Origin of the sequence: Bradyrhizobium sp. sBnM-33 (assembly GCF_032917945.1) — a bacterium.
In the GTDB taxonomy this organism is placed as follows: domain Bacteria; phylum Pseudomonadota; class Alphaproteobacteria; order Rhizobiales; family Xanthobacteraceae; genus Bradyrhizobium.
Genome location: NZ_CP136624.1, coordinates 1,079,894 through 1,136,558, shown reverse-complemented (window position 1 = coordinate 1,136,558; position 56,665 = coordinate 1,079,894). Strand labels below are relative to the sequence as shown.

Annotated in this window: 53 protein-coding genes, 1 pseudogene and 2 riboswitches (2 of these 56 cut by a window edge); of the genes and pseudogenes, 17 read left to right on the top strand and 37 right to left on the bottom strand. The window is 62.4% G+C overall.

Going from position 1 to position 56,665, the window contains the following annotated elements:
- Positions 1-786, top strand: the 3' portion of a protein-coding gene (locus RX328_RS05340; RefSeq protein WP_213253267.1) for a L,D-transpeptidase family protein. The gene continues 1,362 nt to the left of window position 1, outside the view; the window shows 786 of its 2,148 coding nt (coding positions 1,363-2,148); its start codon lies beyond the left edge, outside the window; the stop codon is at positions 784-786.
- Between the two features lie 267 nt (positions 787-1,053).
- Positions 1,054-2,670 carry a DUF882 domain-containing protein gene (locus RX328_RS05335; RefSeq protein WP_312018057.1) on the top strand — a complete coding sequence of 539 codons (1,617 nt, stop codon included), beginning with the start codon at positions 1,054-1,056 and terminating at the stop codon, positions 2,668-2,670.
- A gap of 135 nt (positions 2,671-2,805) precedes the next feature.
- Here RX328_RS05335 and RX328_RS05330 read toward each other — a convergent pair whose 3' ends face one another.
- The gene (locus tag RX328_RS05330; RefSeq protein WP_213253265.1) at positions 2,806-3,081 is read right to left on the bottom strand and encodes a DUF2312 domain-containing protein; all 276 of its coding nucleotides are present in this window, start codon (positions 3,079-3,081) and stop codon (positions 2,806-2,808) included.
- Between the two features lie 294 nt (positions 3,082-3,375).
- Positions 3,376-3,678 (bottom strand): DUF1244 domain-containing protein, encoded by a 303-nt coding sequence (locus RX328_RS05325; RefSeq protein WP_213253264.1) that lies wholly within the window; start codon positions 3,676-3,678, stop codon positions 3,376-3,378.
- A gap of 199 nt (positions 3,679-3,877) precedes the next feature.
- Between RX328_RS05325 and RX328_RS05320 the strand changes: the two genes are divergently transcribed.
- On the top strand, positions 3,878-4,462 hold the full coding sequence (locus RX328_RS05320) for a DUF1036 domain-containing protein (RefSeq protein WP_213253263.1): 585 nt from the start codon (positions 3,878-3,880) through the stop codon (positions 4,460-4,462).
- On the top strand, positions 4,459-5,892 hold the full coding sequence (gene pyk, locus RX328_RS05315) for a pyruvate kinase (RefSeq protein ID WP_213253262.1): 1,434 nt from the start codon (positions 4,459-4,461) through the stop codon (positions 5,890-5,892). Before RX328_RS05320 ends, pyk begins: the two co-directional genes overlap by 4 nt.
- Before the next feature lie 122 nt (positions 5,893-6,014).
- Here pyk and RX328_RS05310 read toward each other — a convergent pair whose 3' ends face one another.
- Positions 6,015-6,440 carry an OsmC family protein gene (locus RX328_RS05310; protein WP_213253261.1) on the bottom strand — a complete coding sequence of 142 codons (426 nt, stop codon included), beginning with the start codon at positions 6,438-6,440 and terminating at the stop codon, positions 6,015-6,017.
- Positions 6,441-6,528: 88 nt separating this feature from the next.
- A complete protein-coding gene (locus tag RX328_RS05305; protein WP_213253260.1) occupies positions 6,529-7,203 on the bottom strand; it encodes a TetR/AcrR family transcriptional regulator in 675 nt (224 codons plus the stop codon).
- 351 nt (positions 7,204-7,554) lie between these two features.
- Between RX328_RS05305 and RX328_RS05300 the strand changes: the two genes are divergently transcribed.
- A complete protein-coding gene (locus RX328_RS05300) occupies positions 7,555-8,367 on the top strand; it encodes a sialate O-acetylesterase (RefSeq protein ID WP_213253259.1) in 813 nt (270 codons plus the stop codon).
- 56 nt (positions 8,368-8,423) lie between these two features.
- Here the strand turns inward: RX328_RS05300 and RX328_RS05295 are convergent, their stop codons facing one another.
- The 3 genes from RX328_RS05295 to RX328_RS05285 form a co-directional block, all read right to left on the bottom strand.
- The gene (locus tag RX328_RS05295) at positions 8,424-9,647 is read right to left on the bottom strand and encodes a glycosyltransferase family 87 protein (protein WP_213253258.1); all 1,224 of its coding nucleotides are present in this window, start codon (positions 9,645-9,647) and stop codon (positions 8,424-8,426) included.
- Positions 9,648-9,898: 251 nt separating this feature from the next.
- Positions 9,899-11,026, bottom strand: coding sequence for a ribonucleotide-diphosphate reductase subunit beta (locus RX328_RS05290; protein ID WP_213253257.1), 1,128 nt, complete (start codon positions 11,024-11,026; stop codon positions 9,899-9,901).
- 25 nt (positions 11,027-11,051) lie between these two features.
- Complete coding sequence (locus RX328_RS05285; protein WP_213253256.1) at positions 11,052-13,958, bottom strand: ribonucleoside-diphosphate reductase subunit alpha; 2,907 nt, start codon at positions 13,956-13,958, stop codon at positions 11,052-11,054.
- Positions 13,959-14,073: 115 nt separating this feature from the next.
- A riboswitch (cobalamin riboswitch) is annotated at positions 14,074-14,284 on the bottom strand.
- Between the two features lie 132 nt (positions 14,285-14,416).
- A riboswitch (cobalamin riboswitch) is annotated at positions 14,417-14,631 on the top strand.
- Positions 14,632-14,743: 112 nt separating this feature from the next.
- Between RX328_RS05285 and metE the strand changes: the two genes are divergently transcribed.
- The gene (gene metE / locus RX328_RS05280; protein WP_213253255.1) at positions 14,744-17,113 is read left to right on the top strand and encodes a 5-methyltetrahydropteroyltriglutamate--homocysteine S-methyltransferase; all 2,370 of its coding nucleotides are present in this window, start codon (positions 14,744-14,746) and stop codon (positions 17,111-17,113) included.
- Positions 17,114-17,296: 183 nt separating this feature from the next.
- Positions 17,297-17,497, top strand: a complete 201-nt coding sequence (locus RX328_RS05275; RefSeq protein ID WP_213253254.1) for a hypothetical protein — start codon at positions 17,297-17,299, stop codon at positions 17,495-17,497.
- A 477-nt stretch (positions 17,498-17,974) separates the two neighbouring features.
- Here RX328_RS05275 and ftsH read toward each other — a convergent pair whose 3' ends face one another.
- Positions 17,975-19,897 carry an ATP-dependent zinc metalloprotease FtsH gene (ftsH, locus tag RX328_RS05270; RefSeq protein WP_213253253.1) on the bottom strand — a complete coding sequence of 641 codons (1,923 nt, stop codon included), beginning with the start codon at positions 19,895-19,897 and terminating at the stop codon, positions 17,975-17,977.
- Between the two features lie 265 nt (positions 19,898-20,162).
- Positions 20,163-21,194 carry a tRNA lysidine(34) synthetase TilS gene (gene tilS, locus RX328_RS05265; protein ID WP_213253252.1) on the bottom strand — a complete coding sequence of 344 codons (1,032 nt, stop codon included), beginning with the start codon at positions 21,192-21,194 and terminating at the stop codon, positions 20,163-20,165.
- Positions 21,195-21,413: 219 nt separating this feature from the next.
- On the opposite strand from tilS, the gene RX328_RS05260 reads away from it, so the two are divergent.
- Positions 21,414-22,682 (top strand): DUF892 family protein, encoded by a 1,269-nt coding sequence (locus tag RX328_RS05260; protein WP_213253251.1) that lies wholly within the window; start codon positions 21,414-21,416, stop codon positions 22,680-22,682.
- Positions 22,683-22,742: 60 nt separating this feature from the next.
- Here RX328_RS05260 and ybgF read toward each other — a convergent pair whose 3' ends face one another.
- A complete protein-coding gene (gene ybgF / locus RX328_RS05255; RefSeq protein ID WP_213253250.1) occupies positions 22,743-23,891 on the bottom strand; it encodes a tol-pal system protein YbgF in 1,149 nt (382 codons plus the stop codon).
- Positions 23,892-24,073: 182 nt separating this feature from the next.
- Between ybgF and RX328_RS05250 the strand changes: the two genes are divergently transcribed.
- Positions 24,074-24,943, top strand: a complete 870-nt coding sequence (locus RX328_RS05250; RefSeq protein WP_213253249.1) for an alpha/beta fold hydrolase — start codon at positions 24,074-24,076, stop codon at positions 24,941-24,943.
- 111 nt (positions 24,944-25,054) lie between these two features.
- Here the strand turns inward: RX328_RS05250 and pal are convergent, their stop codons facing one another.
- From pal to tolQ, 7 genes are all read right to left on the bottom strand, one after another.
- The gene (pal, locus tag RX328_RS05245) at positions 25,055-25,546 is read right to left on the bottom strand and encodes a peptidoglycan-associated lipoprotein Pal (RefSeq protein WP_057838504.1); all 492 of its coding nucleotides are present in this window, start codon (positions 25,544-25,546) and stop codon (positions 25,055-25,057) included.
- Between the two features lie 315 nt (positions 25,547-25,861).
- Positions 25,862-26,602 (bottom strand): N-acyl amino acid synthase FeeM domain-containing protein, encoded by a 741-nt coding sequence (locus tag RX328_RS05240; RefSeq protein WP_213253248.1) that lies wholly within the window; start codon positions 26,600-26,602, stop codon positions 25,862-25,864.
- A 166-nt stretch (positions 26,603-26,768) separates the two neighbouring features.
- A complete protein-coding gene (locus RX328_RS05235) occupies positions 26,769-29,102 on the bottom strand; it encodes a putative bifunctional diguanylate cyclase/phosphodiesterase (protein ID WP_213253247.1) in 2,334 nt (777 codons plus the stop codon).
- Between the two features lie 181 nt (positions 29,103-29,283).
- Positions 29,284-30,642 carry a Tol-Pal system beta propeller repeat protein TolB gene (tolB, locus tag RX328_RS05230; RefSeq protein WP_213253246.1) on the bottom strand — a complete coding sequence of 453 codons (1,359 nt, stop codon included), beginning with the start codon at positions 30,640-30,642 and terminating at the stop codon, positions 29,284-29,286.
- A gap of 28 nt (positions 30,643-30,670) precedes the next feature.
- Positions 30,671-31,612 carry a protein TolA gene (locus RX328_RS05225; protein WP_213253245.1) on the bottom strand — a complete coding sequence of 314 codons (942 nt, stop codon included), beginning with the start codon at positions 31,610-31,612 and terminating at the stop codon, positions 30,671-30,673.
- A 47-nt stretch (positions 31,613-31,659) separates the two neighbouring features.
- The gene (locus RX328_RS05220; protein ID WP_213253244.1) at positions 31,660-32,136 is read right to left on the bottom strand and encodes a biopolymer transporter ExbD; all 477 of its coding nucleotides are present in this window, start codon (positions 32,134-32,136) and stop codon (positions 31,660-31,662) included.
- A gap of 37 nt (positions 32,137-32,173) precedes the next feature.
- Complete coding sequence (gene tolQ, locus RX328_RS05215; protein ID WP_028351338.1) at positions 32,174-32,887, bottom strand: protein TolQ; 714 nt, start codon at positions 32,885-32,887, stop codon at positions 32,174-32,176.
- Positions 32,888-34,174: 1,287 nt separating this feature from the next.
- On the opposite strand from tolQ, the gene RX328_RS05210 reads away from it, so the two are divergent.
- On the top strand, positions 34,175-35,440 hold the full coding sequence (locus RX328_RS05210) for a serine hydrolase domain-containing protein (RefSeq protein ID WP_213254014.1): 1,266 nt from the start codon (positions 34,175-34,177) through the stop codon (positions 35,438-35,440).
- 509 nt (positions 35,441-35,949) lie between these two features.
- Positions 35,950-36,657 carry a ferritin-like domain-containing protein gene (locus tag RX328_RS05205; protein ID WP_249726912.1) on the top strand — a complete coding sequence of 236 codons (708 nt, stop codon included), beginning with the start codon at positions 35,950-35,952 and terminating at the stop codon, positions 36,655-36,657.
- Positions 36,658-36,898: 241 nt separating this feature from the next.
- On the opposite strand, the gene RX328_RS05200 is transcribed toward RX328_RS05205, so the two are convergent.
- From RX328_RS05200 to RX328_RS05145, 13 genes are all read right to left on the bottom strand, one after another.
- A complete protein-coding gene (locus RX328_RS05200; RefSeq protein ID WP_213254016.1) occupies positions 36,899-38,314 on the bottom strand; it encodes a PQQ-dependent sugar dehydrogenase in 1,416 nt (471 codons plus the stop codon).
- Positions 38,315-38,534: 220 nt separating this feature from the next.
- On the bottom strand, positions 38,535-38,945 hold the full coding sequence (locus RX328_RS43245; RefSeq protein WP_409410877.1) for a twin-arginine translocation signal domain-containing protein: 411 nt from the start codon (positions 38,943-38,945) through the stop codon (positions 38,535-38,537).
- A gap of 275 nt (positions 38,946-39,220) precedes the next feature.
- Positions 39,221-39,973 (bottom strand): serine O-acetyltransferase, encoded by a 753-nt coding sequence (locus tag RX328_RS05195; protein ID WP_213254018.1) that lies wholly within the window; start codon positions 39,971-39,973, stop codon positions 39,221-39,223.
- Positions 39,974-40,570: 597 nt separating this feature from the next.
- Positions 40,571-41,056, bottom strand: coding sequence for a DUF2852 domain-containing protein (locus tag RX328_RS05190; RefSeq protein WP_213254068.1), 486 nt, complete (start codon positions 41,054-41,056; stop codon positions 40,571-40,573).
- Positions 41,057-41,193: 137 nt separating this feature from the next.
- Entirely contained in the window at positions 41,194-41,337 is a 144-nt protein-coding gene (locus RX328_RS05185) for a hypothetical protein (RefSeq protein WP_213254019.1), read from the bottom strand.
- Positions 41,334-41,843 carry a DUF2243 domain-containing protein gene (locus tag RX328_RS05180; protein WP_213254020.1) on the bottom strand — a complete coding sequence of 170 codons (510 nt, stop codon included), beginning with the start codon at positions 41,841-41,843 and terminating at the stop codon, positions 41,334-41,336. The genes RX328_RS05185 and RX328_RS05180 overlap by 4 nt, the downstream gene beginning before the upstream one ends.
- Positions 41,844-41,920: 77 nt before the next feature.
- Positions 41,921-42,646 (bottom strand): TetR/AcrR family transcriptional regulator, encoded by a 726-nt coding sequence (locus RX328_RS05175; RefSeq protein WP_213254021.1) that lies wholly within the window; start codon positions 42,644-42,646, stop codon positions 41,921-41,923.
- 122 nt (positions 42,647-42,768) lie between these two features.
- Complete coding sequence (locus tag RX328_RS05170) at positions 42,769-43,134, bottom strand: hypothetical protein (RefSeq protein ID WP_213254022.1); 366 nt, start codon at positions 43,132-43,134, stop codon at positions 42,769-42,771.
- An 86-nt stretch (positions 43,135-43,220) separates the two neighbouring features.
- Positions 43,221-43,646, bottom strand: coding sequence for a YciI family protein (locus tag RX328_RS05165; RefSeq protein ID WP_213254023.1), 426 nt, complete (start codon positions 43,644-43,646; stop codon positions 43,221-43,223).
- Between the two features lie 111 nt (positions 43,647-43,757).
- Positions 43,758-44,174: a YciI family protein gene (locus RX328_RS05160; RefSeq protein ID WP_213254024.1), complete on the bottom strand. Its 417-nt coding sequence runs from the start codon at positions 44,172-44,174 to the stop codon at positions 43,758-43,760.
- A gap of 247 nt (positions 44,175-44,421) precedes the next feature.
- Positions 44,422-44,790 carry a nuclear transport factor 2 family protein gene (locus tag RX328_RS05155; protein WP_213254025.1) on the bottom strand — a complete coding sequence of 123 codons (369 nt, stop codon included), beginning with the start codon at positions 44,788-44,790 and terminating at the stop codon, positions 44,422-44,424.
- A 14-nt stretch (positions 44,791-44,804) separates the two neighbouring features.
- The gene (locus RX328_RS05150) at positions 44,805-45,458 is read right to left on the bottom strand and encodes a glutathione S-transferase family protein (RefSeq protein WP_213254026.1); all 654 of its coding nucleotides are present in this window, start codon (positions 45,456-45,458) and stop codon (positions 44,805-44,807) included.
- Positions 45,459-45,511: 53 nt separating this feature from the next.
- Positions 45,512-46,057, bottom strand: coding sequence for a dihydrofolate reductase family protein (locus RX328_RS05145; protein ID WP_213254027.1), 546 nt, complete (start codon positions 46,055-46,057; stop codon positions 45,512-45,514).
- Positions 46,058-46,172: 115 nt separating this feature from the next.
- Here RX328_RS05145 and RX328_RS05140 point away from each other — a divergent pair, with 115 nt between their 5' ends.
- From RX328_RS05140 to RX328_RS05120, 5 genes are all read left to right on the top strand, one after another.
- Positions 46,173-46,670, top strand: a complete 498-nt coding sequence (locus tag RX328_RS05140) for a winged helix-turn-helix transcriptional regulator (protein WP_213254028.1) — start codon at positions 46,173-46,175, stop codon at positions 46,668-46,670.
- A gap of 212 nt (positions 46,671-46,882) precedes the next feature.
- The gene (locus RX328_RS05135; protein ID WP_312018087.1) at positions 46,883-48,568 is read left to right on the top strand and encodes a PAS domain-containing methyl-accepting chemotaxis protein; all 1,686 of its coding nucleotides are present in this window, start codon (positions 46,883-46,885) and stop codon (positions 48,566-48,568) included.
- A 164-nt stretch (positions 48,569-48,732) separates the two neighbouring features.
- Positions 48,733-49,521, top strand: a complete 789-nt coding sequence (locus RX328_RS05130) for an SDR family NAD(P)-dependent oxidoreductase (protein ID WP_213254030.1) — start codon at positions 48,733-48,735, stop codon at positions 49,519-49,521.
- Between the two features lie 331 nt (positions 49,522-49,852).
- Entirely contained in the window at positions 49,853-49,990 is a 138-nt protein-coding gene (locus tag RX328_RS05125) for a hypothetical protein (protein WP_213254031.1), read from the top strand.
- A gap of 66 nt (positions 49,991-50,056) precedes the next feature.
- Positions 50,057-50,494, top strand: coding sequence for a hypothetical protein (locus RX328_RS05120; protein ID WP_213254032.1), 438 nt, complete (start codon positions 50,057-50,059; stop codon positions 50,492-50,494).
- A 115-nt stretch (positions 50,495-50,609) separates the two neighbouring features.
- On the opposite strand, the gene RX328_RS05115 is transcribed toward RX328_RS05120, so the two are convergent.
- The 5 genes from RX328_RS05115 to RX328_RS05095 all read right to left on the bottom strand — a co-directional run bounded on the left by RX328_RS05115 (position 50,610) and on the right by RX328_RS05095 (position 54,053).
- On the bottom strand, positions 50,610-51,023 hold the full coding sequence (locus RX328_RS05115; protein WP_213254033.1) for a VOC family protein: 414 nt from the start codon (positions 51,021-51,023) through the stop codon (positions 50,610-50,612).
- Between the two features lie 165 nt (positions 51,024-51,188).
- Complete coding sequence (locus tag RX328_RS05110) at positions 51,189-51,725, bottom strand: SRPBCC family protein (RefSeq protein WP_213254034.1); 537 nt, start codon at positions 51,723-51,725, stop codon at positions 51,189-51,191.
- 31 nt (positions 51,726-51,756) lie between these two features.
- Entirely contained in the window at positions 51,757-52,170 is a 414-nt protein-coding gene (locus RX328_RS05105) for a DoxX family protein (protein ID WP_213254035.1), read from the bottom strand.
- A 246-nt stretch (positions 52,171-52,416) separates the two neighbouring features.
- Positions 52,417-53,688 (bottom strand): RNA polymerase sigma factor, encoded by a 1,272-nt coding sequence (locus RX328_RS05100; RefSeq protein WP_213254036.1) that lies wholly within the window; start codon positions 53,686-53,688, stop codon positions 52,417-52,419.
- Positions 53,685-54,053, bottom strand: a complete 369-nt coding sequence (locus RX328_RS05095) for a YciI family protein (protein WP_213254037.1) — start codon at positions 54,051-54,053, stop codon at positions 53,685-53,687. The genes RX328_RS05100 and RX328_RS05095 overlap by 4 nt, the downstream gene beginning before the upstream one ends.
- 423 nt (positions 54,054-54,476) lie before the next feature.
- Between RX328_RS05095 and RX328_RS05090 the strand changes: the two genes are divergently transcribed.
- Entirely contained in the window at positions 54,477-55,442 is a 966-nt protein-coding gene (locus RX328_RS05090; protein WP_213254038.1) for a 2-hydroxyacid dehydrogenase, read from the top strand.
- Positions 55,443-55,553: 111 nt separating this feature from the next.
- Here the strand turns inward: RX328_RS05090 and RX328_RS43240 are convergent.
- Positions 55,554-55,981 (bottom strand): annotated as a pseudogene (locus RX328_RS43240) (VOC family protein).
- Between the two features lie 108 nt (positions 55,982-56,089).
- A protein-coding gene (locus RX328_RS05075) for a TetR/AcrR family transcriptional regulator (RefSeq protein WP_213254039.1) crosses the window boundary here: on the bottom strand, positions 56,090-56,665 show its 3' portion. It continues 84 nt past the right edge of the window; only the last 576 of its 660 coding nucleotides appear in the window; the start codon falls outside the window, past its right edge — the gene reads right to left on this strand; it ends in the stop codon at positions 56,090-56,092.

The following is a 56,665-nucleotide window of genomic DNA, read 5'->3' as shown; positions in this document are numbered from 1 at the left end:
GTGGTGACCGGAAAGCCGGGCAAGCACGCCACGCCGATGCTGACGGAGACGATGAAGTTCATCACCGTCAACCCGACCTGGAACGTGCCGCCGTCGATCATCTACAACGAATACCTGCCTGCCCTGCAGCAGGACCCAACCGTGCTGGATCGCATGGGTCTGAGGCTCGAGCGCCGCCGCGACGGCAGCATCCACATTTCGCAGCCGCCCGGTGAAGCCAATGCGCTCGGGCGTATCCGCTTCAACTTCCCGAACAAGTTCCTGGTCTATCAGCACGACACCCCGGACAAGCATCTGTTCGCAAAGGAAGAGCGTGCGTTCAGCCATGGCTGCATGCGGGTGCAGAACCCGGACCAATACGCCGCGACTCTGCTCGGCATCGTTATGCCGAACGACCGCTACACGCCGGAAAGAATCCGCAGCATGTACGGCCGCAGCGAGATCGACCTGAAATTCCCGACTCCCATACCGGTACACATCGCCTACCAGACCGCGTTCGTGGATGACGCCGGCAAGTTGCAGTTTCGCAAGGACGTCTATGGCCGCGACGCCACGATGATCGCGCTGCTCAAGAACAACCGCAATCGGGACCTGGAGGTCATGGTCTCCCATGCCCAGCCGAATTATTCGCGCCCCAGGGATGCTTTGCCGGCCGGCGTCAACTTCGCCAGTGACAACACCTTTTCCTCCGGCCCGTCATTCTTCGAGCGCCTGTTCGGCGGTCCGTCACCCATGACGCCGCCGGCTCCGGTCGGCCGGCGACCGCAACCGCGGTTCACCCGGTAATCCGGAGCACTACGGCCCGAGGGCAGAATTTCGGAACAAAATCAACAATCTCTCCTCGCTGGAGAGATTGTTTATGTTAACCAATATCCATCCCGGATTCGGCACCGGGCGCTTTTTCGCCACAGTCCACGCGTTAGGTTAAGGCTTGCTTGGGGGCAGGACGGTAAACCTCGGTTAACCGTCCTGCTTTAAGAAAGCGTTCACCGTCTTTTGCCGGGGGTCTGCAAAAGAACACCGTGAACGCTCGTCGACTGGGTGGGCTCATACGTGCTGGCTGGTTTCGCGCGCCAATTCAATCCGCTTGCTCTGCCAAAAGCCGGATATCGGATCGGCCTGACGTCGCTTTTGCTGCTGGCCGGCGCCGGCACGGTGCATGATGCGACGGCGCTGAACGAAACCCGCACCCTTTCCTTCCACCACACCCATTCCGGCGAAGATCTCACCGTCACCTTCAAGCGCGACGGGCGCTACGACGAAGAGGCGCTGAAGAAACTCAATCACTTGCTTCGCGACTGGCGCAGCCAGGAATCCACCACGATGGATCGGCACCTGTTCGATATCATCTGGGAAGTCTACCGCGACGTCGACGGCAAGAAGCCGATCCAGGTCATCTCCGCCTATCGCTCCCCCGCCACCAACTCCATGCTCCGCCGCCGCTCCTCCGGCGTGGCGCGTTTCAGCCAGCACATGCTCGGCCACGCCATGGACTTCTACATCCCGGACGTGCCGCTGGAGCAGATCCGCGCCGCAGGCCTCCGCTTGCAGCGTGGCGGCGTCGGCTTTTACCCGACCTCCGGATCGCCTTTCGTCCACCTCGATACCGGCAGCGTTCGTCACTGGCCGCGCATGACCCACGATCAATTGGCCAGGATATTCCCGGATGGACGCACGGTGCACCTGCCATCCAATGGCGGTCCGATGAAGGGCTATGAACTGGCCCGCGCCGACATCGAACGCCGCGGCAACGGCAACGACGCCGCGACTATCAAGTTGCCGAACCTGTTCGCGGCCCTGTTCAGGGGCGGCAAGTCGACCGAAGAGGATGACGAGGGCGGCAGCGCGCCCGTCAAGAACGAGAAGCCTGCACCGACCAGCGTGGCTGCTGTGAAATCCGCCGAGCCGGTCCCGACCCCCCGCGCAAAGCCGATCGGTGCGACGATCCAGCTTGCCTCGGCCGACGCCCAGATCGTGTCGGCGCCCAAAGCCAGAGCTGAGCCCAAGCCTGAGACGAAGCAGGTTGCGCAGGCGTCCGCCGACAAGGCCGAGCCGAAGCCGCAAACGCCGGCCGATATCATCAATTCCCGCGGCTTCTGGGACGATGTACCGACGGCGCCGAACCAGGCAACCCCCGCCCAGGTCGCGGCCCTGCGCGCCCGCCAGGCGCTCGCCGCGGCCACCGATCCGCAGCCGACCGCCAGCGTCAGCGACGCCTTCAACAAGGCAATGGCCTATGCGCCGGCCGCTCCTTCGCCGGTCGATCGCTCCAACGTCGTCGCCGCCTCCGCGCCGATCCCGCGTCCTGCCCGTCCGGCGCGCTATGCCGGTGCTGCATCGACCGAAATCAACACCGTAGTCGCCAAAGGCACCCAGGGTCACGACAGCGTGGTCGCGACCTCGACCCGCCTTGCCGCCGCACAGGGCAACAATATCTGGATGCGGGTAGTGATGCTGGCGCCGAGTGCCAGCAGCGCGATGTCGACGACCGTACTCGGCGACACCGAGATGACCCAGATGCGCGCCTATTTCGTCAAGCCGCAGGCCGCGATCTCCATGACCTTCTCGGAAGATCCAATGATGGGCATGGCCTGCGACCGCTTCACGGGATCGGCCACCGCGCAACTGCCGACGCAGTCGTTCGTGCTGCGCACCGCCGCGCTGCGCTAACGTTCACTGTTTCCGCACACTCGACACGACAGTAGCCCGGATGGAGCGCAGCGTAGTCCGGGATTAGTCGGACCGTGTGTGAGATGACCCCGGATTTCGCTTCGCTCCATCCGGGCTACGTACTGCGCTCAACCCTCACAGCATCCCGAGCGCCTGCATGTAGGTTTCCAAAATGGTTTCCTGCTCGGCGCGCTCATTGGCGTCCTGCTTGCGCATCCGCACGATGGTGCGCAGCGCCTTGGTGTCGTAGCCATTGCCCTTGGCCTCGGCATAGACGTCACGGATGTCGTCGGAGATCGTCTTCTTCTCTTCTTCCAGACGCTCGATGCGCTCGATGATGGCCTTGAGCTGGTCTTTGGCGAATCTTGTCGCGGGCTCGTCTTGGACGGCTGCAGCGGCGGAGGTGGCCATCGGATACTCCTGAATGGAACTGACGGTGATGCTGAAAGATCAAGCGCCGCACGCGTTACCGCACGGCGCTTTTGCAAAATGACCCTCAAGATCAGGGGGCGTTGCGTCAAGGCAGCATCGCGCTCATCCACAGCGCGCCCACAGGAGATGAGGGCACTCTGTTGCCACGTCATGGCCGGGCTTGACCCGGCCATCCACGTCTTCCTTGCGAAGCTGCCAAGACGTGGATGCCCGGGACAAGCCCGGGCATGACGGAGAACTTAGGTGCCATCCACGCGAGAGTAAGAACCGGACTCAATGCCCGGGATGAACCTTCTTCATCGCCGCTAGCTGCTCCGCCGTGGCGGTGCCCTGATATTTCGCCTTCCACTCCTCATAGGGCATGCCGTAGACCGCCTCGCGGCTCTCGTCCTTGCTGACGGCGACCCCCTTGGCGTCGGCCTCTTCCTTCATCCAGTTGGACAGGCAGTTGCGGCAGAAGCCCGCCAGATTCATCAGATCGATGTTCTGGACGTCGGTGCGGGCACGCAGGTGGTCGACCAGGCGCCGGAAAACGGCGGCTTCCAGTTCTGTTCTGGTTTTGTCGTCGATCGTCATGGTCTTGGATCCCGCGTCAGATGTGCCGAGCATATTGATATCAGGTGGGAATTGTCACAGATTTTGCCATATCTGCGCGCAAAATTGGCGTCTCACAAGGGAGTCCCGGTTTCCCATAGCGCGGGAAAGGCGTTCCCGGCCGTTGACAGGCCCCGCCGGGTCACGCGAAATCATCAATGATTTGATATAGCTTCGCTGCATGATCAGAAAAGATTCGCGCTGCTTTTCTCCCCTCCCCGTTCGCGTGACCGCCGCCGGCCTTGCGCCGCTGCTTGCACTGGCGGTGGCGTGCCTGTGGAGCAGCTCGGCTGCGGCCGATTTCCGGCTCTGCAACAACACTTCCAGCCGGGTCGGCATTGCGCTGGGCTACAAGGATGCGGAGGGCTGGACCACCGAAGGCTGGTGGAACGTATCATCGCGCAGTTGCGAGACATTGCTGCGCGGAACTCTTGTTGCGCGCTATTATTACATCTACGCGCTTGACTATGACCGCGGCGGCGAATGGTCGGGGCAGGCCTTCATGTGTTCGCGTGATAAGGAATTCACCATCAAGGGCACCGAGAACTGCCTGGCGCGCGGCTATGACCGCACCGGGTTCTTCGAGGTCGATACAGGCGAACAGCGAGCGTGGACCGTGCAATTGACCGAAGCCAACGAGCAGCCCGCGCAGCGCGTGCCGGGAATTCCAGGCACAATGGGACCGGGGGGTCCGGGCGGGGTTCCCGGCCTGTCCAATCCGCCGGGCGGACCGGGTCTGCCGCCAGCCCCGGCGCCCAAGCAATGAGACGGCTTCGTCGTATCAAGATTCTCGCGACCCTCGGGCCGGCATCATCCGACAGCGCGATGATCCGGAAGCTGTTCGAGGCGGGTGCGGACGTGTTCCGCATCAACATGAGCCACACGCCGCACGATAAGATGCGCGAGCTGGTCAATACCATCCGCAATGTCGAGAGCAGCTACGGCCGTCCGATCGGCATCCTCGTCGACCTGCAAGGTCCGAAGCTGCGGCTCGGTGCGTTCACCGAAGGTTCGACCCAGCTCAAGAACGGCCAGAATTTTGTACTCGATTCCGACAAGGCACCGGGAGACAACAACCGCGTGCAGTTGCCGCATCCGGAAATCCTCGCAGCACTTCGGCCGGGCCACGCGCTGCTGCTCGATGACGGCAAGGTGCGCCTGATCGCCGAGGAGACCTCGTCCGAACGCGCGGTAACGCGCGTGGTGATCGGCGGCAAGATGTCGGACCGCAAGGGCGTCAGCCTGCCCGATACCGACCTGCCGGTGTCGGCGATGACGCCGAAGGATCGGGCCGATCTCGAAGCAGCCCTGGTGACCGGTGTCGACTGGATCGCGCTCTCCTTCGTGCAGCGCGCCGAGGACGTCCATGAAGCCAAGCGGATGATCCGCGGCCGCGCCGCTGTCATGGCCAAGATCGAAAAGCCGCAGGCGATCGACCGGCTGGCCGAGATCATCGACGCTTCCGACGCCCTGATGGTCGCGCGCGGCGACCTCGGCGTCGAGCTGCCGCTGGAGCGGGTGCCGAGCCTACAGAAACAGATGACGCGGATGGCGCGTCGCGCCGGCAAGCCGGTGGTGATCGCAACCCAGATGCTGGAATCGATGATCCAGGCGCCGGTGCCGACGCGCGCCGAAGTCTCCGACGTCGCGACCGCGGTTTACGAAGGTGCCGACGCCATCATGCTGTCGGCCGAGTCGGCCGCCGGCAAATTCCCGGTCGAGGCGGTCTCGACCATGAACCGCATCGGCGAGGAAGTGGAGCGCGATCCGACCTATCGCGCGGTACTGTCGGCGCAGCGGCCCGAACCCGAAAATACCGTCGGCGACGCTATTGCTGACGCCGCTAGGCAAATCGCCGAGACACTGGAATTGTCGGCGATCATCTGCTGGACCTCATCAGGCTCCACCGCGATCCGCGTGGCGCGCGAGCGGCCGAAGCTGCCGGTGGTCGCGATCACGCCAAATCTCGCGACGGGCCGCAAATTGTCTGTCGTCTGGGGCGTGCATTGCGTAGTGGCGGAAGATGCCCACGACCAGGACGACATGGTCGATCGCGCCGGCTCGATTGCCTTTCGTGACGGCTTCGCCAAGGCAGGCCAGCGCGTGATCATCGTCGCCGGTGTGCCGCTCCGCATCCCCGGCACCACCAACATGGTGCGGATCGCCAATGTCGAGCCGGAGGGCGGGGCGAAGTGACGGCGTAGCCGTCATTCCGGGGCGGCGCGAAGCGACGAACTCTGGTGCGCAATTGCGCACCTGAGAATCTCGAGATTCGGGTTCGATGCTGCGCATCGCCCCGGAATGGCGGAGCAGCAGTACTACTGCAGCGTCGCGTCCAGCGTGATCTTGGTGTTCAGCAGTTTCGACACCGGGCAGCCGGCCTTCGCTTTGCCTGCCAGCTCCTGAAATTTTGCGTTGTCGGCGCCCGGAATCTTCGCGTTCAGCGTCAGATGAATCGAGGTGATGGCAAAGCCATCGTCCTGTTTTTCCAGCGTGACGTCGGCTTTCGTTTCCATGTGTTCGGCGGTGAGCTTGGCTTCACCCAGAATCAGCGACAGCGCCATCGTGAAGCACGCGGCGTGCGCCGCGCCGATCAGCTCTTCCGGGTTGGAGCCGGCTTTGCCCTCGAAGCGGCTCGAAAAGCCGTAAGGATAATCGTTCAGCGCGCCGCTTTTGGTCGAGATCGCGCCCTTGCCGTCCTTGATGCCGCCCTGCCATTTGGCGGACCCTGATGTCATGGTCATCGCATGCTCCTGATCGCGGGTTGGACCGTCGATAAGCCGCAGCGTGGCAAATGGTTGCGACAAAGGCGCGTCGCAAAGGGGGAAGTTTCTAGGCCCCGACCAGCGCCTTTGCCGGCAGCACCGCCTGCACGACGAGGCCGCGGGCGCGGGCATCCATCACGCCGACCGCGCGCATTGCCAATAATGTGACCGTTTGCACGGCGTCGCGCAGCTTCGCGGGGTCATCCAGATTCTCGGGCGCCAGCGGGCCAACCAGTGATTCATGCAGCGCACCGAGCAGCGCAGTGGCGGCGAGCGCGGTATCCTGCGCCGGCAGATGGCCGGCACGCACCGCGGCGTCAATTCTGGCAGCGATCTCGCCGGAGATGTCGCGGCGGCTGGCAAGCCGCGACGCCGAGACGTCGACATCAACGGGTTCGGCCAGAATGCCCCAGGCGAGCTTGCGCTGCGACAGCACATGTACGGCAACCGTGGTGACGGCGGCGGCGAGCGCCGACGACGGTCCCGGCGCCGCGTCCGCCGCGCGGCGAATCGCGGCCAGCTCATCCCGCGAGACCTCGGCGATCAGTTCGGAAATCAGTTCGGCCTTGGAGGGGAAGTAACGATAGACGGTGCCGGCCGCGACACTGGCGCGGACCGCAACCGGGGCGATCTGCACCGCCGCCATGCCGCCTTCGGCCGCAGCATCCCGCGCCGCCGCTAGAATGGCACTACGCCGCGCCGCCAGCCGCTTTACGACCTGATGGGTTCGCCGATAGACCATGGCGCGTTTTCCGTCCCCGGGCGCGCCCTCGGGCCCCGCGGGCCTGCCAGAACGCGCACACCTTCAATGTCTTGAGCGATAAAAGCGCTATCGCTTTGAAGAAGTGAACAACTATTCACGGCTGATGACAAGAAGGTTTTGCAACGCGGATCTGGAGGGTTTTGCCAGCGGGGCTTGCGAACCATTAACAGGCTCTCAACGCTGGCAGGTTTAGCATGCGCCGAGTTGGGCAGCCTCAGATCGGTCGCGCTCCGCCCGGATTAGTAAAGCCGGCTGATGCAGGCCGTTTGCGATGAGCGGGCGAACTGCGCGCTGGCGCGATCAGCTGAATTACCTTGGAGAGCATTTCCATTGTTGCGCCTTGTCGCGTTCCTGATTGGTGGCCTTGTGATCGGCACGGTTGCTGGCAAGCTACTGACGTCGAGCGCCCACCAGATCGATTTGGCCACGGTTGCGCCGCCGGCGCGTGTCGAACGGTCCTGTGCCCACGCATCCGGCAACACGGCAATCATCGTCGTGCACGGCCAGAGCAATGCGGGCAATTGGGGTAGCGCCCGATATACGGCGCGCGAAGCCGTCGACAATTTCGACCCGCTCACGGGCAAATGCTTCGCTGCCGCCGACCCCCTGCTGGGCGCCGAGGGCATAGGCGGGAGCTTTGCAACACGGCTCGGCGACATTCTGATCCAGGCCGGGCGCTACGATCGCGTGATCGTCGTGCCCCTTGCTATTGGCAGCGCCTCACTTTCGGTCCTGAACAATGAGCGGGCGGATTGGATCACAAACGCCATCTCGAAGCTGAAGGAAGCGGGCCTGACGCCGACGCATTTTCTATTTCAGCAAGGTGAAACGGACGCGCGGTCAACGATATCAGCGGAAGAATATGTCTCGCTGTTGCATCAACTCGTGAATCGATTTCGAGTGGCTGGCTTCGATGCGCCCTTTTTTCTGTCACGCAGCACAAAATGCGGCATGGCCGAGCCGAAAAACACGGCTGCGGTACGTGCCGGCCAACTATCTGCTGTCGATGAAGCGCTCAACATCCGCCAGGGGCCCGACACCGACACGATCGGCAATGACGGCCGCAACCCCTCCGACGGTTGTCACATGAACGAGATCGGTACGCTCGCCAACGCCGCTCTCTGGGCGGCATTCATCAAGTAGCGGTTGATGACCTGACGTCTTTGACGCGCGATGTGGCCAGCGTTACGTCACGCCGTTCACGCGCCTGCCGCAGCCAATGCCGGCGCCGTCTCGCGCCGCCACCAGGGGCCGGCGCGGCGCAGGACCAGACCGCCCACGATCAGCGTGGCGCCAAGACCCGTCGGAATGCCGGTGAACATATAGCAGCCGATGAGGGCAATGACGGCGCCCAGCGCTGGAAGCTCGTAGGCACGAAAGCCGCTCTTCAATCCGATGCGGACCAGGAAGCCTATCGGGATCGCCAGCACCATCATGTCGTACATGAAGAGATAGGGCGTGGTCAGCAGCGTACCTGCGGCAAGCGCTGCCGCCTTCAACGCATAGGGCACGCGGCTTCGCCACATCAGCGCCAGCACCACGGCAACGGAGGCGGTGAGAACCCACTGGAACGCCCAGCCGAGCGGCTCGCTGCCGCCGAAGTAACGCACCAGCGAGAAAATGCTCTGCAGCTTCCACCATGTGGCTTTGCCCTCGGTCAGGAAGGCTTGCGAGAATCTCGGCATCCAGTGGAAGAACGCCAGCCAGCTTTCGATGCCGAAGGCGAGCCATGAGGCAAACGCCACCACGACCGCCGTGACGCCGGCACTGACGAACACCCGCCAATGCCCGGCCGCGATCAGCACGACCGGAAACAGCAGCCCGTATTGCGGCTTGTAGGTCAATAGCCCGAGGCAAATGCCTGCAAGAACCGGCCGGACGGGTATCAGATAGAGCGTGCCGCCGATCAGCGCCGCAGTAAGGAAACCGTTCTGCCCGACAAAGGAATTCACCAGCACCGTCGGAATTGCGAGCGCGAGCAGAAGGCCGAAATTGCGGCCTACGATCGCGCGCATGACGGCGAGGTAGGGAAGCATGCTGACATATACCCAGCCGGCATAGCCTACCGAAAAGGGCAGCATCGCCAGCAGCGAAGCGACGAACAGGAACGGCGGCGGATAGTGCCAGGCAAAATAGCCGACGAAATCCTGACCGAGCTTGGCGACCTCGATCTGCTTCTGGATGTCCCAATCATAGGCCTGCGCCGGAACGCCATCGAGCACCAGACGGCCCGCGGCCCAGACGTTGATGAAGTCAGTCGGAATACCCAGGCCCTTCGAGTCGTAAATCCACCAGCTTGAGAAATACGCCACCGGGCAAAGAACCAGGTTGGCCATTGCCAGCGCAAGGCACACCTTCACGAGCCACTCGGGAATCGGAGCTTGGTCGCGGGCGGTTTTGGGGGTGGAAAGAGAGGCGGTCATGCGCGGTCCTTGCCTGGCGCGCCTGTCCGAAGACGCACGCCTTCAAGCAATAGGCCGGACTGATTTGAGGAAATCTTAAGTTTTCGGGCGCAAGCGGCGGTTTTTCCGGTCGTCCCTCGAACCCAGGGACCCACAACCACCGGAGCTAGTTATTTACAAAGAGCGCCAACCTAAGTGCCTCATTGAGAAATCACGCGGTATGGGTCCCCCGCGTCCGCGGGGACGACGTGTTGGGAGAGTATGGCTTCCCCCTACTCCCAACTCAGCGCACCGCCGTTCTGGTACTCGATCACCCGCGTCTCGAAGAAATTTTTCTCCTTTTTCAGGTCCATCGCTTCCGACATCCAGGGGAACGGATTCTCAATCTCGTCGAACACCCGCTGAAGCCCGAGTTGCGCGCACCGGCGGTTGGCGATGAAGTGCATGTAGCTCTCGCACAGCGCCGCATTCAGCCCGAGGAAACCGCGCGGCATGGTATCCCGCCCGTAGGCCGCTTCCAGTTCAGCCGCCTCGCGCACCATGGCGCGGACTTCGTCCTGAAACGCCCTCGTCCACAGATGCGGGTTTTCGATCTTGATCTGGTTGATGACGTCGATGCCGAAATTCAGGTGAATGGATTCGTCGCGCAGGATGTACTGGTACTGCTCGGCGATGCCGACCATCTTGTTGCGGCGGCCGAGCGAGAGGATCTGCGCAAAGCCCGTATAGAACCACATGCCCTCGAAGATCACGTAGAAGGCAACGAGATCGCGCAGGAACGCCTGGTCGGCTTCCGGCGTCCCGGTCCTGAAATCTGGATCGTCGAGATGCTGGGTATGCCTGAGCGCCCAGGCCGCCTTGTCGGTAATCGACGGCACCTCGCGATACATGTTGAACAGCTCGCCTTCGTCCAGCCCCAGACTCTCGACGATGTATTGGAAGGTGTGGGTGTGCACGGCCTCCTCGAAAGACTGCCGCAGCAGGTATTGCCGGCACTCCGGATTGGTCAGATGGCGGTAGATCGCCAGCACGATGTTATTGGCGACCAGGCTTTCGGAAGCCGCGAAGAAGCCGAGATTGCGCTTGATGGCGCGGCGCTCGTCTTCCGTCAGCCCATCGCGCGATTTCCATAGCGCGATATCGGCCTGCATGGAAACTTCGGTCGGCATCCAATGATTGTTGCAGCCGGCGAGATATTTCTCCCAGGCCCATTTGTATTTCAGCGGCAGCAGCTGATTGACGTCGGCACGGCAGTTGATCATCCGCTTGTCGTCGACAGACACCCGTCCACCGTGGCGATCGATCGTGCCGAGGCCGGTTTGTTCGGCCTGGGTGACGGATTGCGCCACGACGGGCGGCGTCTGATGCGGGGATGCGGATGGTTCGGACCAGTCGAGCATTGTGGTTTCCTTTTGTTCTTGCTGCTTACTGGCAGGCTTCGCATTCGGGATTATCGATCGAGCACGCCACCGCACCGGTTAAATCCGGCGCGGTGGCGGCCAGCGCAACGATGATCGGGGCTGGAGCCATCATCGTCACGGACGCGACGCTGTTGAGCTTGCCGTCGGTCCCCCGGAGCGTGGACTTTTCGACATGCGTCGCGCTGCGCGAGCGCAGGTAATAGGTCGTCTTCAGCCCGCGCGCCCAGGCCAGCCGATAGAGCGCATCGAGCTTCTTGCCGCTAGGGTTGGCGATATAGAGGTTGAGCGACTGCGACTGGTCGATCCATTTCTGCCGCCGCGATGCCGCCTCGATCAGCCAGGCGCTGTCGATCTCGAAGGCGGTCGCATAGAGCGCCTTGAGGTCATCGGGAATGCGATCGATAGCCCCCAAGCTGCCGTCGAAATATTTGAGGTCGTTGACCATCACCTCGTCCCACAGCCCGCGCGACTTGAGGTCGCGGACCAGAAATTCGTTCACCACCGTGAAGTCGCCGGACATGTTGGATTTGACATAGAGGTTCTGGTAGGCGGGCTCGATCGACTGCGCGACGCCGCAGATGTTGGAAATCGTCGCGGTCGGCGCGATCGCCATCACGTTCGAATTGCGCATGCCTGATAATTTGGCACGCTCGCGCAAGGTATTCCAGTCGAGCGTCATGCTGCGGTCCATCGCCAGACCGCCGCGGGCTGCCGCCAACAGTTCGATCGAATCGATCGGCAAAATGCCGCGGCTCCACAGCGAGCCGTCAAACGACGGATAGCGCCCGCGCTCGGCGGCCAGATCGACGGAGGCCGAGATGGCGTAATAGGAAATCATCTCCATGCTGGTATCGGCGAACGTTACCGCCGCGTCGGACGCCATCGCGATCCGCATCGCCTGCAGCGCATCCTGGAATCCCATCAGCCCGAGGCCGACCGGACGGTGTCGCAGGTTCGAGCGCCGCGCTTCGGGAATGGTGTAGAAGTTGATGTCGATAACATTGTCGAGCATCCGCATCGCAATGGTCACGCTGCGCTTCAGCCGCGCCTCGTCCAGCCGGCCTTCCCGCACGTGGTGAAGCAGGTTGATCGAGCCGAGATTGCAGACGGCAGTCTCGTCGTCGGACGTATTGAGCGTGATCTCGGTGCAGAGGTTTGAAGAATGAATCACGCCAGCATGGCTCTGCGGCGAGCGTAGATTGCAGGGATCCTTGAACGTGATCCAGGGATGCCCGGTCTCGAACAGCATGGTCAGCATTCTGCGCCAGAGATCGGTGGCACGGATCTGCTTGAACACGCGGATCTCGCCCCGCGCCGCCTTGGCTTCGTAAGCCGCGTAACGCTCGGCGAAAGCCTCGCCGTAGAGATCGTGCAGGTCGGGCGTCTCGTCCGGCGAGAACAGCGTCCATTCGCCATCGGCCTCGACGCGCTGCATGAACAGGTCGGGCACCCAGTTCGCGGTGTTCATGTCATGGGTGCGGCGGCGATCATCGCCGGTGTTCTTGCGCAGCTCCAAAAATTCCTCGATGTCGATGTGCCAGGTTTCGAGATAGGCGCAGACCGCGCCTTTGCGTTTGCCGCCCTGGTTGACGGCGATCGCGGTGTCGTTGACCACCTTTAGAAAGGGCACCACGCCCTGGCTTTCGCCATTGGTGCCCTTGATATGCGCGCCGAGCCCACGCACGCGGGTCCAGTCGTTACCGAGCCCGCCGGAATATTTTGCGAGCAGCGCATTGTCCTTGACCGACTTGAAGATGCCGTCGAGGTCGTCGGCGATGGTGGTGAGAAAGCAGGACGACAATTGCGGCCGCAGCGTGCCGGAATTGAACAGCGTCGGCGTCGAGGCCATGAAGTCGAAGGACGACAGCAAATCGTAGAACTCGATCGCGCGCGCCTCGCGGTCGATCTCGCGGATCGCCAGCCCCATCGCGACCCGCATGAAGAACGCCTGCGGCAGCTCGATGCGATTGCCGTGCACATGCAGGAAATAGCGGTCGTACAGCGTCTGCAGACCCAGAAACTGGAACGCCAGGTCGCGTTCCGGCTTCAATGCCGCGGCAAGCTTTTTCAGGTCGAAGCGCGCCAGATCGGGATCGAGCAGTTCGGCCTTGATGCCGGCCTTGATGTAGGCTGGAAAGTACTCGCCGTAGCGCTCGGCCATCTCGGCCTGCGACGCGCTGGTCGGCGTGTCATGCACGAAAGACAGCACCTCGGTGCGCAGCTTGTCGAGCAAGAGCCGCGCGCTGACATAGGCGTAGTTCGGCTCCTGCTCCACCAGCGTGCGCGCGGCCATCACCGACGCCAGCGCCAGTTCGTCCTCGCTGATGCCGTCATAGAGATTGCGCTGCGTCTCGGCGAGCACCGCGGTGGCGCCGACGCCCTGAAGGCCAGTGCAGGCTTCTTCGATGATCAGCGTCAGCCGCGCGATATCGAGCGGGACCTGCACGCCACTGGCCAGGGTGACACGTAACGAGGGCTTCCCCGATGGCTGGGCGGCCATGGCCACGTCCTGTCCGGCACGCTGGCGCGTACGTTCCTCGCGATAGAGCACATAGGCGCGCGCGACCTTGTGATGCTCGCTGCGCATCAAGGCGAGCTCGACCTGGTCCTGCACGTCCTCGATATGAAAGGTGCGGCCCTCGCTCATCCGGCGCGACAGCGCGCCGACGACCTCGGCGGTCAGTTGCTCGACGATTTCATGCACCCGGCGGGAGGCCGCCGCGCCATGTCCCTCGACCGCGAGAAACGCCTTGGTCATCGCGACCGAAATTTTGCTGGCGTCAAATTTCGAAACCGTGCCGTTGCGACGAATCACCTGCATCGGCGGCTGCGCTTCCGAGACGGCAAGCGATTCGGGCCGCAACCGGATGAATGGAGCGGCACTGGCTCCGCGATCGAGAGAGAGTGACATCAAGAGACCCCGTGATGGTATTGGGGCTGGATGTCAGAGAGGACGCTGCTTCAAATGCGCGGGCGAGAAACCCCGGCATGAATCTGCAAGCGCCGCCGGGACACCCCGCCCGTGGACGTTTTTTCGGTGTCGCGGCAGGTCTCCTGGCTCGCAGGTCGCCGTTGTCCCCGTGTCTTCCCAATGCGATGCCGCATCAGTGACGTAAGATTCGGAAAACAACTCACTGCTTACAGTTGCGGGGGCAGCGCCGGATTTTCGCGATACACCGGCTTCCCTCTTAGCCACCATGTGTTGGGTCATGGCGGACCGTGACGGCTATATCTCGTGTTATTCGCGTCCGCCTGTCAATGGGGAGAGCAGGTGATGTGCAAGAATTTCGGCGAGGGAACCTGCGGCTGTGAACAACGATTACAACGAACCAGCGAATGTCGCCGAGTTGACGCGCCTGCCGCGTTGCCGATAAGTGGACCCGTCGTGGTTCTTCGGGAGACGTTCTTCCGAAGCTAAGAGGGAAGCCGGTGCGGCCGAAAAGCCAAAGCCGGAGCTGCCCCCGCAACTGTAAGCGGCGAGCCGCTGTCCAATGAAGTCACTGAAGCCTCACGAGGTTTCGGGAAGGCCGGACAGCAGCATTGACCCGCGAGCCAGGAGACCTGCCTCGACAACATACACGTCCTCGGGCGGGGTGTCCCGGTGGTGCGGTTGCGATTTTCCGCGCGCGCTCTGCCGTTCGCGAAAATCCAGACGTGTCACTTCGGCCTTTGCCCCCAACTTTTGGGGTTAAGCCAATGTCTGGTTCTACATCTTCTTCCATCATCTCCACTTCTTCACTTCCCGTTGCCTCCCTCGGCACGCCGCGCATCGGTCCGCGCCGCGAGCTGAAATTCGCGCTGGAGAGTTTCTGGTCCGGCGCAACCGACGAGAAGGCGCTGATCGAGACCGGCATCGGGCTTCGCGCCGCCAACTGGGCGCGTCAGAAAAAGCTTGGCGTCAACGTGATCCCGTCGAACGATTTCTCGTTCTACGACCAGGTGCTCGACACATCCGTCATGGTCGGTGCGATTCCGGAAATCTATCGCTGGAACGGCGGGCCGGTCTCCCTTGCGACTTACTTTGCGATGGCACGCGGCGCACAAGGCAAGGCACATGAAGCGAGCTGCGGCCATATCAATCACGGGCACGACGCCGCGCACGGCGTGCCGGCGCTCGAGATGACAAAATGGTTCGACACCAACTACCACTACATGGTGCCCGAACTGGCCAAGGATCAGAAATTTGTCCTCGCCTCGCGCAAGCCGATCGAGGAATACGAAGAAGCCAAGGCGCTGGGTTATCAGACCCGCCCTGTGCTAGTCGGGCCGGTCACGTTTCTCAAACTCGCCAAGAGCAAGGATGCCGGTTTCAATCCGCTGTCCCTGCTTGATCGCTTGGTGCCGGTTTACATCGAGGTCCTGCGCGAACTCGCCGATCGGGGCGCGGAATGGGTGCAGATCGACGAGCCGTGTCTGGTGCTCGACCTCGATATCGTCGCGCATCAGGCGCTGCATTATGCCTATGCGAAGATCACGAGCGCGGTGCCGCAGCTCAAGATCATGCTGGCGACCTATTTTGGCGGGCTGGGCGCCAACCGCGATACTGCGCTATCCCTTCCCATCGCCGGCCTGCATCTCGACCTGGTGCGCGCGCCGGAGCAGATCGACGAGCTCGCCGGTTTTCCTGACGACCTCGTGCTGTCGCTCGGAATCATCGACGGCCGTAACATCTGGCGCGCTAATTTGAGCCGGCTTCTCGACCGGCTTGAGCCGGTGATCGCCAAACTCGGCAAGCACCGTGTGCAGGTCGCCCCCTCCTGTTCGCTGCTGCATGTCCCGATCGATCTCTCACTTGAGACCGGGCTCGATCCCGAAATAAAAAGCTGGCTGGCATTTTCGGTGCAGAAGCTCGAGGAGCTGGCCACGCTCGGAACCGCGCTGGCCGATGGCCGCAGAGCAGTCGCGGACAGCCTGAAAGCTTCGGACCAGGCGGCAGCCTCCCGCAAGGCGTCGCCGCGCATTCACGACCCGAAGGTGGCGGCACGTGTTGCCGGCATCAATGAGCCGATGCGCTTCCGCTCCAGCGTCTTCGCTGAACGCGCCACCGTTCAGCGCGAGCGCTTCAACCTGCCGGCGTTCCCGACCACGACCATCGGCTCGTTCCCGCAAACCGCCGATGTCAGGAACGCCCGCTCCGCTCACGCCAGGGGAGCTCTGACGGACGAAGCCTATAAGCTCTACCTGCAGAACCAGACGGCCCGCACAGTGCGCTGGCAGGAAAATATCGGGCTGGACGTGCTCGTCCATGGCGAGTTCGAGCGCAATGACATGGTGCAGTATTTTGGCGAACAGCTCGCAGGCTTCGCCTTCACCACACACGGCTGGGTGCAATCCTACGGATCGCGCTACGTGCGTCCGCCGGTCTTGTTCGGCGACGTGTCGCGGCCGAAGCCGATGACGGTCGAGTGGTGGCAATATGCCCAGTCGCTAACGAAAAAGCCGATGAAGGCGATGCTCACCGGCCCCATCACCATTCTGAACTGGTCGTTCGTCCGCGACGACATTCCGCGCAGCGAAGCCTGCCGGCAGATCGCGCTCGCGATCCGCGACGAGGTGGCCGATCTCGAAGCCGCCGGCGCCGGCATGATCCAGATCGACGAGGCGGCGCTGCGGGAGGGCCTGCCGCTGCGCAAGTCCGAATGGCAGGCCTATCTGGATTGGGCCGTCGACGCCTTCCGGCTCTGTTCGTCCGGCGTGCGCGACGAGACGCAGATCCACACCCACATGTGCTACTCGGAGTTCAACGACATTATCGGCGCGATCGGCGCGATGGACGCCGACGTGATCTCGATCGAGACCTCGCGTTCGAAGATGGAGCTGCTCGATGCGTTCAGGGACTACCGCTACCCGAACGAAATCGGCCCCGGCGTTTACGACATCCATTCGCCGCGCGTGCCTGATATCGAGGAGATGACGGCTCTGCTGAAACTCGCCCGGACGCGGCTATCCGATACCCAGATCTGGATCAATCCGGATTGCGGACTGAAGACCCGCAAATGGGAGGAGGTACGGCCGGCGCTCGTCAATATGGTCGCGGCGGCCCACGAAATGAGGGCATCCGTGTAACGCGAGAAGCCTCTAATCTTGCTGCGGCTGCGTAGGGTGGGCAAAGGCGCACTTGCGCCGTGCCCATCATCTATCCGAGATCGTTGGTGTGAATGGTGGGCACGCGGAGCCTGTCATCGGGCCCGCATTCGCGCGACCCGGTGGCTTTGCCCATCCTACGGCCTCATCATCAAGGAGAACGTCATGCGCTTCTGGATCGAATGCACGCGATTTGAGACGGGGCAATCCATCCACATCAACATTGCCCTGGTCGGCAGCATGTGGCGCGAAGGCGAGCGCACCGTGCTCGCCTTCGTCGGCGGCGAGGGGCAAAAGGTCGAAGTAGCCGAGACCCCGGAACACATTCTGGCCGTACACCTCGGGGCGGCGGCCGCGGCGCTATGACGGTTCGAAAATCAATCCCGTTGTGCAATCGCCAAAGTGCTCCCCGCTCTTGTCGTTGAAACACATGAACCAGCAAGGCAGCGGCGCAAAACGCGATGTTCCGACCGCGCCCCTTAGATGCTCTAGAGAAATTGGGTTTGATTGCGACCACGAAGAAGCTGCGCTCCCTCTCCCGCTTGCGGGGGAGGCATAGGCAGCCTATGGCCGCCGTTCTTTGGAAGAACGCCGATGCGAAGCATCGGCTATGGGTGGGGGGTCTCCGCGGGCGACACTGCCCGAGTGGAGAGAGCTCCCACCCGGCGCTTCGCGCCGACCTCCCCTGCAAGCGGGAGAGGTGAAGCGCGTCTGCGGCCAAATCGATTAACCAAAAATCATCATGCTCTAGGCCAGTGTCTGTTCGCGACAAGAGGACCCGATCACAAGCATAAAAAAACGCGGCGTCGCCGCCGCGTTTTTATTCAGAAGGCAATCCCGCTCTTACGCCTGGGGCTGCGGCTCCAGACCCGGGTCCGGATCGGGACGCGGGCGCGGCTTGCCGGCGGGGGGTACGGCGGAAGCGCGCGGCGTGCTCGGCTCCAAGACCGATTCGCGGTTGGGCTTCTTGCCCTTCAACAGATCGATGATCTCGTCGCCGCTCAGCGTCTCGAATTCGAGCAGGCCCTTGGCCAGCGTCTCGAGATCCTCGCGCTTCTCGGTGAGGATTCGGGTGGCCTCGTTGTAGCCTTCCTCGACCAGCCGCTTGATCTCCTTGTCGATCTTCTGGACGGTCGCTTCCGAGGCATTCTGCGTGCGTGACACCGACATGCCCAAAAACACCTCGTCCTGGTTTTCGCCGTAGGACACGGTGCCGAGTTCTTCCGACAGGCCCCAGCGCGTCACCATCATGCGCGCCAGACGCGTCGCCTGCTCGATGTCGGACGCCGCACCCGAGGTGACCTTTTCGCGGCCGAAGACCAGTTCTTCGGCGACGCGACCGCCCATCATGATGGCGAGACGTGACGTCATCTGCTCGAGCGACATCGACAGCTTGTCGCGCTCGGGAAGTTGCATCACCATGCCGAGCGCGCGGCCGCGCGGAATGATAGTCGCCTTGTGGATCGGATCGGTCGCGACGACGTTCAGGCCGACGATGGCGTGGCCACCCTCGTGATAGGCCGTCAAGAGCTTCTCTTCCTCAGTCATGACGAGCGACTTGCGCTCGGCGCCCATCATCACCTTGTCCTTGGCCTCTTCGAACTCGGCCTGCGTCACCATCCGCTTGTTGCGGCGGGCAGCCGTCAGCGCCGCCTCGTTGACCAGGTTCATCAGGTCGGCGCCGGAGAAGCCCGGGGTGCCGCGCGCGATGGTCTTGAGGTTGATATCCGGCGCCAGCGGCACCTTGCGAACGTGAACTTTCAGGATCTGCTCGCGGCCGACGACGTCGGGGTTCGGCACCACCACCTGGCGGTCGAAACGGCCGGGACGCAGCAGCGCGGGATCGAGCACGTCGGGCCGGTTGGTCGCCGCGATCAGGATCACGCCTTCATTGGCTTCAAAGCCGTCCATCTCGACCAGCAACTGGTTGAGCGTCTGTTCGCGCTCGTCATTGCCGCCGCCCAGGCCGGCGCCGCGATGACGGCCGACCGCGTCGATTTCATCGATGAAGATGATGCAGGGCGCATTTTTCTTGGCCTGCTCGAACATGTCACGGACACGGGAAGCGCCGACGCCGACGAACATTTCGACGAAGTCAGAACCCGAGATCGTGAAGAACGGCACGTTGGCTTCGCCCGCGACCGCGCGCGCAATCAGCGTCTTGCCGGTGCCGGGAGGGCCGACCAGCAGCACGCCGCGCGGAATCCGTCCGCCGAGGCGCTGGAATTTTCCGGGGTCGCGCAGGAATTCGACGATCTCCTGCAGGTCCTGCTTGGCTTCGTCGACACCTGCGACGTCCTCGAAGGTGACGCGGCCATGGGCCTCCGTCAGCATCTTGGCGCGCGATTTGCCAAAGCCCATCGCCTTGCCGGCGCCGCCCTGCATCTGGCGGGACAGGAAGATCCAGACGCCGATCAGCGCGATGAAGGGCAGCCAGGAAACGAGCAGCGACACGAACCACGGCACGTTATCGCCGGGCGGCTTGGCGGTGATTGAGACCTTGCCGTCATAGAGACGCTTCACCAGCGTCGGGTCGTTCGGTGCATAGGTCTGGAACGAGGAGCCGTTGGTGAAGGTACCGTGGATTTCCGGCCCCTGGATCACGACGTCGCGCACACGGTTCTGATCGACCTCGCTCAAAAGCTGCGAAAACGTGATGTCCTGCGAAGACGTGCGCTGACCCGGATTCTGGAAAAGCGTGAACAATGCCAACAGCAGCAAGACAATGATGACCCAGAGGGCGAAGTTGCGCAGATTGGCGTTCATTGATCTTCCTTCGTGGTCGCGCGGATCGCGGCCGTATGTCCTTGGTAGTAACCCTAGAATATTCCTGGGTAGTGAGGCGAGAATCCCGGTCCACTACACCCAATCTAGGTGGCGCCCGGGTCAATGCCAAGGGAACCACACGGGACTATTTAACGCATCTTAACGCGATTCCCGTTCAAAAAATGGCGCAAAAGGCCAGGGTTTTTCCGGGGTGGTTAAGGCTCTCCGTCCCGATATTGCGGATACTGGGAGATAGGAACGCCTGTCACGCCCGGCTAGCCCGCGGCGGCGCTGCATCGATATAAATTCGGCCTCCGGTCAGGCTGATCGCGGCCCCGGCAAGCGTCTGTTTCAGTCTTGATTGCTTTTGGCCGTTCGCAATGGCGTTGTCCAGTACCGCCAGCAGCGCCTCGACCTTGCCGAGTTCCGCGGGTCCTTCGTGACCGGCCCGGTCAATGGCGCGCTTGAGGAGCCGAAGCCGGATTTCCTCGGGCAGAGCGGCAAACGCCTGGGCATCGAACCCGAAGCGTGCGGCATCATCACGATCTCTCACGGCGAGATAGCGCTCGGCGCCGTCGGCCAACACCTCAATCGCGGCATTCGCCCGCGCCAGCCTTGATGCCAACCGCGCCAGATTTCGGCTGTCACCGCCCTCCTCTGCCAAAGCCGGCATCAATGCACGCAGCCGCGGCCGCGTGAAGCTCATGTCGCGATTGGTGGGATCGTCGGCAAAGGCGATCTTTGCCTTGTCCAGCGTCGCGACAAGCCGGGATTTCGGGATGTCCAGCAACGGCCGCGCCAGCCACACGCCCTCGCGCTCGCTCTCGCGCGCCATCGCCGCGAGACCGGCGATGCCGCTGCCGCGCAACATCCGCATCAACAATGTCTCGGCCTGATCATCGCGGGTATGCGCGGTCAGGATGTGCGTCGCGCCGCTCGCCCGCGCAGCTTTCGCCAGCAGGCGGTAACGCGCCTCCCGTGCTGCGGCCGGCAATCCGGTCTTCGGCTTGGCCCCGGTCCAGCGTAGCGTGCGATGGGGCAGATCAAGCGAGCGGGCGAGGCGCTTGACGTTGCGCGCCTCGCGCGCGGCCTCCGGCCGCAGACCGTGATCGACAGTAATGGCGATCAGTCGCGGCCCCCGCGTGAGCGAGCGTCGCCATCGCGCGGCGAGCCACATCAGTGCAATCGAGTCGGGACCGCCGGACACTGCCAGCACGAGCGCGGGCGCAGCCTTCCAGTCCGCGAACAGGCTTTTCGCCTCGTTCGCTGAAATGGGGGATAGGTCGAAATCAGGCATAGCCCTGCCGGCGCGGTGAAAACCCTATGTTTGGGGCGATCTGCCGATTACCGCAAGGCACTTGGCACTCCCATCAAACTGCTGCTGAGCCAGAAGGCTGCCGCCCCTTTGAAGTTCCGATTGAGCCAGCGCGTCGCTGCGGATCACACGCGTTTAGTTTAGGAACAAAGCGCAGAGCGTGCCGTTCGGGATTCTTCATCCCAACCTCGAGGCTCTCCCATGTATCACCACGTCAAGAAACTGATGTTCACCGTTCGCGTCGACGAACCCGATCCGCGCTTTGGCAACATGCTTCTCGAGCAGTTCGGCGGCGCAAACGGTGAACTCGCGGCCGCGATGCAGTATTCGATACAGGGCCTCAATTGCGAGGATCCGGATCGCAAGGACCTGCTGATGGACATCGGCACCGAGGAACTGAGCCATCTTGAGGTGGTCGGCACCCTGGCGCGCATGCATCTCAAGCCGGCAAAATTCGACCGTCAGGCCGCCGAAGCCGATCCGCTCATCGCCATTGCGGGCGGCGGCGGGGTCAACCTGTTCAACTCGCAAGGCAACGCGTGGACAGCCGACTACCTGAAGATAACAGGAGAGCTCGACGTCGATCTGCGCAGCAATATCGCGGCCGAGGCGCGAGCCAAGATCGTCTACGAGCGGCTGATCAATTTCTGCGACGATGCCGGCACCAAGGACGCGCTGCAGTTCCTGATGACCCGCGAGATCACCCACATGAAGGCGTTCGCTCTGGCGCTCGAAAGCATGAACAAGCCGGACTTCAGCGTCGGCCGCATCGCGCCAACGCCGGGATTGGTCGACCAGTTCTTCAACGATTCCACCGGCACCGGCGAGCATGGCGAAATTGACACGCGCGGCCCCTGGAATGAGGGCAACGGCTGGGTATTCACGGAATCTCCGGCGATTCAGGCTGAACCGGGCGCCGCCACCGTCATCGTCACTGAAAGTTCTCCGCCGGTCGATGAAGCCGGACTCGAGGATCTCTTGATCAATGAGCTCCGCGACATCCTGCACGCTGAGAAACAGCTCACCAAGGCGCTTCCGAAAATGGCCCAGGCAGCACGCTTCGATCAATTGCGCGAACTGTTCGAGCAGCATCTCGCCGAGACCGAGAACCAGGTCGAACGAATCAACGAGTGCTTCGAATTGCTCGGCAAGACAGCCCGCGCGAAGCCCTGCAAGGGGATGATGGGGCTAGTGGAGGAAGGCCAGGAGGTCATGGCCGAAGGCGAGGAAAAGGAAGACGCCGCGGCCGATCTGGCGCTGATCGGTGCCGCCCAGCGCGTCGAGCACTATGAGATCTCCGCCTACACAACGGCCAAGAATCTCGCCCAGCAATTACGCCACAGCGCGGTCGTCGCACTCTTGTCCAAGTCGCTCGCCGAGGAAGAAAATTCGGATCAGCTTCTCAACCAGGTGGCGCGGTCACTGATGTCGGTGGCTAAGATGCCGGCTGCGATCGAGCAAGCCGAATAATAAACAGCAAGTTGCAAGGGGCTCTGCTGCGGACCACCGAGGCCGCAGCAGAGATCGCGGTTAGCACTTGACCCGCTTTTGCTCACGATCGACGGCGGCTTTGACGCCGGCAGATGCGCGCGGATATTTCCGCGTCACTTCGCCGAGCGCCGCGCAGGCGGCTTCCTTTTCCTTCAACGCCGCCAGCGATTGGCCGAGCCGCAGCAGCGCGTCCGGCGCCTTGCCTGATTTGTCGAACTTGGTGGTCACGCCGAGAAACGCTTCGGCGGCGTCGCGATATTGCTGGCGCTGGAAATAGCTTTCGCCGAGCCAGTATTGCGCATCCCCAATCAGCGGATCGCTCGGATATTTCTGCGCAAAGTTCTTCATGGTCTCTTCGGCCAGCGCATAATCCTTGCGCTGCATGTAGCCGATGCCGAGATCGAACTCGTCCTTGGATGTGGCCGAGGGCGGCAACGTGGTCAGCGCAGCGCTGGCGCCGGGCCCCGGGCCGCGCGGCGGCGGTGCGGCTGCAGCGGGCGGCGGCAAGGCGCCACCGGGATCGCGCGGACCGCCGAGGTTGAGCGGCTCACCGGGTCCGCGTCCGCCGGGCGCGCCGACTGGAGCGTCATTCGAGATCGGCAATTGGCCGCCGCCGAGTGCACGCGGCGCACCGGGAGCATTGGGATTCTGGTTGGGGTCGAAGGCATCGCCGCGGCGCCGGCTGCCGACCGCCGGGGCCGCCGGCTCCTGCACGATGGGCGCCGGCGAGGCGATCTGCGGTTGCCGGTCATAGCCAGGTTGGGCCTGCGGATAGCCCTGCGGCTGGCGCGCCCCCTGCTGCGGATAACCTTGTTGCGGATAGCCCTGTTGCCCCTGCGGCGGGCCGGGCTGAACTGGAGGCGGCGCCGCGGCCACGTTGGGCTGCGCACCCTGGGGCTGGCCACCCGGCGCGGGCGGTGCGGCGCCAAGCTGACGCAGCCGATCCTCAAGCTGGCGGTTACGGTACTGCAATTCCTCGTTCTGGCCGGTCAGTTGCCGGAGCTGGTTTTCCAGCCGCTGGATCCGCATCTCCAGATCGGCGTCGTCAGATTGCGCCTGGACCTGCGGGGAGCCTTGCGGAGAACGCTCCCACGGGAACGTGATCTGTGCGGACGAGGTCTGCACAGACAAGGCCAGCATCGCGGCAATTGCCGCGGCGCCGGCAGCATTGAGGAATCTGGATGACATTTTGCCCTGACGACGAAAATCACGTGGTCAAACGAAAGCAGAACACATTGAGAGAGGGAGTACGCCGGAATTGTGACTGGCGTTTCCGAATCGGTTTGCTGCATCCCGGTATGGTTTAGTATCTGCTGCAAGACAAGCCGCCCGGTCCGGCCGGCCGTTCACAAATCGAGGGAGACCCGCCGATGCACGTGTCCGTGAACGGAGTGCGGCTGTTCTTCGATGTCGAGGGCGCGAAGCTGGTTCCGGACGGCCCGGTGATGCGGGAAAAGCCGGTGCTGCTGATGCTGCATGGCGGGCCCGGCGCCGACCACTCGATCTATCGGCCTGCCTACTCCGCTTTGGCCGACATCGCCCAGGTCGTCTATCTCGACCATCGTGGCAACGGCCGCAGCGAGGATGGTCCACGAGAGGGCTGGAATCTGGCGCAATGGGGCGATGACGTGCGCGCCTTCTGCGAGGTGCTCGGCATCGTCGATCCGATCGTGCTCGGCGCGTCGTTCGGCGGCATGGTTGCGCTGGCCTACGCGACCCGCCATCCAGCCCATCCCTCCAAGCTGGTACTGATCAGCACCGAAGCCGCCGGCGGTTCCTATCCGGAACGACGCGTGGCGCTGTTCGAGCGCTTCGGCGGCGCCGAAGTGGGCGCACTCGCGCACCGCCGCTTCCTGGAGTTTCGCGGCCATCCGGACCAAGCCTCGCGCGACGCGTGGCGGCAGGTGGCGATGCCGCTTTACTTCCGGACCCCGCGCGATCCGGATATGGCGCGTCGCGCCGTCAACCGGCCAGAGGTGTCGCAGTGGTTCACCAGACCGGGCGGCGAGAGCGACAACTTCAACATGTTTCCCGACCTCCATCGCATCCAGTGCCCTACCCTTGTGATGGGCGGTGAAGACGATCCGATGCTTCCGATCGAGAGCCAGGCGGATATCGCAGCCGCATTGCCTCCGCATCTCGTGCAATTCGAACGGTTTGCGAATTGCGGGCATGCCGTGGTGCCCGATGCGCCGGAACGGGGTATGGCCACGATCCGGGACTTCATCCTGCGGCGCTAGATTCTTGACGCGTTTACGCGAACCGGCATCCACTTCGCTTGAAAACGCTGTGCCTAAATAAAATCGGCGCCCGAAGGCGCCGGTTTTGAAATTCTGCGAAAGCCCGAATGCTCAGGCGCCGGCGTTCAGCACCGTGACCGCGCGGCGGTTCTGCGACCAGCAGGAGATGTCGTTACAGACCGCCACCGGGCGCTCCTTGCCGTAGGAGATCGTGCGCATGCGGTTCGGGTCGATGCCGCGCGAGGCGAGATAGCTGCGCACCGACTGGGCGCGGCGTGCGCCGAGCGCGATGTTGTACTCGCGGGTGCCGCGCTCGTCGGCATGGCCTTCGATGGTGAAGGAATATCGGTTGTAGGTCTGCAGCCACTGTGCCTGCTTCTCCAGGGTGGCGATCGCCTGCGGGCTCAGATCGGTCTGGTCGCTCTCGAAGAACACGCGGTCGCCGACATTAACCACGAAATCCTGCTGGCTGCCCGGGGTTGCCGCACTGGCCATCGCGCCATCGGCGCCGACGTTGTTCTTGGCGCAGGCGCCCATCGACAGCGCCACAGCGACCACAGCTGCCAGCTTCCATCCCTGGAGGATACGCATCTGGTATTTCATTCCGGAGCCTCCAACGCTCACGTTTTTCGACTGTTATCCGGTCTACAGGTGGATGGTTAAGCGAACGTTCCGTCAACCTTGATGGAACCTTGCCAGACCCGATCAAATGCCGACAAACCGTGAAAAGCGACTGCGATAGTTAATGATTTGTAAATGTGGCGCGAGGGTGAAGGCAAGCGCGCATGGGCCGAAATCACCGGATTTGCGGCGTTTCGGCAACGGTGGCCCCAGAACGGTGGCCCAAGAATGACGAGTCGCGGAAATTCGGATAGGGGCCTATGGCCGGATGGTCTGATCCGCCGTTGTCCGGCCGGTTCAGGAAGTCGGAACGATCGAGGCCTGCTCGAAGGATGTGACGACACGGCGCGGCAAGGAATGGCGCTCGCCGGCGCGCTGGAACAGCATCCGCCGCTCGACGGACGTCGAACGCATGATGGGAAAACGGGTCATGACCTTTTCCCGCACGGCCCGGTAATCGGACGCCATCAATGCCACCTTGGGCAAAAAGCCCGGAAACGAACGCGGTTCGGCGATGACCTCGGACATGAAGACCCGGCGATAGAACGCCTGATGCTCGGCACGAACGAGCGCGAGCCCGGTATCGGCGTTGAAATGCTCGCATGCCAGATAGGCCAGCCGCACCGTCAGGTAGGGAAGGTCAGGAAACCGCCTCGTTTTTTCGGGGTCCGCAGCCAAACGAAGCGGATCGATGAAAACTTCACCTTGATCGAGCCGCGGGTGAAGAACATCGCCGAACAAATCAACTGAACCGGAAATCCGACATTCTGACGTCACGACGTTGAGGCGGATAGAACTACAGAGTTCTCCGTCAACATAGATTCCGAATATCCAGGCGTTGGGCGCATTGTCGTAATGATCGCTGACGCGCTCAGACTCTGACGGCGCGGTTACTCCGCCATGCAGATAGGCTTTGTAACGCATCAAATAGATGCAATCTTTTTCCTCGGGAGTTTCCATGAGTCGGCAATCGACGCGATCAGATAACCCTGACTCCGGCGCAAAGAGCGAAGTGCGCGGTTCGGCTCTGGCCTTCATCTGTACTCCTAATCTTTCCACAACAACTTCTACGAGTGCGAAAAGATTAACGGTCCCTTAACAAAATTGCAAAGGCTTAGACACGTTAGGGTTAACCTTGCAGCCCGCAAAAACCCGGAGTAGCCGGGTCGAGAGCACAAACACAGTGGGGCTGATTAGGCTGAAGTCAGGCGATCGATCGCGAAGAAACAGCGACGATCTGATCGTCAGGCATGCGGCGACCGTGCGACGCGTTGAGCAACTGCCGGACGCGCAAGGCCGGTACCGGCGGGCTGAACAGATAGCCCTGCGCTTCCGTTACCGCCCCGTCGGCGCTGATCAATTCGAGTTGCTCGTTGGTCTCGATGCCCTCGACCACAACCGACATTCCAAGATCGGCTGACAGCCGCGCCACGCCGCGCAGCAGCGTCAGCGGACGGTCGCTATCGATCCCTTCCAGGAAGGAGCGGTCGATCTTCACCTTCTGCAATGGGAAGTTGTGCAGATAGCTGAGGCTGGAATAGCCGGTGCCGAAATCGTCCAGCGAGATCCGCACGCCGAGCGAATGCAATTGCGACAGCACGTCGTGGGTCAACTGCGTGTTACGCAGCAGCGAGGATTCGGTGATCTCGATTTCGAGCCGGTTCGCCGGCAGGCCGGAGACTTCGAGCGCGTAGCGGACCTCGCTCAGCACGTCGCGCTGATGGAACTGCTGCGGCGAGAAGTTGACGGCAACGCTGACAGCTTCGGGCCACTTCATGCATTCCATGCAGGCCTTGCGCAAAATCCAGCGGCCGAGATCGACAATCAGACCCATGTCCTCGGCGATTGGAATGATGTCGGTCGGCGACACCGTGCCGCGGACTGGATGATTCCAGCGTATCAGCGCCTCGCAGGTCGATATCCGGCCCGACTTGAGATTGACCAGCGGCTGGAAGAACAGTTCGAACTCCTCGTTGGCCAGCGCCTTGCGCAGGTCCAGTTCGAGGATACGGCGGGATTCGACGATTTGCGCCATCTCCTCCCGGAAGAAGCAAAAGGTGCCGCGGCCATCGGCCTTGGCGCGATAGAGCGCCATGTCGGCATTCTTGAGCAGCGTGTCGGCGCTGACGCCGCGCGAGGTCATGGCAATGCCGACGCTGGCGCCGATCTCGACCAGATGGTTGTCGATCTTGTAGCGCTCGCTCAGGCGATCGACGATGCGCCGCGCGAGACCGGCGGCGTCGTCGGGGGACTGGATGTTCTGCTGGAACACCACGAACTCGTCGCCGCCGAAGCGCGCCACGAAATCCTCGGGCCGCAGCATTTCACGCAGGCGACCGGCCACCGCGCACAGCAACTGGTCGCCGCAGGGATGGCCGAGCGTGTCATTGACCTGCTTGAACTGGTCAAGGTCGACGAACAGCAGCGCCGACAACTGTTCGGCGCCCTGCTGGGCTGCCAGAAGATGTCCGATCTCGTCGCGGAAGTTGACCCGGTTGGGGAGCTCGGTCAGTTCGTCATACCGCGCCAGATGGCTGATCTTGGCTTCGGAGTTGCGCCGCTCGGTAATGTCTTCCAGGAGCACGACTGCACCGCCGCCGGCCATCGGCTGGAAGGTCCACGATAGCGAACGGTTTCTGGTGAGATCGGGGTCCGCGGTGACGACGTCCATGGCCTGTGAATTCTCGATTTCGGCGAGGATCATTTGTCCACTCGCCGCCGAGATCGATCCGGCACTCACGCAGGCGGCGATGATGTCGGGCGCGCTCGCGCCCTGCTGCACGAGATCTTCGGACAGGTCCATCATTTCGCAGAAGCGGTGATTCATCACCGCAAGCTGTCCGTCGCCGCGGAACATGCACAGACCGTGGGGCATGTTGTTCAAGGCGGTATCGAACTGTCCGGCGAGCGCCGCCTCGCGCTCGCGCGCCAGAAGCGCCCGCAAGAATATGCCGTGCAAATTGGCCGACATCTGCATGACAACGATAAGGAATGCCGCGGTGATAACCGACATGGCGATGTAATAGGGCGTACCACGCAGCGCCAGCGCGATCACGGTTGGACCGAAGGCAAGTGCAGCCTGCAACTGGAATATCCATTGCCGTCCATAGGCCCTGCCTGCGCCTCCCGATAGCACCCCCGTGATGACGGACAAACAGATCATATGGGCGACGGCATCGTCGCTGCTCAGCATGGTGACGGCGCCCCATATGCCCATTGCAGCGGCCTGGATCATCGCCCCGATCTGATATCGCTTTTTCCACCGCTCAGCTTCATCGGCCGTCAGGTTCGCTTTGCACGCTTGGTACCGTTGCAAATCGAAAGCCCGGATCGCACCGGCGAGCAGCAGAAGCCCGACACATGCCCAGATCAGATTTTCGCCGGTCTTCAGCGCGGTCAGGCTCGCCGCGACGACCAGGAAGAAGATGCCGACGTGCACCGGACCTTGAGTTTCGAACAGCGAATCGATCAGCGCCGCCGCAATCTTCGGCGATATCTGTCGCTGGTCCGGCTCTCCGCTCTGATTGGCGAGCTGCATATTCGGGGTACGCGTCCTGTTAGGGGTGCGTAGTTCTACCCTTCTCAGATGAAGCCTTTCTGAGGGAACATCGTTACCGAGATGTTGCTTTTATTCGGCGCACGAAAAATATGCCTGAGAAATCAGCAGGCTAGGCAATGTTTGCCGGTTAATGATAGGCCGTCCGCGTAGCCCGGTTCCGTTACGACAACAGCGGCGACCACGCCGGATCGGAGGCGAAACCGGGCGTTGGTACGCGCAATTCGTTGCGACCGGAAATATCGACTGTGTACAGCGACGGCCCGCCGCTGCCGCCGGGATCGCGGAAGAACATGATGACCCGGCCGTTCGGCGCAAAGGTCGGCCCTTCATTATGGAAGCCGGAGGTGAGGATGCGTTCGCCCGAACCATCGGTCTTCATGATGCCGATGGCGAATGCCCCGCCGCCCTGCTTGGTGAAGGCGATGTAGTCGCCGCGCGGCGACCACACCGGCGTCGAATAGCTGCCCTCGCCGAATGAAATGCGCTGCGCGCCGCCGCCGGTGGCCGGCATCACGTAAATCTGCGGCTTGCCGCCGCGGTCGGATTCGAAACAGATCCGGCTGCCGTCGGGCGAATAGGACGGCGAGGTGTCGATTGCCGGCGTATCGGTCAGCCGCGTCGTCGATTTCGAACGCAGGTCCATCACGAACAGGTTGGAATTGCCGCCCTGCTGCAGGCTCATGATGATGCGCTGGCCGTCCGGCGAGAACCGTGGCGAGAACGACATGCCGGGGAAATTGCCGACGATCTCGCGCTGCCCGGTCTCGACATTGAACAGATAGACGCGCGGATCGCCCTGGCCGAATTCCATGTAGGTGATTTCTTGCGTCGACGGCGAGAAGCGCGGCGTCAGCACCAGATCGGAGCCTCTGGTCAAATACCTGACATTGGCGCCGTCCTGATCCATCAGCGCCAGCCGCTTGACGCGGCGCTCTTTCGATCCGGTCTCGTCGACGAAGACGACACGGCTGTCGAAATAGCCCTTCTCGCCGGTCATACGTTCGTAGATCTGGTCGGAGATGATATGCGCGATCCGCCGCCAGTATTCCGGCGAGGTGAAGTATTGCTGGCCGGTGAGCTGCTGGTTGGTGTTGATGTCCCAGAGGCGGAATTCCGCTTTCAGGCGGCCGTCGCCCTGCCGCGTCATCCGCCCCGTCACCAGCGCCTGCGCGTTGATCTGCTTCCAGCTCTGGAATTGCGGCGCGACGTCGATATTGGTGATGCGCTCGATGAAGGCGGCTTGATCGATCGGCGCGAACAGTCCGCTGCGTTTGAGATTGTTGGTGATGACCTGGGACACGCCGACGCCGACCTCGGCATCGCCAGGCGTACCTGCGACAAAGTTCGGGATAGCGATCGGCGTTGGTGCAGCTTCGCCGCCGGTGACAGGAACGCGCGCTTGGCCGAACGCGTTACGGGCGCCGCTCAGAAGTAGACCGGTCGACGCCAACCCCGCCGACAGAAGTTGACGACGATCTATGCGGAACGATGCATTGGTCAGCTTGTGCTCGCGTGACATCTTTTTCTGCTCTTAACTTTCCAAGCCGCTAGCGATCTCTATTATCGAAAACGGGAATGAATGCTTGCCATTCGGCGAAAAACTGCGGAGGCAGGCGATAGGGCGCGCACTCAATGATTGCGCGCAGGCCGCTCTCGAGGAAAACACGCTGGAAGGGGCTGGTCGGTGAGGTAACCGCAACGGGCATCGCCTCAAGCGAGCCATCCTTCTTCAGCTTGATATTGTATTCGACCTCGATCCGCGCCGCCTCGATGCCGCCATATGGCTGCTTCCAGCAGCGCAGAACCTGCTGCCTGAACATCGCGCCCCATGTCGCGGAATTGTTGGCGGCCGCACCCTTGGCCGTGCCGAGGGCCGCATTCGAATTCAGAGTGTCGCCGGTCGTGGCCTGACGCGACGGATCACGCTTGTCGAGCAGGGCCGCGATCTGGTTCTGATCGAAGTGCCGCTCCACGATCCGCTGCTTCGGCGGCTCCGGCGGCGGCTTGGCGGCCTGCACCGGCGGCTTCGGCGGCGGCTTCTTCTCTTCCTTCTTGATGGTGTCGCCGATCTGATCGACCTTCGGCGGATCGGGCTTTTTCTCGACCTGCTTGGGCTCTTCCTTCGGCTTCTCGTCGACCTTCGGCGGATCGGGTTTCTTTTCGACCGGCTTCTCGTCGACCTTCGGCTGCGGCGGCGGCGCGGTCTCGGTTACGACCGGCGCCTTCTCGGTGATCTTCCCGACGGCGTCATCGACCGGCTTGGCCTCGGCGACCTTCTCGACCAGCGGCTTCGGGTTTTCCTTCTTGCCCGTCTTCATGCCCGCCATGACCTTGGCAAGCTCATTGGGAGAAATCACATCGACCGCTACCGAATCTTCCGGTGGCATTTCGAGGGCCTTGGTCGAGACAGACACCATCGCCCACCCCAGCACGAGGACGTGTAGGGCAACCGACGCAACCAGTGTCTTGTCGACGTCCTTGAGCTTCACTTGAGCTTTCCCGCTCCGCCGTCAATCGTCGCGCGCCGCTTCATGGCTCAGGAGCCCTGCTCCGGCACGATGACGATATTCGCCTTGAACCCCGCCGTCCGAATATACCCCAATAATTTCATCATATCCGTGTAACAAACGTCTTTGTCCCCCCGCAGGTATACCACCCTCTCGGCCTCCGATCTGGTCTCCTTGATCGCCGTTATCTTGGGCAGGAGCTCATTGGCCGGAATCAGCGTATCCCCGAGATAGAGCTCGACGTTGGAATTGCAGGCCCCGCCGGTGCGCTTGACCGACAGCGTCAGCGGCGGCGCGTTGGCTTGCAGTTGCCTGCCGCCGCCGGCGACGGGCAGATCGATATCAATGGTCGAGGTCATCAGCGGCGCCGCCACCATGAAGATGATGAGCAGCACGAGCATCACGTCGACCATCGGCGTGACGTTGATCTCCGCCATCACGGCGGCGCGACGACGGCCGCGGCGTCCACCGCCGCCTCCGGTCGAACCTGCCATGTTCATCGCCATGATCTTGATCTCACGATGCGCTCGTCATTTGCCGTCCTCACGCCCGCTCGTCGATCTGGCGGGACAGGATGGCGGAAAACTCGTCGGCAAAACCTTCCAGCCGCTGCGCCTGCCGGTTCACCTCGGACGTGAACTTATTGTAGAAAATCGTCGCAGGGATGGCGGCTATAAGACCGATAGCGGTCGCAAACAGCGCCTCCGCGATACCGGGCGCAACGACCGCCAGCGAGGTGTTTTTCGAAGCCGCGATCGACTGGAAGCTCGACATGATGCCCCAGACGGTTCCAAACAGGCCGACGAACGGTCCGGCCGATCCGACGGTCGCCAGCACCAGAAGCCGCCGCTCCAGCCGCTCGACCTCGCGGGCGATGGAGACGTTCATCACCTTCTCGATCCGCATCTGCAATCCGGCAAAGGAGCGCGACTGGCTCTCGAACGAGCGCTTCCACTCGCGCATGGCGGCGACGAAGCACGCCGCCATCGATTGCGTCGGCTTGGCCGACAGCGCGCGGTAGAGTTCCTCGATCGACTGTCCCGACCAGAACGCCTGTTCGAAGCGGTCCATCGCGCGCTTGGTGCGGGAATAGAGGAAAATCTTGTCGATCGCGATCGCCCAGACCCAGACCGAGCAGGCGAGCAGGCCCAGCATGACCGACTTCACGACCCAGTGGGCCTGCCAGAATAGCGCGATCAGCGACACGTCGGCCGAGACGAGCGGCAAGGCTGACGGAGCCACGTCGGCGGGATTCATGAGTAGTATCCTCTCAACGCAAGTATCCCTATTTCCTCCGGGAGCAAATGGCCGCCGGTTCCACAGCCGCGCGTCGGGCGCGGCGATATGCGCCAGCGCGAGAGCCTGTTTCCTGTCGCATGGGGGGCCCGCCGAAAGCGGGGCCTTGCTTCCCCTGCCAACATGTCAAAACGAGGGCTGCCAGCGCGTCATTCCGTCCCTAACCAGACGCTAAGCTTGGTTAACGTTCGGTTACCAATAGGGAATTCCATTGCCGGAAGTCCAGTGCGGCCGGGCGCTTACGGCCGGGAGCCGGGTTCCATGGGCCCACCCGATGGTTGCGAGGCGGCCGTGGCCTCGCCATTCGGGATGCGGAGGCGTGGGCGAGCAGACGAGCGACACAACTCTCTCCATCGTCATCCCCCGCGAACCATCGTCATCCCCGCGAACCAGTACGCCGCGGCTTCTCGATCAAGCGTTGGCGTCTCTAGAATACTGGGTCACCCGCCTTCGCGGGTGACGACATCTGAATGTGCGTTCGCGATCTCGCCACATCATCTGCGCGAGTTTTGCTTTCAACGTCCCGCCCTCTTGTTCAGAGGGCGCAGGAAAGACCGGGTGCGCGCCGCAACCGCGGTCTCGTGTGCCATTGCGCATCAAGAGAACGCACACGAGCATACAGGTACAGCGGGAGCATCCCGGCCTTCCCTGCGCAATGGCTTTACGGCTTACTTCGTGCTCTCCCCGGTGAACGGCTTTTTTGCCACCGTCGCCCCAGAGAAGCTTCGCTTCCAAAGGACTTAACGCCAGCACCGCGGCGCCAGAACCACACTTCGCCGTACGCGTCGGGCGCGCACCGTCTAGCGCACCTCTCGCGTCCATCGCATCTCACCGCACGTTCGTGACGATCGCGAGCCGCCCCTCCATCGGGTGAGACGGGCGGAGTTATGCGACTGATTTGCCCCTCGCGTGAAGCGAAATATTTTTGATTACCGGGCTTGACACCATTTCGGAAAATCAGAAGTGATTTGCCCGTCGGGTTATCTTGCCGCGGCCGGCTGCATCAACTGTGCTTGTGCGCGAAGCAAATCAGCTCGCAGCCGTAGGATAGGCAACGCGAAGCGTGCCCACCCTCACGCAGCGCGATCCCGGTCAATGCCGTCATCATTCAATGAAACGTAGAGCGGATACGCGAGGCCCGATTGCCCTGCTCGCACGCTCGCCTTGCCGCTGGTAGAGGCGCGATCTAACATGGTCACTCAAGCATAATAATCCTGCGGGCCTGAACCGCATTCCAGGGAGAAGACCATGAAGCCATTCATGATGGCCGTAGCGCTTGTTGCCGGCATCTCCGCCAATGCGGCAAATGCCGCGCCGCTGCCCGAGGCAAAGCCGGATGACGTCGGATTTTCGCAGCAGGGACTGGCCCGCCTTGACGATTTTCTTGCCCGGGAGATCGCCGCGAAGCGTGTGCCCGGCGCCGTGGTCGCGATAGCCCGCGACGGAAAGCTCGTGCAATACAAGGCGTACGGCCAGCTTGATCCGGTGAAAGGCACGCCGATGCCGCTGGATGCTGTGTTCGCGCTTGCCTCCATGACCAAACCGATGGCCGCCGTCGCGGGTCTGACACTTATGGAACAGGGCCGCTTGCCGCTTCGGGCAAAGCTTGCGGACTACTATCCCGCGTTCGCCGAGATGAAAGTGGGCGTGCCGCAACCCGACGGTTCACTGAAGTTCGATGCTCAGGTTTCGCCGATCTACATCCACGATCTTTATCGACACACATCTGGGCTGATGTATGGAGGACGCCCAGACAGTTCGAGCCCGGTCGCGCGTCAGTATCCGGAGGGCACCGCACCGGCGATCGAAGGCGATACCCAGGCCTTCATCGATCGCATCACAAAGCTGCCGCTGGCGCACCAACCCGCTAGGGTTTTCGAGTACGGCTTCTCGATCGACGTGCTCGGCGCGGTCGTTGAAAAAGTCAGCGAGCAGCGGCTTGGCGATTACTTGGCCAGCAATGTATGGCAACCACTCGGTATGAAGGACGCCACATTCCACCCAACAGAGGCGCAGCGCGCGCGTCTCGCCCGGCCATTTCCCAATGACCCGCTGACGGGCAAGCCGCAGGCGATCAAGCTTCTCGATACGCCAACCAAGTTCGACTGCGGCGGCGCGTGCGCGTTTGCGACCGTGGGCGACTACCTACGCTTTGGACAGATGCTGCTCAATGGCGGCGAGCTCGACGGCCAGCGCATTCTCGGGCCCAAGACAGTGCACCACATGATCTCCAACCACCTTGGGCCGGAGATCAAGAACAACGTAGCTAATGTGGAGCCGCATCGCGGTGGCTTTAGCTTCGGCCTTGGCGTGGCCGTACGCACCAGCGAAGGTCTGTCGTCAGTGCCGGGCAATCCTGGCGAGTTCACCTGGAATGGCGCCTACGGCACGCAGTTCTTCTGCGACCCGAAGGAGCGCCTCGTCGTCGTCGTGGGAACGGCGGCACCCGGCGAACTTCGGAAGTACTACCGCGAGCAGGTGCAAGATATCGTCTACGGCGCTATGGTGCGGTAGCAGTCCGTGGGGTGGGAAAAGCCACCGTGTTGCGCGAACGCGCGCGGTGACAGGCTCCGCGTGCCCACCATCGAGAACACAATCGATGCGAAATGATGGGCACGGCGCACTCGCGCCTTTGCCCACCATTGCATGCACAGGCCAAGCCTGGCGGCCTCACGACGTCGTGCCTGCCTGATTCGAGTTCGCTTGGAACGTGACCTGCGGCCTAACGTTGTACCGCTCCAGCACGAGCTGGTACCGAGGTCGCGCCATGAAGCGCCCTCAATAGCGCTGACCAGTGAGTGGCGCGGCCCTCAATCCAGAACGGAGGAGGTTACGCCATGGATGCATTGCGCATTTCCCGCCGGCAATCGATCGCCGGCCTATCGGTCGCAGGACTCGCGGGACTACTCATTCCACCTGCCTATGCCCAGCAGAAGCGCGAGACCACGGGGGTCGGAATCGGCAAGAAGGGAGCAGCGATCGACGACGAAGACATTCTCACCTTCGCGCTGAATCTCGAATACATGGAAGCCGAGTCCTATCTGCGCGCAACCACCGGCAAGGGCATCAGCGATACCGATGCCGGTATGGATGCCGGCAGAGTCGTGGGCGGACACGAGGCCCAATTCAAGGAGAAGGCGATCCGCGAGTTCATTGAAGAGACGGCGGAGAACGAGCTGGCCCACGTTCGCTTCTACCGCAAGACGCTTGGCCGAAACGCCATTTCACGACCCGCGATCGACTTCGACGCCGGCTTCAAGGCTGCTGCTCAGGCTGCCGGATTGCCTGCCGATTTCGACCCATTTGCCGACGACATGTCGGTCCTGCTCGGCGGCATGCTGTTCGAAGACGTCGGCGTGACCGCCTACGCGGGGGCAACTCCCCTGCTCAAGAAAAAGGAATTCGTGGAAGCGGCGGCCGGAATTCTTGCTGTTGAGGCCTACCACATGGGAATGGCGCGCTCCCAGCTCTACATGATGGGCGAGAAGGCATGGGACGCCGCCAATGCAATCTCGGATGCACGGGATAAAATTGACGGGACCCCCGAAAAAGAAGACCAGGGGATCAGAGTCGACGGCAAGGCCAACTTCGTGCCTTCGACCCCCGACGCGATTGCGTTCACGCGTACGCCGCAAGAGGTTCTGCGTATCGTCTATCTGACCGAGAAGGCCGGTGTCAGCAAAGGCGGTTTCTACCCGAACGGAATGAACGGAGAACTCAAGACGACCTGACTGCGATACGCACTCTGCCGCACGTGTTCCAGGGATCGACGGGCTTTCGTCGCTTAGAAGCCTCAGGTGCGTAATTGCGCACCTGAGGCCCCGCCTTTTGGCACGCGCTACGATGTGCAATTGCACATCGCTGCTGCATCATCCTTCGCTGCGGTTGCTGCCGCCGCGGGGCGTCGTGCGCAATCCAGGTGGTGATCGTACCGGCATCCGCCCGCGCCGGCTGTCCGGGCGGGCATTCAAGCTAGCGTGGTGCCTCAGTATTGCCATCGGGCTTGCCTGCACGGTTCTGAGGCCCTGTGTAAGCAATGCGCCAGATGGTGCCGCCGGTATCGTCGGCAACGAGCAATGAACCGTCCTTGGCGATCGCAAGCGCGGCAGGCCGGCCCCAGATCTCCGCCCGATGCATGCCGGACACCCAGAAGCCGACGGCGAAATTCTGGTACCACCCTTGCGGACGGCCATCCTTGAACGGTACGAACACGATCTTGTAACCGGTTGGTTCGGATCGATTCCACGACCCCTTGAGCGCAACAAAGGCGCCGCCGCGGAATTCGGGCGGAAACTGTTCGCCATCGTAAAACACCAGATCCATCGCCGAGGAATGCGCTTCGAATAGAAGGTCGGGCTTGATTGAAGCCTTGACCTTGTCCGGTTTCAACTTGGCGAAACCCGGCTGCGGGTGCTGACCGATATATGCGTAAGGCCAGCCGTAGAAGGCGCCCTTCTCGACACGCGTCAGATAATCGGGCGGAAGCCGGTCGCCGAGGCCGTCGCGCTCCTGAACCACCGCATAGAGATCGCCCGTTCCAGGTTCGAAGGCGAGCGCCGTCGGATTGCGCAATCCGGAAGCGAACGTAGCCTGGTTCGCGCCGTCGGGATCGAAGCGCTGGATCGTCGCCTTGACCTCTGGTTCGACACCGACATTGCCGGACGAGCCGACGCCGACGAACAGTCCGCCAGTCTTGGGGTCGATCGCGAGATGGCGGTTCGTATGGCCTTGAACGATGCCGAACACGCCCTTCCTTGTGATCATTTCCTCGCCAACCACGGCGGGCGAAGGTTTGCGCTGATCCGGCGGCACATCGGCAGCCTTCGGCTGCTCGCCGCCGCGCCCCGCACGCAATGCGCCAAGCCGGTGCGGTACTTTCCAGATCCCGTCCTGATCCGCGACCAGGACGTGATCGTCCCGCCAAGCGAGTCCGTAAGGTTGGTTGAATCCCTCCGCGTGGCGCTGAATCCAATCGGCCTTGCCGTCCCCGTCCTCATCGCGCAGCAATGTGAGATAGCCCGCCTTCTGTTCGGCCAGGAGCACGTCGCCGTTCGGCAGCACAAGTAGACGCCTCGGATGCTCAAGGCCGGTCATGAAAGCGGTCGTGGTGAAGCCTTCAGGGACGCGGGGAGTTTGCCCGTCATGGGGAATCACAAGGGAACGGCTGCTGACGATCGGGCCGGTCTTCGGGGGCGGCAGGTCCTCCGCCTTGACCGTGAACCGGCGTCCAAGTTCCTGGTCGGGCAACAGCGCCGGGTCCGTCGGCTTTTCTGCCGGGGGCTGAGCGGCGGGCGCACTTCTACGCTGAGCCCAGGCTGGTGCAAGCGCGAAGCCAATCGCAACAAGAGCTGCCGTAAGGGTCACGAGGCGGGAAGAAGGGATTTTCATTGTGAGCCTCCCATAGAAGTCGAGTCAGGCTTTTCGAATTTAAGACACATGAGTGCGGCGCGCCTTCGGCCGATCAGTAATCTGTCTTTAATCGTCTTTGCTGCCGCCCAGACATTCATTGCTGCGCCGCTGTGGTCGTGGCACAGCCAATACACCCTTCTGTTAGAAGCGGGCATCAGCGCAGGCACCGTTTACGGCGCCGTACGCGTTGGGGGCAGTTCTAGTAACCGCCTCCGGCGCCTCCACGACCACCCCTGCCACCGGGTGCACCGGGCGCTCGGCCTCTGCCAGCGGCTTGGTAATGGCGACACCAGCCGTTAGCGCTGATGCGTCCCTCGACGATCGCGCAGCTCCCTCCGCGGAAATTAACGCAGCCGGCGCAGCGCTGGTCGCCATTTGGACTATCACGATACTGGGCCGATGCTTTGCTGACTTTTCGCCGGCCGCGTATCTCTTGCAGCAGCCCGTCATCTACTGGCAGGGGCGTAATCGGCGGCGCCGCCCATGCCGGCAGCGCCGTCCCGGCAAGTGCCGCGCCACAAAGGGTTCTTCCAATAAAATTGCGACGCGAAATGGATTTCTTTTTCGAGTGGTCGCTCACGGGTGTCCTCCGGGGTTGTGGAGGGACCATTCGCGGTCTTCCAGACGATCAAAACAATTTACTGAGGGACGCGTTGTTCCTCGCATTGCCGAGCTTTCCTTTGCAGCGAGGTCACGCAGATCGCTGCCTACGGCCGGACAGCGCCAAGCGAGGGTGCCCTTCCACAAAAATCAGGGCAGCCATATTACCTCTTCTTCCCGCCTGCGCTGTTCGAGGACGTCGGTGTGACTGCCTGTGCTCCGCGTGCTCACCGTCAGGCGGCGATCGGGGATGGATGGTGGGCGCAGCGCGGGATCGCGTCGCGCTCAGGCCGGCACCGAGGCTTCTGGGCAATTGGTCAACCGCGCGGGAACGCCGACGGCGGTGCAGCCGGGCGGCACATCGCGCTCGACAACTGTGCCTGCGCCGATTTTGGCGAAATCGCCGACGGTAACGTTGCCGAGAATGGTCGATCCGGCGCTGAGCAACACTCCCCTGCCGATCTTTGGCGCGCGGTCCGGCTCCGAATGTTTTCGGCCGATGGTGACGTTTTGTAAAATCGTCACCTCGTCGCCGATCACGGCAAAGGCGCCGATGATGATGCCGGTGGCGTGATCGAGAAACGCCGACGTGCCGATCGAAGCGGCGGGGTGAATGCTGACCTGAAGCTGATCGGACGACAGGCTTTGCAGCAACAGCGCGAGATCGTTGCGGCTCTGGCGCCGGAGCCAGTTGGAGACGCGCCAAGCCTGCAGCGCGACATAACCCTTGAAGTTCAACAGCGGCGGCAGAAGCGTTGTGGTCGCGGGATCGTGAACGGCGATGCTTTGCAGATCGCGGCTCGCCGCGTCGATCAGATCAGGTGAGCATCTGAAGGCGTCACGGGCAAGCTGCGCAAAACGTGCATGATCCGCCGGAGCCTTGCCGAGCCGCGCGCCGATCTGGTGCGACAACGCGCCGCCGAAATCGGGATGAGCTAAAATGGCTGATGATAGCGCAGCGCCGAACACCGGGTCGCGCAGCACCGCGCTTTCCGCTTCAGTGCGGATCGAGTTCCAGAGCTGATCGACAGACACCATTTCATTCACTGCCCTGCATTAGCGCGTCCATACAATATAGAGCGGCCGCTAGGCGCGCCAGCAGGCGGTGCTGACTTTGGATGAACTGGCTTGCCATGGGCCGTTGCTCCACCTCTCCCGCTTGCGGGGGAGGTCGGATCGCATCGATAGATGCGATCCGGGTGGGGGAAGCTCTCTCCATACGGGCAGTGTGACTCGCGGCGGCACCCCCACCCCGGCCCTCCCCCGCACGCGGGAGGCTATCGCATATGCGGTCATGTAGTGGTTCGGTGTGTCCACAAACTCGTCATGCCTGGGCTTGTCCCGGGCATCCACGTCTCGGTCCCCGCGCGAAAAGACGTGGATGGCGGGACAAGCCCGGCCATGACGATGCGGAAACTTGAGCGCTCGCGAGCTCAGCGCCGTCATATGCGACAGCCCTGCCCGCAAGCGGGAGAGGGAGGCTATCCCGCCGCGGCTGCACCTCGACCCTGTCCGCGCTCAAAGCAGTATCAAAAAACAAACCGCCCACCTGCGGGTCGCAGATGGGCGGCTGTATCGCCACCAGGCATCATGGGGGCATCACGCCTGCGGCTGAACTCCTCTTGCCGTTGACGATCAGCCCTGCTGCGGTTGGTCGTTCGGCGGGGTCGGACGCTGCTTGTGCTGCGCCATGAAGGCGTCGAACTCTTCCTTGTCCTTGGCGTGGCGCAGGCGCTCGAGGAAATTCTTGAACTCGACCTGCTCTTCTTCAAGCCGGCGCAGGGTTTCCATGCGGTACTCGTCGAAGGCGCGGTTGCCGCTGGAAGGCGGGCCGAAGCCGAAGCCGCCAAAGCCGCGGCGCTCCATGCGGTCGCGCATCCGGTCCATTTTGTACTGCATCCGCTCCATCTTGTTCTGCCAGCGATCACCGTTGCTCCAGCAACCCATTCTTCTGCTCCCTAATGTGAATAAGAGAAGGGCAAGACCGATCGGCCACCAAATGATGAAGCCGAGGATAGTCACCACGATCCAGCCGGGGTGCCAGGGGCTCTCAAGCATATGCGGTCGATAGGTCTGTTCCGTCGGACCGCGCCATCGATTGACATCTGCGGTGTAGGCCATTTCCCTCTCCATGACGGCGATCACGCCGTTGTGAATGTAAATAACATTTACATACCTAAACCATCCCTCGTTTTTGTCAAGCGGGCGGCTGGCCGCACCCTCCAAAATTATTTGATCAGGCGTGGGAGGCAGCGAAGTCAAAACGCCAGGCACCGAAGGCGCAGCAATTCATCGAGAGACGGACTGAACCCAAACAGCCAGAAGCGCCAGATCGGCAGCGTGGCCATTGCGAGACCAAGACCAAAGATCGGGTACATCAACGCTGGCGGGAGCCGGCTCATGGCGGCTTCCCCCACCTCCCCGCCCTCATGATCAGCCACCCGATCACGATCATGGCGATGCCCCAGATGGTGAATCCGATATCCCATATCGGCCAATGCTCGCGCGCCACCGTCTCGTTGACGTGGTGAATGCCAAGCAGATGATGATCAACGACGCCTTCGACTGTGTTGAAGATGCCAAAACCGAGCAGCATCGTGCCGACGAGTAGCTTGCTCGACCAATAGAGATGCGCGCGGTGAGCGGCGCGCCACAACAGAAACAGCCCGATCAGCACGAAGACATAAGTGGCGCTATGAAAGATGCCGTCCCATCTTGTGTTAAGTTCGAGGTTCTCGAGGTTATTTACCGGGTACCAGTTGCTCAGCATGTGGTGCCACTGCAGCAACTGATGCAGAACGATCCCGTCGAAAAAACCTCCAAGGCCCAGGCCGAGGAAAATGCCTGCTGCAACCGGGAAAGATCGTTTTTCGGTCACGCCAAGTGAATTCGCGCCCGCTGTTGTCATAGCCGGAGTCATCCCGTTAGGGACGTGCAACAGGGGAGATCAGCGCGAGTTCCTCAGATGGAGCCATCAAATCGCGGCTATTTGGGCTTGCCCCAAGGACCCGAAGGTCCGTTGCCGGCGGGCGGCACCGGCGGCGGGCCGGCGGGCTTCTGGTCGGAAGCCCGGCGGTCGGTCGGGAAGCCGAGGCCGCGCAGATAGATCAGAACTTCCGCTTCCAGGAGATCTTCCGGCGACATCGGCAGTTTGCGGCGCGCCGCATCGCCACGGCCGAACAGCGAGGCCACGCCGTGCGCCATCGACCAGATGTGCAGCGCCATCATCATCGCCGGTGGCCGCGGCGTTCCGGGCGGCGTCATCGCCGCCAGCCGCTCGGCGGCGGCGCGGATAATGGCGAATGCGCGCTCGCTCGCGGCCATCAGTGTCGGGTTGGAATCGACTGGAATCCCGGATTCGAACATCGCCGAATAGAACGCCGGCTCGTTGCGCGCGAAGGCGAGATAGGCCTTGCCGACCCGCTCGAACGCGGTGACGGTGTCGGGGCGGCCGTCGTCCCAGGCTTGCACGAGCATGGCCTCGAACTGCTCGAAGCCACGTTGCGCGATCGAGGACAGCAATTCGTCGCGATCGCGAAAATGGCGGTAGGGCGCGGCCGGACTGACGCCGGCCATGCGTGCGGCGTCGGCAAAGGTGAAGCCGGCCGGGCCTTTTTGCGAAATCAGGTCGAGCGCCGCCTGCAGCAATGCCTCTTTCAGATTGCCGTGATGGTAGCCACGCTCGCCGCGGCGGTCCTTTTGCCAACTCATGTTAAAGGCTTTTACATGAGCGAGGCACAAACGTCACTTAATTTGAAGCCGTTAACTGGTGTTCATCAAGATTAACGGCCTGCGGGGCGGCGCAAATTCCGACCATTCTAGGTGCCCCGGGTCTAACCGCCCGGGATCGGAAGGACCGGCATGATCTCCACGCGCTCGCCGGGAAAGACTGTAAAGTGCGGGTGGTTCTCGAACATTTTTGCGGCGTCCTCATGCGAGCCGGCGCGCACCACCATGAAGGCGCCCATCTCGTTTGCGATGTCAGCAATACCGTTTGCATCGACTTTCTTGGTTTTGCCGAGCGGGCCACCCATGGCGGCGATCGCCGCCTGGTGCTTTTCGACCCAGGCCTTCCACGCCGCGATTCCCTGCTGCTCCTTGGCGCGCCGCTCAGCCTCAGGCAACGCATTCCAGGCCGCCATTTTCGCATTGGTCTTGCTGCCGAGGAAGACTGCGAGGAACGTATCGTTGGTGCTCATGAGGTTCTCCTCCTTTGCGGTTTGACTGATTGAGATAGACTGTCGATTTGACGGCACGCGCAGCCCAATTGCAGCGCCTCCAGGGTTCACCGCGCCTTATGCGCATTTCCCTTCTGCAATTCCTCGAAGCCTTTCGCCGCCTGCTGCACTTCCTCGGAGAAATCCTCGATTTCCTGCACCTGGCGAATTTCGATGACCTCGTTTTCGGAAGCCGGGCACTTCTTCGCCCACTCGATCGCCTCCTCGCGCGACTTCACATTGATCATCCAGTAGCCGCCGAGCACTTCCTTGGCCTCCGAGAACGGGCCGTCGGTAACGACGGGCTTGCCGGTGGCGAAGGAAACCCGCGCGCCCATCGAGGGCGGGTGCAGCCCGTCGAGCGCGATCAGGACGCCAGCCTCCTTCAGCGCCTCGTTGTATTTCATCATCGCCTTGACGCGCTCGGGATCGAGCTGGACGTCCGGCGGTGCGGTCTCATAGCCCAGGGGGATCATCAGCATCATGAATCGCATGGTGGGGTCCTTGTTCGGGTGTCGTCATTCCGGGATGGTCCGAAGGACCAGACCCGGAATCTCGAGATTCCGGGTTCGATGCTTCGCATCGCCCCGGAATGACGATGGTAGTTATTTCTTCGCGGTCTGCGCCCGCAGCCGCTCTTCCTGCTCGCGCAATTCCGGCGTGAGGGCTTCGCCGAAATCCTCGGTCGAAAACACCTGGCGGATTTCGACCTCGTCGCCGTCGCCGAACGGCGCGCGCTTCATCCAGTCGATCGCCTCATCCAGCGATTTGGCGTTGATCAGCCAGAAGCCGGCGACGAGATCTCCCGAGAGCGGGAACGGACCGCGGCTGGCACTGCCCTGCCCGCCCTGATACTTGATCCGTGCGCCCTTCGAGGTCGGGTGCAGACCCTCGCCCGCTTCCATCATGCCCGCCTGGACCAACTCCTCGTTGAACTTGCCCATTGCGGCCAGTTGTTCCGTACTCGGCATCACGCCGGCTTCCGAATCCTTGTTTGCCTTCACAATCACCATGAATCGCATCGTCATTCTCCGTATTGATCTTCTTGGGCCAGCCACTGCCGCGTCGGCCTTCGTCAACAAGACGCGCGGGCTTTTACGAAGCCGACATGTCAGTGGAAATTATTTTGGCGCTATTCGAGCCCCGGGCGCGGTGCAGCAAGCTACCTAAGCTTGATTCGCCGCAGAACCGGGGGCCCGTCGCTATGAGACGTAGTGGGCCCCGGCCCTTCGCGCCACATCGCGTCCGGGAACAAAGCAAAGTGTGCCGCTACCCCGGCTGCCTGACGAACTTGCCTTCCTGGTAGGCCGCGCCGAAGTAGACGTCGATGCGCTTCACCTTGTCGCCGTCGAAGACAAAGAATTCGGTATTGCGAAAACTCTTTCCGCCCTTGGCAATGCAACGATAAGTCACGAAGGCTTCATCGCCGTCGACGAAAATCCGCTCGAGCTCGTGCCTTTCGATCCAGTCGCTGTTCTGCCAACATCGCGCGAAGTAGGTGGCTTTATCGATATTGTCATCGAACGGACTGGTGAAACGGAAGTCGTCGCTGAAGGCATCCTCGACGAACTTGCGATCGTTGGCCAGATACGCCTTGAAAATGGCGCGGATCGTCTCCGCCCTGCTCGCTTCGGCCATTCAACGCTCCTCCCTCAAGGCTCCTTGGGTACCATCTGGAAATAGGGCTCGGCCTCCTTCAGCACACGCGCGACGGAGGGGCGCGCCTTCAGCCGCTCGAGATAGGCGCTGAGGTTTTTCTGCGCTTCGCCGAACGGCACCGCCATATTGCCGTAGAACAATGACGGCATTGCCGCGCAATCGGCGAGACTGAAATCCTCGCCGATTGCCCAGCCGCCGTTTTCCACCTGCTGCTCGATCATGCCATAGGAAGTGTGCAACTGCGCCCGCGCCTCCTCGACGCCGTGCGGGTCCCGCCTGCCCTCTGGCCGCAACCGGTCGAGCATGATCTTCTGCATCGGCAGATGCACATAGAGATCATAGAAGCGGTCGCGCAGCCGGGTCTGCAGAGCCCGGGTGGGATCCTCGGGAACAAGCCGGACGCGGCCGCGATAGTGCTGATCGAGATATTCGACGATGATGCTGGATTCCGGCACGGTCTGATCCCGCGCATCGTCGCGCAGCACCGGGAACTTGCCGATCCCCCACAGCTTCAGCAGCGCGGCGCGCTCGGCCGGATTGCCGAGATCGACGAGATTCGGCCGGAACGGAATGTCGTTCTCGTAGAGCGCGATCAGCGCCTTCCAGCAGAACGAGGCCAGCGGGTGGAAGTGCAGCGTCAGCGACATGGAAGCTCCGGTTTGCTGGTTGCAAGACGATCTGCGTCTGGTGACGCCGACATTTATGGCGCCGGCACGTAGCGCAGGATCACGATGCCGGTGGACAACGGCCGGCTGTCGAGCAGCTTCAGTTTGACCTTTTCGCCCGGCTTGAACAGCGGCGTTCCGCCGCCGAGGATGACGGGGCTTAACGCGATACGGAACTCGTCGATCAGCCCGTGCGGGATCAAGCTGCTGGCGAGATCGGCGCTGCCGAACAGAAAGATGTCCTTGGCGCTGTCGCGCTTCAGCCGCGCGACGGTCTCCGGCACATTGGCGCTGAACATCTGCGTGTTGTTCCAATCGGATTTCTTCACCGTGCGCGAGAAGACGTATTTCGGCGCGGCATTCATGAAGTCGGCGACCTCGCCGGTCGCGCTCGGCCAGTGGCCCGCCATCAGCTCATAGGTGATGCGGCCGAACAGCAATCCGCCGGCGGCGTTCATCTGCTCGATCGACAATTGCTCCAACTCCTTGCCCCACACGTCGGAATGCCAGGAGATGTCGCGGTTGGGGCCTTCAACGAAGCCATCCAGCGTCATCAGGTTCCACATGATCAATCTCGCCATCTTCGATCTCCCTTTAACTGATTGCGAAACGCAACCGGTTGCATCTTGATCTAACTGGTGCAATATTGCAAGCGGTTTTTTGAGGCGCGCCTTGGCGCCTGCCCAGGAGACGACCATGACTGATGCCCAGCGCTCCGGATGCCCGATCAATCTTTCGCTGGAAGTGCTCGGCGACAAATGGAGCTTGCTGATCATCCGCGACATGATGTTCGGTAACCGGCGGCATTTTCGCGAGCTATTGACCAAATCGGAGGAAGGCATCTCCTCCAACATTCTCGCCGACCGGCTCAAGACGCTGCTCGAGCAGGGCGTCATCACCCGCGAGGACGATCCCACGCACAAGCAGAAGGGAATCTATTCGCTGACAGAGCAAGGTATCGAGCTCTTGCCCGTTCTCGCGCAGATGGCGGCCTGGGGTTACAAATATCTACCCGTCAGCGAGGAACTCGGCATTCGCGCGCGGCTGCTCAGCGAGGGCGGACCGAAAATGTGGGCCGAATTTATGGACGAGCTACGCGAGAGCCATCTCGGCGCAAAGCGGCGCAGACGTAGCGGTCCTTCAGTCGGTGAGCGACTGCAGGCAGCGTATGAAAGCGTCGTGAACGGAAGGTAGTCTTGGGGTTCGCGGCCGCATGCTCGTTAAGCTGGTGTGGCGCGCGGGAACATCCTGAAGATCAGCATTACGCCGCGGTGTGATCCGTCATATTACGGAGAACAGCGTTAACGGATTCTTTTTGCCTCCCGGTCAACCGTAAAAAGGCAACGAGGCTCGGGTGAACTGGACGACGGCCTCAACATCTTACCGCCATTTGGATGAGGCCTACGGTGTTTCAATTTCTCAAGAGCTCCTCGACAGACAAAGCGCTTGCCGACGCCGTCGGCCGCTCGCAGGCCGTTATCGAGTTCGGCATGGACGGCACGATTCTCACCGCCAACAACAATTTCCTCAAAGCCCTCGGCTACTCGCTCGGCGAGATCAGGGGCAAACATCACAGCATGTTCGTCGACCAGTCGGAGCGCGACAGCGTGGCGTATCGCGACTTCTGGACAGCGCTGAAGCGCGGCGAATACCAGGCCGCCGAATACAGGCGGATCGGCAAGGGCGGTAAGGAAGTCTGGATCCAGGCGACCTACAACCCCGTGCTCGACGGCAGCGGTAAACCTTGCAAAATCGTGAAGTTCGCGACCGATATCACCGCCCGCAAGATCAAGAGCATGGAGGACGCCGGCCAGATCGCCGCGATCAGCCGCGCGCAGGCGGTCATCGCGTTCGAGATGGACGGCACTATCGTTACCGCGAATGACAACTTCCTGAAGGCACTTGGCTACACGCTCGCCGAAATTCAGGGCAAGCATCACAGCATGTTCGTCGATCCGTCCGAGCGCGGCAGCGCCGCCTACCGGCAGTTCTGGACGAGTCTCAACCGCGGCGAAAACCAACAGGCCGAGTACAAGCGGATCGGCAAGGGCGGGAAGGAAGTCTGGATTCTCGCCTCCTACAATCCCGTGCTCGACGAAAAGGGCAAGCCGTTCCGGGTGGTGAAATTCGCCACCGATGTCACCAGCCAGAAACTTTCGACCGCCGATCTCGCCGGCCAGATTGCCGCGATCAGCAAGTCGCAGGCCGTGATCGAGTTCAACATGGACGGCACCATCATCGGCGCCAACCAGAACTTCCTCCGGACGGTCGGTTACTCGCTGGACGAGATCCGCGGCCGGCACCACAGCATGTTCGTCGAACAGACAGAGCGCGACAGTGCGCCCTATCGTGAATTCTGGGCGGCGCTCAACCGCGGCGAATATCAGGCGGCCGAATACAAGCGGATCGGCAAGGGGGCTAAGGAAATCTGGATCCAGGCCTCCTACAATCCGATCCTCGACCTCAACGGCAAGCCGTTCAAGGTGGTGAAATACGCCGCCGATACCACTGCGCAAGTGCTTGTCCGTATGGGCAACGAGCGCGTGCGCGGCATGATGGATTCGGTGGCGGCAGGCGCCGAGGAACTGAACGCCTCGGTGCGGGAAATCTCCGAAGCCATGACCAAGTCGCGCGAGACGGCGGCAACCGCGGTCGGGCGGGTCGAAGCGGCCGACGCCCAAGCGCAGCGGCTGAACGAAGCGGCGCAGGCGATGAGCGGCATCGTTGAGTTGATCGGCAACATCACCGGCCAGATCAACCTGTTGGCGCTCAATGCGACGATCGAATCGGCGCGCGCCGGCGAGGCTGGACGCGGCTTTGCCGTGGTGGCTTCCGAGGTCAAGAACCTCGCCACCCAGGCCAAGCAGGCGACCGACAAGATCGGCCAAGAGATCGGCAATCTCAACGGCATCTCCGGCGACGTCGTCGGCGCGCTCGACAGCATCAAGAGTGCGATCCAGAGCGTCAGCGAATATGTCACTGCTACCGCAGCCGCGGTCGAGGAGCAGAGCACGGTGACCGGCGAAATGTCCTCCAGCATGCAGCGCGCCGCCGCGGAAGCGAAGGCGATCGCGCAGCGCGCGGGCGGTTAGATACGATCATCGAATGCGTGAGGTACGGGACAGCCGCCCGTACCGGATTTGCTATGCCGGGGCTCGGCCGGGCAGCGCTGAATTCTGCATCATTGTCGCCGGGACATGCGACGGGGCCTGGGCTATAGGAGCGGGAAATCTTTCCTCTCGCCAACGGACCCGCCATGGCCCATTCCGCGCAAAAAGTTGTTCTCGTCACCGGCGCCGCGCGCGGCATCGGGCTTGCGACGGCGAAACGCTTTCTGGCCGACGGCTGGCAGGTGGCGCTGCTCGACATCGAAGGCGAATTGCTGCGCGGCGCGGTCGCCGGCCTCGCCGACCCCGACAATACGCTGGCGCTGCATTGCGACGTCTCCGACACCCAGGCAGTCGCGAACGCCGTGGCGGCAGTGAGCGAGCGTTTCGGCCGGCTTGACGCACTGGTCAACAATGCCGGGATCGCGGTGTTCGCGCCGCTGCTCGACACATCGGATGACGACTGGAACCGCATCCTGCAGGTCAACCTCACCGGTCCGTTCCTGTGCGTCAAGGCGGCGGCGCCATTGATGCGGGAACATGGCGGCGGCGCGATGGTCAACGTCACCTCAATCTCGGCAGTGCGCGCCTCCACGCTGCGCTCGGCGTACGGCACCAGCAAGGCGGGGCTTGCGCATCTGACCAAACAGCTCGCAGTCGAATTGGCTTCGCTCGGCATTCGCGTCAATGCCGTGGCGCCCGGCCCGATCGAGACCGCGATGGCAAAACAGGTCCACACGCCGGAAATTCGCGCCGACTATCACGACGCCATTCCGCTCAACCGCTACGGCCTCGAAGAGGAACTGGCGGAAGCGATCTTCTTCCTGTGCAGCGATCGCGCAAGCTACATCACCGGGCAGATCCTCGCCGTCGATGGCGGTTTTGATGCCGCCGGCATTGGTCTGCCGACGCTGCGGGGCCAGCGGCGGAACGGGTAGTTCCTCAGTGGCTATGTTGCTTTGGAGTGCGGATCAGAACCCAGTCAGAATGGCTTTGGCTGGCGGTCCATCATTGCTGGATCGAGGAGGCAGGTCGTTGTTCAGCGCGCCGCGATGCAGCAACACCGTCCTTTCTAGTGGAACATCCGGTCTCATGCTCGGCGTTCCCAGTGCGAACGCCGTCACGAGCAGTAAAACGCCCGCGCAGATTATGCTGAGAAAAAGATGATCCATCAGGCCAGAACGAAGGGCTGCACTATTCGTTCCACGACTGCGCGGACCATTTCGATGGAGCAACGCTGCGCATCTCAGTGAGCGTAAACGGGCAGAGGTGAAGGTCGCGGTTCCGCATTCGCTTCTGAAGCCACGCTGGACGCGTCGCTTTGCGATCCTGCTGGCGCGCGCGCCGCACTCGCCCCGCCAGGCCGGCACCGTTATCGAGGCCGCCGTCTCCGGCGCGGACGCTTGACCAAACCTTGCCACATATCTCAGGGTAACTGGGCCAGGAGGGGCCGTGCTGACGAAGGAGCCGCACATGGGAATTGCGCTCATCAAGCTCATCGTTGTCGCCGCCGCGCTAGTCGCGGCGATCGTGCCGGTGCGGGCCGAGATCCGCATTCTCGCCAGTCCCGGCGGACAGGTCGGGCCGTTTCTCGAACTGTTCGATCGCGTGCGCGAATCCGGCGAGCGGGTGGTGATCGACGGGCCATGCCTGTCGGCCTGCACGCTGGTGCTCATGACGGTGCCGGCCGAGCGCATCTGCGTGACCCGCCGCGCGGTGCTCGGATTTCACGCCGCGCGCTCGATCGACGGCCGCGGCCGGATCTATGCTGAACCGGAAGCCTCGATTGCGGTGCACGCGGCTTATCCGGCGCCGGTGCGGGACTGGATCAGCCGGCGCGGCGGATTGAACTCACGGCTGCTGCTCCTGCGCGGGCGCGAACTCGCCGCGATCTATCCGAGATGCAGGTGAGATTTCGTAGGGTGGGCAAAGGCGCCGTCAGGCGCCGTGCCCACCACCTTCCGTGAGGCACCAATGGTGGGCACGCTGTCGCTTTGCCCACCCTACGATTGATTGCGTGAGAAGCTCACATGTCTTCCTTCGGGCAGTTGACCATCCAGGGAATGCCGAACTTGTCGACGCACATGCCGAAGCCGTTGGAGAAGAAGGTCTTGCCGAAGGGCATTCGCACCGTGCCGCCTTCGGCGAGCGCATTGAACCGGCGTTCGGCGTCCGCCGGATCCTCGACCTGCAGCGAGACGGCAAAGCCCTGCGGCTGATGGTAATCGCCAGGCGTGGCATCGGAGGCCATCAGCACCTCGCCGTCGATCGTAATGCTCGCATGCATCAGCTTCTTCTTCCAATCCGGCGGAGTCGGCATGTCCGGCGGCGCATCCTCATAAGGAAACATCGCCCCGATCTGGGCGCCGAGGACCTTCTCATAATACTTCAGCGCTTCTTGGCAGTTGCCGTTGTAGAATAGATAAGGATTGATCTGCATCGCTGGCTCCCTGGGGTTTAACTCAGTCTGGTATTTGCGGCGTTCCCCGGATGCTGCGCACCACGAAGTGGTACGCTGCTGTTCCGGGGTCCATCGATGCGTCCCGGCTCTGCGTCGCATCACTTCGTGCTGCGCCGCGTCCGGGACACGATAGAATCGTGACACTCATCTCTCGGTAATCGTCTTCAGATTGGCGAGACCGGCTTCGAAATCCCTGCCGATCATACGATCCAGGTTCATGAACACCTGGATCAGCCTCGACATGAAGTTCGCCGGACCATGCATCAGCCATGTGACATGGGTGCCATCGCCCTGCGGCAGCATTATGAACTCGGCGGTGTTGTGGCCTTCGAACGGCCTGAAGAAATCGAGCTTGATGACGATCTTTTGCGGCGCGGTGGCTTCGAGAATTTCCATACGGCCGGAACCGACATTCTTGTCACCGTCCCAGGCATAGACGGCGCCCTTGCCACGCTCCGCACCGCCATAGGTGCGCTTCATTGCCGGATCCTTCTGCTCGTAGGGCGACCAGGTCAACCACTGGTGAAAGTCGGAGATCAGCGGAAAGATCTCTTCCGGCGGCGCCTTGATGCTGACTGCGCGCTGCACCCGCAACGAGCTCGGCTTGGTGGCGGCGAGAATGAGCACCACGGCGATGGCAATTGCCAGTATGACGGCGATGACGGCAATGACTTCCAGCATGTCGGACTCCGTGAACAATCGTTGAAGCTAGTCAGTGGCGAAAGGGGATCACGCTGCGCAGGTTTTTGTCGCGCAGCCACAGCCCGCCCCACAGCATCAGGCCGAGATAGAGTCCGAACAGCGTATGTGTGAACAACGGGCTGTCGATGCGAACGTGCGAGGCGATCGCACCGCCGAGATAGCCGGTGAGCAGGATCGCGCCGAGGATCGAGGTCGGCGGAATGGCATAGAGCACTGTGCAAACGATGGTGATGGCGCCGAGGCCGCGCATCAGCGCATCGCTCGAACCGTACCCCATCGGGTCCATGGTTTCGGTGACGACCGGCCACGGCACCAGCTTGATGGCGCCGTCGATCATCAGGAACAGGATGACAAGGCCAGAGAGGATGCGGCCCATCCAGCGTGCCGGGTTTGAGACAGGCGCGGTCTCGGTGATGACGGACATGATCGGTCCCCGTGTCTTGAATGGCTGTTCGGATTCAAGACGAATGAGGGAGGTGGAAACCGACAGGGAGACGCGAATTTTTTCGCGGTTCGCTTCTTCCTTCTCCCCTTGTGGGGAGAAGGTGGATCGCTGACGCGAAGCGGCAGCGAGACGGATGAGGGGGTTGTCTCCGCGGAGAGAACCCCTCATCCGGCGCGGATTGCATCCGCGCCACCTTCTCCCACAAGGGGAGAAGGAAGAGGAGTTTTACTTCCCCGCCTTTTTGCCGCGGGGCTGGCTGTCGCGCTGCAGGCGGTCGAGGTGCATGCGGATGTGGGCGGCTTCGGCCGAGGTGTTCGCGAGCGCGATCGCGCGGTCGAACGCCACGCGGGCCTCGTCGTTGCGGCCGAGCTGCATCAGGAAGGCGCCGCGCACGCCGAAGAAGTGAAAATAGTTCGACAGTCGCTGCGCTAAGGGCTCGATCATGTCGAGGGCAGCTTGCGGCCCTTTCACCTTGGAAACCGCGACCGCGCGGTTCAAGGTCACCACCGGTGACGGCTGCATGATCTCCAGCGCGCCATAGAGCAGGTCGATCTGGGTCCAGTCGGTATCCTCGGGCTTTTCGGCGCGGGCATGCAGCGCTGCGATCGCGGCCTGCACCTGATAGGGGCCGCTGCGGCGATGGCGCATCGCCTTGTCGATCAGCGCCAGCCCCTCGGCGATCAGAGCCTTATTCCATTTCGAACGGTCCTGGTCGTCGAGCAGGATCACCGCGCCATCGGCATCGAATCGCGCATCAGCCCGCGCATGCTGCAGCAGCAACAGCGCGGTCAGCCCCATGATCTCGGGCTCGCTTTGGAACAACCGCAGCAACAGCCGCGCCAGCCGGATCGCTTCCTCGCACAGGGGCTTGCGAATCTCGGCGGTGTCGCCGCTCGCCGAATACCCCTCATTGAAGATCAGGTAGATCATGGCGGCAACCGAGGCGAGGCGCTCGGAGCGCTCCACCGCGCCGGGCGTTTCGAACGGCACGTTGGCATCCGCCACCCTTGCCTTCGCCCGGGTGATGCGCTGCTCCATCGCGGCTTCGGAGACCAGGAACGCGCGCGCGATCTGCTTCACCGTGAGACCCGAGACGATGCGCAGCGCCAGCGCGATCTGCTGCGTCGCCGGCAGGTCCGGATGGCAGCAGATGAACAACAGCCGCAGGATGTCGTCGCGGTAATGCGAGCCGTCGAGCCGTTCGGCAAGCTCCTCCTCGGCGTCGTCGAGGTCGGAGATCGCCTCGTCCTCGGGCAACGGCGTCTGCTTCTTGCCGCGCCTGATGTCGTCGATCGCGACATTGCGGCCGACCATGATCAGCCACGCCGCGGGATCGCGCGGCGGGCCGTTCTGCGGCCAGCTCTTCAGCGCGCGCAGGCAGGCGTTCTGAAAGGCTTCCTCGGCGGTATCGAGGTTACGGAAATAGCGCAGCAGCGCGCCGACCGCCTGGGGGCGAGCCGAAGTCAGAGCGGCATCGATCCAGGCGGTATCGGTCATGGCTGCACACTCCCCGCCGTGAAATGGCCGACGGGACGGATCTCGTAGGCGCCGCCGGGATTGGCCGCGCCGAGATCGCGGGCGACGCCGAGCGCCTCGTCGAGGTCCTTGCAGTCGACGACATAGAAGCCGAGCAATTGTTCCTTGGTTTCGGCATAGGGGCCGTCGAGCACCAGCGGCGGATCGTCCTTGCGCAGCGTGGTCGCCGCCGTGGTCGGCAACAGCCGCGCCACCGGACCGAGCCGGCCCTGTTTGGCCAGTTTGTCCTGCACGACGGTCAATTTCTTCATGACCGCGGCGTCCTGTTCCTTGGTCCAGGAACCGACGGTGTCTTCATCGTGATAGCAAAGAATGGCGTACAGCATGAGGCTCAAGCATCTCCGTTGTCTTGATGACGAACGATTATGCCCGGAGCCGACAGGCGCGTCGAAGAAAATTTGACATGCACCGCCTGCCGTCAAGGACCTACAATCGGCGGCGGTGGTGGATTGAACTGCCTGCAGGCGTGAATGGCCGCCGTGGAACAAAGGCCGCACACACCGAGAATCAGAAAGATGCACCTGAGCGTTTTCATCTGACGGACCCGACCCTGGCAGGCCCCAAGTCGCGGTGATTGTTCTGGTAGGCGAGCGCCAGCCAGACCATCACCGCCACGATGACGATTTTGCGGATCACCAGCAGATTGCGCATGCAAGGTCTCCCTTGTCGGATGAAAGGAGGCTACAGAAGCGGTTCGGTCCGCGATGTGAGGCGGGTCACGCCGAGTTGGCGACGCGAAAGGAATGGCAATGACGAAGGGTGCGCTTGCGCTGCTGGTGCATGGCGGGACCGAAAACTGGTCGCCGCAGCGCTGGAAGAGCCGGTTCGATGACGTTTGCAAAGGGCGCCGCGTACTGCTGTTGCCGGATGCATCGTTCGATCCAGCGGAGGTGCATTACGCGGCGGTGTGGAAGCCGCATCCGGGCGAGCTCGCCGCCCTCCCCAACCTGCGTGTCATCTTCAATCTCGGCGCCGGCGTCGATGCGCTGATGGCCGATCGCTCATTGCCCGACGTTCCGCTGGTGCGCGTCGCGGTCGGCGATCTCACCGCGCGGATGACCGAATATGTCGTGCTGCATGTCCTGATGCACCACCGGCAGGAGCCATACTTGCGGGAGTCGCAGCGCGAAAAGCGCTGGGCGCCGAAATCGCAATGGGCGGCGGGCGCGATTTCGGTCGGAATCATGGGGCTCGGCACGCTTGGTGCCGATGCCGCCGACGTGCTGCGGCGGCTGGGCTTTCGTGTCGCAGGCTGGAGCCGCAGCCCGCGAATGGTCGAGGGTATCGAATGCTTTCACGGCGAAACGCAGCTCGAGCCATTCCTGCGGCGGACCGACATTCTGGTCTGCCTCCTGCCGCTGACGCCAGAGACGCGGCACATTCTCAATCGCGGGCTGTTTGAGAAACTAAATCGCACGAGTCCGCTCGGCGCGCCGGTCCTGATCAATGCCGGTCGCGGCGGCCTGCAGAACGAGGCCGACATCCTGCGAAGCCTGGACGACGGCACGCTCGGCGGCGCCTCGCTCGACGTCTACGCCACCGAACCGCTGCCCGCCGACAGCCGGTTCTGGACCCATCCAAAAATAGTGCTGACCCCGCACAATGCCGCCGACACCGATCCCGACGAGATATCGAAATATGTCGCGGACCAGATCGCGCGGTTTGAGGAAGGCGGCGCGCTGGAGAACGTGGTGGATCGAAAGCGGGGTTATTAATTCTCCGCCATTGCGAGGAGCAAAGCGACGAAGCAATCCACCACTTATCCGTTGTGCCGAGATATGGATTGCTTCGCTTCGCTCGCAATGACGGAGAGTGCGGGAAGCCCCTCACCCCTTCGCCGGCAGCCTGTGCGCAAAGCTCCAGGAATGGCCGAACGGGTCCATGATGCGAGCATAGCGGTCGCCCCAGAATGAATCCCATGGCTCCAGCGTCACGGTGGCGCCGGCGTCACGGGCACGCTTCACCGCCGCATCGCAGTTCTCGACTTCGAGATGCATGGTGACTGAGGTGCCCTTGATCTGATCCGGCGGAAATACCGCGTCGACGCCATGGGAGCCGCGGTGCTCGGGAAAGTCGTCCATGACGAGATACGCGCGCCGTTGATGCGAATTTCCGAATGCATCAACCGCTTGCCGTCCTCGGCCGGCATCCGCAGGGTTTCGGTGGCGCCGAGCGCCTTCTTGTAGAATTCAAGCGCGGCGTTGGCGTCGCGGACAACGAGATGAGGAGTGACGATCTGGACGGGCTCGGTCATTTCTAGGCTCCTGATTTTGGACACGTCACGAGGACGAATGAGGACGCCAAAAACCGACACGGGCAGCAAAAAAAGATGTCGTCCTGCTTTCGCCGGGACGACCGAAAGCTATTTCGCCGCCCCGCACATCACGCCGATCGCGCCGTTGACAATCGCCTCCAGTTCCTTGCGCGGCACCTGAGCGCGGGCGCGGATGGCGACAGTGTGAATGGTGGCGGAGGCAAGTTGCGCCAGCACGGTCGCGTCGGCGCTCGCCGGTAGCTCGCCCTTTTCCTGGGCGAGCCGGAAACAGGCCGCAAAAGCCTTGTCGAGTTCGGCAAAGCCTTCCAGCACCATGGCGCGGATATCGGGGTCATGCACGGCTTCGGAGGCTGCGGTCATCACCGTAAAGCAGCCGCGCGGGCCGGATTCGCCGGACAGATAGATGTCGAGCGCCACCGTGTAGATCCGTTCCAGGCGCTTTCGGATCGGCAGTTCGTTCCTGAAGATGTCCCCCATCGCGGCCCGCGCGTCGTCACGATAGCGCCGATAGCTCTTGATGAAGAGTTCGCGCTTGTCGCCGAACGCGCCATAGAGGCTCGGCCGGTTCATGCCGGTGGCGGCGGAGAGATCGTCGAGCGAGGTCGCCGCAAAGCCATCCTTGCGAAACAGATCGAGCGCCTTGCCGAGCGCCACGCCCGGCTC

Coding starts and splice junctions, on each gene's coding strand:
- RX328_RS05330 (WP_213253265.1), bottom strand. CDS start 3,081: ATGGCCACCTCCGCCGCTGCAGCCGTCCAAGACGAGCCCGCGACAAGA.
- RX328_RS05325 (WP_213253264.1), bottom strand. CDS start 3,678: ATGACGATCGACGACAAAACCAGAACAGAACTGGAAGCCGCCGTTTTC.
- RX328_RS05320 (WP_213253263.1), top strand. CDS start 3,878: ATGATCAGAAAAGATTCGCGCTGCTTTTCTCCCCTCCCCGTTCGCGTG.
- pyk (WP_213253262.1), top strand. CDS start 4,459: ATGAGACGGCTTCGTCGTATCAAGATTCTCGCGACCCTCGGGCCGGCA.
- RX328_RS05310 (WP_213253261.1), bottom strand. CDS start 6,440: ATGACCATGACATCAGGGTCCGCCAAATGGCAGGGCGGCATCAAGGAC.
- RX328_RS05305 (WP_213253260.1), bottom strand. CDS start 7,203: ATGGTCTATCGGCGAACCCATCAGGTCGTAAAGCGGCTGGCGGCGCGG.
- RX328_RS05295 (WP_213253258.1), bottom strand. CDS start 9,647: ATGACCGCCTCTCTTTCCACCCCCAAAACCGCCCGCGACCAAGCTCCG.
- RX328_RS05290 (WP_213253257.1), bottom strand. CDS start 11,026: ATGCTCGACTGGTCCGAACCATCCGCATCCCCGCATCAGACGCCGCCC.
- RX328_RS05285 (WP_213253256.1), bottom strand. CDS start 13,958: ATGTCACTCTCTCTCGATCGCGGAGCCAGTGCCGCTCCATTCATCCGG.
- metE (WP_213253255.1), top strand. CDS start 14,744: ATGTCTGGTTCTACATCTTCTTCCATCATCTCCACTTCTTCACTTCCC.
- RX328_RS05275 (WP_213253254.1), top strand. CDS start 17,297: ATGCGCTTCTGGATCGAATGCACGCGATTTGAGACGGGGCAATCCATC.
- ftsH (WP_213253253.1), bottom strand. CDS start 19,897: ATGAACGCCAATCTGCGCAACTTCGCCCTCTGGGTCATCATTGTCTTG.
- tilS (WP_213253252.1), bottom strand. CDS start 21,194: ATGCCTGATTTCGACCTATCCCCCATTTCAGCGAACGAGGCGAAAAGC.
- RX328_RS05260 (WP_213253251.1), top strand. CDS start 21,414: ATGTATCACCACGTCAAGAAACTGATGTTCACCGTTCGCGTCGACGAA.
- ybgF (WP_213253250.1), bottom strand. CDS start 23,891: ATGTCATCCAGATTCCTCAATGCTGCCGGCGCCGCGGCAATTGCCGCG.
- RX328_RS05250 (WP_213253249.1), top strand. CDS start 24,074: ATGCACGTGTCCGTGAACGGAGTGCGGCTGTTCTTCGATGTCGAGGGC.
- pal (WP_057838504.1), bottom strand. CDS start 25,546: ATGAAATACCAGATGCGTATCCTCCAGGGATGGAAGCTGGCAGCTGTG.
- RX328_RS05240 (WP_213253248.1), bottom strand. CDS start 26,602: ATGAAGGCCAGAGCCGAACCGCGCACTTCGCTCTTTGCGCCGGAGTCA.
- RX328_RS05235 (WP_213253247.1), bottom strand. CDS start 29,102: ATGCAGCTCGCCAATCAGAGCGGAGAGCCGGACCAGCGACAGATATCG.
- tolB (WP_213253246.1), bottom strand. CDS start 30,642: ATGTCACGCGAGCACAAGCTGACCAATGCATCGTTCCGCATAGATCGT.
- RX328_RS05220 (WP_213253244.1), bottom strand. CDS start 32,136: ATGGCGATGAACATGGCAGGTTCGACCGGAGGCGGCGGTGGACGCCGC.
- tolQ (WP_028351338.1), bottom strand. CDS start 32,887: ATGAATCCCGCCGACGTGGCTCCGTCAGCCTTGCCGCTCGTCTCGGCC.
- RX328_RS05210 (WP_213254014.1), top strand. CDS start 34,175: ATGAAGCCATTCATGATGGCCGTAGCGCTTGTTGCCGGCATCTCCGCC.
- RX328_RS05205 (WP_249726912.1), top strand. CDS start 35,950: ATGGAAGCCGAGTCCTATCTGCGCGCAACCACCGGCAAGGGCATCAGC.
- RX328_RS05200 (WP_213254016.1), bottom strand. CDS start 38,314: ATGAAAATCCCTTCTTCCCGCCTCGTGACCCTTACGGCAGCTCTTGTT.
- RX328_RS43245 (WP_409410877.1), bottom strand. CDS start 38,945: ATGGTCCCTCCACAACCCCGGAGGACACCCGTGAGCGACCACTCGAAA.
- RX328_RS05195 (WP_213254018.1), bottom strand. CDS start 39,973: ATGGTGTCTGTCGATCAGCTCTGGAACTCGATCCGCACTGAAGCGGAA.
- RX328_RS05190 (WP_213254068.1), bottom strand. CDS start 41,056: ATGGCCTACACCGCAGATGTCAATCGATGGCGCGGTCCGACGGAACAG.
- RX328_RS05185 (WP_213254019.1), bottom strand. CDS start 41,337: ATGAGCCGGCTCCCGCCAGCGTTGATGTACCCGATCTTTGGTCTTGGT.
- RX328_RS05180 (WP_213254020.1), bottom strand. CDS start 41,843: ATGACAACAGCGGGCGCGAATTCACTTGGCGTGACCGAAAAACGATCT.
- RX328_RS05175 (WP_213254021.1), bottom strand. CDS start 42,646: ATGAGTTGGCAAAAGGACCGCCGCGGCGAGCGTGGCTACCATCACGGC.
- RX328_RS05170 (WP_213254022.1), bottom strand. CDS start 43,134: ATGAGCACCAACGATACGTTCCTCGCAGTCTTCCTCGGCAGCAAGACC.
- RX328_RS05165 (WP_213254023.1), bottom strand. CDS start 43,646: ATGCGATTCATGATGCTGATGATCCCCCTGGGCTATGAGACCGCACCG.
- RX328_RS05160 (WP_213254024.1), bottom strand. CDS start 44,174: ATGCGATTCATGGTGATTGTGAAGGCAAACAAGGATTCGGAAGCCGGC.
- RX328_RS05155 (WP_213254025.1), bottom strand. CDS start 44,790: ATGGCCGAAGCGAGCAGGGCGGAGACGATCCGCGCCATTTTCAAGGCG.
- RX328_RS05150 (WP_213254026.1), bottom strand. CDS start 45,458: ATGTCGCTGACGCTGCACTTCCACCCGCTGGCCTCGTTCTGCTGGAAG.
- RX328_RS05145 (WP_213254027.1), bottom strand. CDS start 46,057: ATGGCGAGATTGATCATGTGGAACCTGATGACGCTGGATGGCTTCGTT.
- RX328_RS05140 (WP_213254028.1), top strand. CDS start 46,173: ATGACTGATGCCCAGCGCTCCGGATGCCCGATCAATCTTTCGCTGGAA.
- RX328_RS05130 (WP_213254030.1), top strand. CDS start 48,733: ATGGCCCATTCCGCGCAAAAAGTTGTTCTCGTCACCGGCGCCGCGCGC.
- RX328_RS05120 (WP_213254032.1), top strand. CDS start 50,057: ATGGGAATTGCGCTCATCAAGCTCATCGTTGTCGCCGCCGCGCTAGTC.
- RX328_RS05115 (WP_213254033.1), bottom strand. CDS start 51,023: ATGCAGATCAATCCTTATCTATTCTACAACGGCAACTGCCAAGAAGCG.
- RX328_RS05110 (WP_213254034.1), bottom strand. CDS start 51,725: ATGCTGGAAGTCATTGCCGTCATCGCCGTCATACTGGCAATTGCCATC.
- RX328_RS05105 (WP_213254035.1), bottom strand. CDS start 52,170: ATGTCCGTCATCACCGAGACCGCGCCTGTCTCAAACCCGGCACGCTGG.
- RX328_RS05100 (WP_213254036.1), bottom strand. CDS start 53,688: ATGACCGATACCGCCTGGATCGATGCCGCTCTGACTTCGGCTCGCCCC.
- RX328_RS05095 (WP_213254037.1), bottom strand. CDS start 54,053: ATGCTGTACGCCATTCTTTGCTATCACGATGAAGACACCGTCGGTTCC.
- RX328_RS05090 (WP_213254038.1), top strand. CDS start 54,477: ATGACGAAGGGTGCGCTTGCGCTGCTGGTGCATGGCGGGACCGAAAAC.